General features: G+C 59.5%; 29 protein-coding genes and 1 tRNA gene. 6 read left to right on the top strand and 24 right to left on the bottom strand.

Annotated elements, in window-relative coordinates; translation table 11 throughout:
• Nucleotides 1-366, top strand: a 366-nt coding sequence (locus tag ACTQX9_RS08695; RefSeq protein WP_441541248.1) for a transposase, incomplete at its 5' end; no start/stop codon positions are given.
• A gap of 134 nt (nt 367-500) precedes the next feature.
• On the opposite strand, the gene ACTQX9_RS08690 is transcribed toward ACTQX9_RS08695, so the two are convergent.
• The 7 genes from ACTQX9_RS08690 to aspS form a co-directional block, all read right to left on the bottom strand.
• Nucleotides 501-2450, bottom strand: a complete 1950-nt coding sequence (locus ACTQX9_RS08690) for an FAD-dependent oxidoreductase (protein ID WP_441541246.1) — start codon at nt 2448-2450, stop codon at nt 501-503.
• A 102-nt stretch (nt 2451-2552) separates the two neighbouring features.
• Complete coding sequence (locus ACTQX9_RS08685; protein WP_195443947.1) at nt 2553-2753, bottom strand: hypothetical protein; 201 nt, start codon at nt 2751-2753, stop codon at nt 2553-2555.
• 204 nt (nt 2754-2957) lie between these two features.
• On the bottom strand, nt 2958-5285 hold the full coding sequence (gene feoB / locus ACTQX9_RS08680) for a ferrous iron transporter B (protein WP_441541244.1): 2328 nt from the start codon (nt 5283-5285) through the stop codon (nt 2958-2960).
• A gap of 123 nt (nt 5286-5408) precedes the next feature.
• Entirely contained in the window at nt 5409-5630 is a 222-nt protein-coding gene (locus ACTQX9_RS08675; protein WP_427728624.1) for a FeoA family protein, read from the bottom strand.
• A gap of 39 nt (nt 5631-5669) precedes the next feature.
• Nucleotides 5670-5912 (bottom strand): FeoA family protein, encoded by a 243-nt coding sequence (locus ACTQX9_RS08670; RefSeq protein WP_427747574.1) that lies wholly within the window; start codon nt 5910-5912, stop codon nt 5670-5672.
• A gap of 233 nt (nt 5913-6145) precedes the next feature.
• Nucleotides 6146-6394, bottom strand: coding sequence for an HPr family phosphocarrier protein (locus tag ACTQX9_RS08665; RefSeq protein WP_427719814.1), 249 nt, complete (start codon nt 6392-6394; stop codon nt 6146-6148).
• 357 nt (nt 6395-6751) lie between these two features.
• Nucleotides 6752-8539 (bottom strand): aspartate--tRNA ligase, encoded by a 1788-nt coding sequence (gene aspS / locus ACTQX9_RS08660; RefSeq protein ID WP_427729277.1) that lies wholly within the window; start codon nt 8537-8539, stop codon nt 6752-6754.
• A 257-nt stretch (nt 8540-8796) separates the two neighbouring features.
• Between aspS and serB the strand changes: the two genes are divergently transcribed.
• The 4 genes from serB (at nt 8797) to ACTQX9_RS08640 (ending at nt 11814) form a co-directional block, all read left to right on the top strand.
• Complete coding sequence (gene serB / locus ACTQX9_RS08655) at nt 8797-9432, top strand: phosphoserine phosphatase SerB (RefSeq protein ID WP_441541241.1); 636 nt, start codon at nt 8797-8799, stop codon at nt 9430-9432.
• 117 nt (nt 9433-9549) lie between these two features.
• A complete protein-coding gene (larB, locus tag ACTQX9_RS08650) occupies nt 9550-10332 on the top strand; it encodes a nickel pincer cofactor biosynthesis protein LarB (protein ID WP_441541239.1) in 783 nt (260 codons plus the stop codon).
• Nucleotides 10333-10342: 10 nt separating this feature from the next.
• Nucleotides 10343-11272 (top strand): LarC family nickel insertion protein, encoded by a 930-nt coding sequence (locus tag ACTQX9_RS08645; RefSeq protein WP_441541237.1) that lies wholly within the window; start codon nt 10343-10345, stop codon nt 11270-11272.
• 2 nt (nt 11273-11274) lie between these two features.
• On the top strand, nt 11275-11814 hold the full coding sequence (locus ACTQX9_RS08640; RefSeq protein ID WP_304211247.1) for a TetR/AcrR family transcriptional regulator: 540 nt from the start codon (nt 11275-11277) through the stop codon (nt 11812-11814).
• Nucleotides 11815-12117: 303 nt separating this feature from the next.
• Here the strand turns inward: ACTQX9_RS08640 and larD are convergent, their stop codons facing one another.
• The 15 genes from larD to pstB form a co-directional block, all read right to left on the bottom strand.
• The gene (larD, locus tag ACTQX9_RS08635; RefSeq protein ID WP_441541235.1) at nt 12118-12849 is read right to left on the bottom strand and encodes a D/L-lactic acid transporter LarD; all 732 of its coding nucleotides are present in this window, start codon (nt 12847-12849) and stop codon (nt 12118-12120) included.
• 48 nt (nt 12850-12897) lie between these two features.
• Nucleotides 12898-14175, bottom strand: coding sequence for a nickel-dependent lactate racemase (larA, locus tag ACTQX9_RS08630; protein ID WP_427748316.1), 1278 nt, complete (start codon nt 14173-14175; stop codon nt 12898-12900).
• Nucleotides 14176-15292: 1117 nt separating this feature from the next.
• Nucleotides 15293-18106: a phosphoenolpyruvate carboxylase gene (locus ACTQX9_RS08625; RefSeq protein WP_370450652.1), complete on the bottom strand. Its 2814-nt coding sequence runs from the start codon at nt 18104-18106 to the stop codon at nt 15293-15295.
• A 257-nt stretch (nt 18107-18363) separates the two neighbouring features.
• The gene (gene hisS, locus ACTQX9_RS08620; protein ID WP_427729192.1) at nt 18364-19677 is read right to left on the bottom strand and encodes a histidine--tRNA ligase; all 1314 of its coding nucleotides are present in this window, start codon (nt 19675-19677) and stop codon (nt 18364-18366) included.
• A 307-nt stretch (nt 19678-19984) separates the two neighbouring features.
• Nucleotides 19985-21289, bottom strand: coding sequence for an MFS transporter (locus ACTQX9_RS08615; protein WP_441541233.1), 1305 nt, complete (start codon nt 21287-21289; stop codon nt 19985-19987).
• Between the two features lie 3 nt (nt 21290-21292).
• Nucleotides 21293-22591, bottom strand: coding sequence for a M20 family metallopeptidase (locus ACTQX9_RS08610; protein WP_441541231.1), 1299 nt, complete (start codon nt 22589-22591; stop codon nt 21293-21295).
• Nucleotides 22592-22707: 116 nt separating this feature from the next.
• Nucleotides 22708-23691, bottom strand: coding sequence for a DMT family transporter (locus ACTQX9_RS08605; protein ID WP_441541229.1), 984 nt, complete (start codon nt 23689-23691; stop codon nt 22708-22710).
• Between the two features lie 207 nt (nt 23692-23898).
• The gene (locus tag ACTQX9_RS08600) at nt 23899-26088 is read right to left on the bottom strand and encodes a YhgE/Pip family protein (protein WP_441541227.1); all 2190 of its coding nucleotides are present in this window, start codon (nt 26086-26088) and stop codon (nt 23899-23901) included.
• On the bottom strand, nt 26089-28854 hold the full coding sequence (locus ACTQX9_RS08595; protein ID WP_441541225.1) for a YhgE/Pip family protein: 2766 nt from the start codon (nt 28852-28854) through the stop codon (nt 26089-26091).
• Between the two features lie 537 nt (nt 28855-29391).
• Nucleotides 29392-31416, bottom strand: a complete 2025-nt coding sequence (gene htpG, locus ACTQX9_RS08590; protein WP_441541223.1) for a molecular chaperone HtpG — start codon at nt 31414-31416, stop codon at nt 29392-29394.
• 202 nt (nt 31417-31618) lie between these two features.
• Nucleotides 31619-32155 carry a GNAT family N-acetyltransferase gene (locus tag ACTQX9_RS08585; protein WP_427719041.1) on the bottom strand — a complete coding sequence of 179 codons (537 nt, stop codon included), beginning with the start codon at nt 32153-32155 and terminating at the stop codon, nt 31619-31621.
• 2 nt (nt 32156-32157) lie between these two features.
• Nucleotides 32158-32811, bottom strand: coding sequence for a YveK family protein (locus tag ACTQX9_RS08580; protein ID WP_441541220.1), 654 nt, complete (start codon nt 32809-32811; stop codon nt 32158-32160).
• Between the two features lie 177 nt (nt 32812-32988).
• Nucleotides 32989-34413 carry a sensor histidine kinase gene (locus ACTQX9_RS08575; protein ID WP_441541218.1) on the bottom strand — a complete coding sequence of 475 codons (1425 nt, stop codon included), beginning with the start codon at nt 34411-34413 and terminating at the stop codon, nt 32989-32991.
• A 3-nt stretch (nt 34414-34416) separates the two neighbouring features.
• Complete coding sequence (locus ACTQX9_RS08570; protein ID WP_441541216.1) at nt 34417-35145, bottom strand: response regulator transcription factor; 729 nt, start codon at nt 35143-35145, stop codon at nt 34417-34419.
• A gap of 64 nt (nt 35146-35209) precedes the next feature.
• On the bottom strand, nt 35210-36085 hold the full coding sequence (gene pstB, locus ACTQX9_RS08565) for a phosphate ABC transporter ATP-binding protein PstB (protein WP_154517678.1): 876 nt from the start codon (nt 36083-36085) through the stop codon (nt 35210-35212).
• Nucleotides 36086-36336: 251 nt separating this feature from the next.
• On the opposite strand from pstB, the gene ACTQX9_RS08560 reads away from it, so the two are divergent.
• Nucleotides 36337-37677, top strand: coding sequence for a D-alanyl-D-alanine carboxypeptidase family protein (locus ACTQX9_RS08560; protein WP_441541214.1), 1341 nt, complete (start codon nt 36337-36339; stop codon nt 37675-37677).
• Between the two features lie 131 nt (nt 37678-37808).
• On the opposite strand, the gene ACTQX9_RS08555 is transcribed toward ACTQX9_RS08560, so the two are convergent.
• A tRNA-Ser gene (locus ACTQX9_RS08555) sits at nt 37809-37899 on the bottom strand.
• 96 nt (nt 37900-37995) lie between these two features.
• A complete protein-coding gene (locus ACTQX9_RS08550; protein ID WP_441541212.1) occupies nt 37996-40377 on the bottom strand; it encodes a tetratricopeptide repeat protein in 2382 nt (793 codons plus the stop codon).
• Between the last annotated feature and the right edge of the window lie 374 nt (nt 40378-40751).

Below are 40751 nucleotides of genomic sequence, written 5' to 3'. Positions count from 1 at the left end.
CGATGCCTCCTGACGGTGCCGGGCATCGGGCCCAAAACCGCTTCCGAGCTTGCGATCTCCATCGACATCGAAGACTTCCCCAGTCACGACAGGCTCGCGTCGTACTGCGGCCTGGCGCCGCGCAACCGCCAGTCGGGAACCTCGATCTCCTCGGTGACGGCATCGCGCCAAGGCAACAAGAGGCTGAAGAACCTGCTCATATTCTCATGCAACTGCCTTACCCGGACAGAGGGGAGATGGGGCGACTACTACACCAGGTGCCGAGGGCGGGGCATGTCGCACGGCAAGGCGCTCAAGGCGCTGGCGCGAAAGAGACTGAAGGTCATCTACGCGGTCATGCGAGACAGGGTGCCTTACGCAGCCTAGCCGAAACGCACCGAGCAGACTGAAGCCCACCGGCCTAATGGCTTGGCGTCAGCATGCCGCGATCCGGTCGCACGGAGAGCATTTCCCAGTTGACAAAACTATAGGAACACCCCCCTCATGCGCCAGGGGATTGATTAGAGCTCGCAGGCAATCTTGTAGCCGTCGCCGATGGCGTCGCGGATGTTGCCGCACTTGTTGGCATCGCCCAACACGTGGGTGGCAACGCCGGCAGCAGCAAGGTCGTCGGCCAACTTGGTATTGGGACGATAGCCCATGGCAAGCACCAGCGTATCGGCATCGGCGATGGTGTGAATCTCGCCATCCTTCTCGTAGCTGATGGTGTCCTCGGTAATCTCGGTCACCTTGGCCTCGGTCAGCACGTGGACGCCCTTGGAGAGCATGCGCGTGATGAGCACCGCGCGACCGGCACCGCCCTCGTTGGCGGCGAGCGTCTTGGTCATCTCGATGACGGTGACATCGCGATTGGCCGGCGACAGGTCGTTGACCAGCGGAGCCAGATAATCGGCCGTCTCGCAACCGACGGTGCCGCCGCCCACGATGACGATCTTCTTGCCCGGGAAAGCCTTGCCGCCCAGCAGGTCGTCAGCCGTCATAACCTGCTTAAAGCCCTGCATGAAGGCCGGAGCGATGGGCTCGGCGCCATAAGCCAGGACAGCCTCGTAGCCCGCGTAATCGCGCTGAATGTCCTCGGCCGAAAGCTCGGTACCAAAGACGCACGTGACGCCGGCCTCGGCCAGGCGACGGTACTGATACTTGATCACGCGGGTGAGTTCCTGCTTTGCCGGCGGAACGGCTGCGATGCGCATTTCGCCGCCCGGCTCATCCTGCTTGTCCACGAGCACCACGTTGTGGCCGCGCTTGGCGGCAATGTAGGCCGCCTCCATACCCGCGGGGCCGGCGCCCACGACGAGCACGTTCTTGGCCTCGGCGGCAGGCTCGTAGCCGGCCTCGTCGCGCTCCACGTCCGGGTTGACGGTGCAGGAGATGCGCTTGCCAAACATAATGCCGTTCAGGCAGCGCAGGCAGCCGATGCAGGGACGAATCTCGTCGGCGTTGCCGGCAGCCGCCTTGTTGCAGAACTCGGCATCGCACAGATTGGCGCGGCCCATCATGCAGATGTCGGCAGCGCCGTCCTCGATCAGCTCCTCGGCAATCCATGCCTCGTTGATGCGGCCCACGGTGGCAACGGGAATGTTCACATGCTTTTTGATCTCGCGCGAGCAAGCGGCGTGCGAAGCCTGCTGCGTGCCAGCGGCGGGAATTGCAGAGCCGCGCTTGATGGTGGTACCGCCCGACACGTGAATCATGTCGACGCCGGCCTTCTCCAGGCGACGCGAGACGTAGATCATGTCGTTGAGGGTCAGGCCGCCATCGGTGTACTCATCGCCCGAGATGCGGACGTCGATGATAAAGTCCTTGCCGCAGCGCTCGCGAATCTCGGCGATGACCTCGAGCAAGAAGCGCATGCGGGCGTCGAGCGAGCCGCCGTACTCATCGGTACGCTTGTTGTAGAGCGGGGTCAAAAAACCGCCGAGCATGCCGTGGGCGTGGGCCGCATGGACCTCGACGCCATCGACGCCGGCCTTCTGCATACGCACGGCAGCGTCACCGAACTGATGCGTGAGCTCGTGGATCTCATCGACCGTGATGGGGCGCGGCGCCTCGCGGGCATAGGAGGGGCCCACAAAGGACGGAGCGATCAGGCGCGGCGTGCCCGGAATGTTAAAGGCCATGTAGGCGGGGTGGAAGAGCTGCGGCATGATCTTGCAGCCGTACTCGTGGACGGCCGCGGCGAGCTTTTCCCAACCGGGGATAAACGAGTCGTCGTAGCAGCACATGTCACCCGGCAGATAGGTATAGGTGGGCTCGACCGTCACGACCTCGGTGATGATCAGGCCCACGCCGCCCTTGGCGCGGGCACGGTAGTGGTCGACCAGGTCTTCGGTCACGTAGCCATGGTCGGCCAGGTTGGTGGACACCGGCGGCATAAAGACGCGGTTCTTAACCTCGGTCGTACCGACCTTGATCGGGCTGAAGAGCATCGGGTAGGCGGAGGACTCCATACAGGGTTCCTTTCGTTTGAGCCGCTCGGCGGCAGTTGCTGACGTACCTATCGTACCAGCAACTGCCGTATCCGCAGTCAAACATGCCCAAACGCCGGTCGGCTAATGAATACCGCGACCCAAGTCTTCGGCGATTTTGTCTACGCCCTTAAGTGCAGCGCACGTCTTTTTGTTGGAGCAATGCCCCGTGCAAACGCCACCCTGAGCGCAGTCGGCGCAGGTGCCCTTGCGGTAGATGCGCACGCACACGGCGACAAACGCAACGCCGATAACAGCCAGTACAACAATATCGATAGGTGCCATAGCAAGCCTCCTTTAGTTAACCATCACTTACTTTACCCCATTCTCCACCTACCAAAAAGGGACAGGTTTATTTTGGTCGGTTTTATCTGCGGAAACGCCACATCTTACTTCTGGAGCAAAGCAATCTGTCCCCCATTACGCCAAAAAGCCCGAGTGTCGCTGGGACACCCGGGCTCGTGGAAAGGGGCTAATCCTTATTCGGACTTAAGCGGAAACTGCGGCGGAAGCAGTGCTGGTCTCGTCCTCGTCGGTCCACGCATGCGCAGGGATAGGACGGAAGATCTGGAAGAGCATCGCAACGAGCAGCACGATGGCCACAATCGTCCAGATACCAAACTGTCCCAACACAAACAGGTTGTAGAACTGGTTGATGAACAGGCCGATCACCCAAGCGAAGGCGCACTCGTAACCGATGGCAATCGCAGTCCATTTGCCCGAGTCCATCTGGTTGCGGATAGTGCCCATGGCGGCAAAGCACGGGGCGCACAGCAGGTTGAAGGCACCGAAGGCAACGCAAGCGCCCATGGTGGGGAACATGCCGGCAAACGCAGTCCACAGGCTCGGGTCAGTCTCGGCGGCGTCGGCGACGGACAGCAGCGAACCGGCGGTGGCGACGACGTTCTCCTTAGCCACAAGGCCAGAGACAGTCAGCGCAGTTGCCTGCCAGGTGCTAAAGCCGAGCGGGGCGAAGATCCAAGCGACCAGGTTGCCGAGCATGGCAAGCACGGAGTAGTCCATAAACTCCTCGGGGATGCCGTCCATCGCAGGCAGGAAGCCAAAGGAACCGTTGTAGCTTCCAAAGTTGGAGAGGAACCAAACGACGACGGTGGACGCGAAGATGACCGTGCCGGCCTTCTTGATAAAGGCCCAGCAGCGCTCCCACACGTGCAGCGCCCAAGAGCGGATCGCCGGGAAGTGGTAGGCGGGAAGCTCCATAACGAACGGCGTCGGGCGGCCGGCGAAGAGCTTGGTCTTCTTGAGCATAAGGCCCGAGGCGATGACGGCAAAGACGCCCAGGAAGTAGAAGAGCGGGCTGATCCACGCCGCGGTGGTGGAAGAATCACCGATGATGGAACCCATGAGCAGGGCGATGATCGGCAGCTTGGCGCCACAGGGAATAAACGTGGTGGTCATGACCGTCATGCGGCGATCCTTCTCGTTCTCGATGGTCTTGGTGGCCATGACGCCGGGGACGCCGCAGCCCGAGGACACGAGCATGGGGATAAAGGACTTACCGGACAGGCCAAAGCGGCGGAACACGCGGTCCATGATGAAGGCGACGCGGGCCATATAGCCGCAGTCCTCCAGGAAGGACAGCATCACAAAGAGCAGGAACATCTGCGGCACAAAGCCGAAGATAGCGCCCAAACCGCCGACGATGCCGTCGCAGACCAGCGAATCGACCAGGCCACCGTCTTCGGTGCCACCCGCCACAAGGGCATCGTGCACCACGGTGGTGATACCCGGGACATAGGGGCCGTACTGCGCTGGGTCAACCGAGTCGGCATCGTTGCCCGCAGCCTCGACGGCTGCATCGTAGGCGTCGCGGCCCTGACCGAGCACATACCAACCGTCGGTACCGAAGAGCTGGTCGTTGGTGAAGTCGGTCACCGTGCCACCTAAGGTGGAAACGGCGATGTAGTACACGCAGAACATGATGACCACAAAGATCGGCAGGCCCAGGATACGGTTGGTAACCACACGGTCGATCTTCTCGGAGGTGCTCATCTTGGCCGGAGCCTTGGTGAGGCACTCGTCGATGATGTGCGCGATGACGCCATAGCGCTCACCGGTAATGATGGACTCGGCGTCGTCATCGCAGTCCTGCTCGCACTGGGCGACCAGCTCTTCCACGCGAGCGGCCTTCTCCTTGGTGAGGTTGATGAGCTTGCAGGCGTCCGCATCACGCTCAAACAGCTTGACGGCATAATAGCGACGCTTGTTAGCGGGAACGCTCGCCGGCAGGTTGTTTTCGATGTGGTCCAGAACGTCCTCGATGGAGGAATCGAACTTGTGCTCCGGCACCTGGCCCTTGGAAGCAGCGGACTTCTTAACCTGCTCGAACAGTTCCTTAATACCCTTGTTCTTAAGGGCCGAAATCATCATGACCGGACAGCCGAGCTTCTTGGAGAGCTTGTCCGTGTCGATCTTGTCGCCGTTCTTCTCGACCAAGTCGGCCATGTTAAGGGCAACGACCACGGGTAGGCCGGTCTCGATAACCTGAAGCGCCAGGTACAGGTTGCGCTCGAGGTTGGTGGCGTCGACCACCTGAACGACGACATCGGGCTCGCCGCTCATGAGGTAATCGCGTGAGCATTGCTCCTCGGGGCTGTAGGGGGAAAGCGAGTAGATGCCGGGGAGGTCCGTGATGGTAACGTTCTTGTCGCTTAGGAGCTTGGCCTCCTTTTTCTCAACCGTGACGCCGGGCCAGTTGCCAACGTAGCCGTTGGCGCCGGTGATCAGGTTGAAAAGCGTGGTCTTGCCGCAGTTGGGGTTACCCGCCAGCGCGACATGGATCTGAGAATCCGCCATTCAATCCTTCTTCCTTGTGCGCCCGCGCTGCTTTCTCCGCGCGGGCTGGATGATGTGCTTCAAAATTGCTGCATTAAGTTAGAAAAATCTAACTTAATCTGCAGAAATATACGCCGTGGGCCCTTACTGGACCTCGACGACGGCCGCCTCCTCCTTGCGGATGGAAAGCTCGTAGCCGCGCACGTTGAGCTCGACCGGATCACCGAGCGGTGCAACCTTCACGACCTTGAACGAAGTACCCTTGATGAGCCCCAGGTCCATAAGGTGGCGGCGAAGTGCGCCCTCACCGTGAAGCTTGACGATGGTAGAGCTCTCGCCCACCTTAACGTCACCCAACGTCTTCATCCTCTTATCCCCCTTTCGGTTTTTATGAAATGCTGCAGATTAACCGACGGTCATGATGTGCATGGCAACCTTGGAATCGATGCCAAAGCGTGAGCCCAGCACTGTGACGATGATATTGGCGCCACTCGAGCTCACCACGTGGATCTCGCTGCCCTCGACAAAGCCGAGGTCCTTGAGACGGTGCTTTATGTCCTCATTGCCCTTTACACGAGACACGTGCACGGTTTCGCCCGCTTTTACCATAGAAAGCGGCATGGCCGGCATCTGCGGTCCGCAAGACATGAGTGAGCTCCTAACATCGGTTCGTCCTCAACATCGACGCGATAAAAGTTAACCGCGTCTATGTTCGTACTAGTAAACTAACACGTGGTTAACTTTTTGGAAAGGATCTCTATTCAGTTTTCGAAAAAGTTTCCCATATTAAACAAAGGCTCCGCAAAGACGGTCTCTTTGCGGTGCCTTGTCATACCAATGTATGCAACAGAGGGGACTCTCCCCTTTTTACATTGTTCCGCTTAGAGTGAGAGATTTCTGATCGATGTGACGCAGGAGGCCTCATCCACGCCCGAAACACGAAAGACGACGCTCTCACCGCACTCACCATAGAGGGCCATGAGTCCCATGATATCGCGGCCATCCGTGTGGCGATCGCCGATGCTGACCGACACGTCACTACGATGCTTGGCGATAATGTCATAGAGAAGCGCAACCGGGCGGGCATGTAGTCCCAACGGATCTTTAATCGTCTTTGTAAACTCGACCATGTCCCCTCCCGCAGCATCGCACATTTGGCCGGCCAAACCCAGCCACGTGGTAGTTATTGTAGCGTTAGATGCTTGTCGAGAGCGGGACGGAAACCACATCCCACTTCGAGTGTCAACGATGGGGCACAGTTTCCGTTAGACAGCTCAACCGGAAACTGTGCCCCATTATTTTGCCGAATTCTGGGCCGCGCTTTCCCAGAGGGCCCCCTTTGGGAAAGCGCGGCCCATTCTGGACGCAGATTCCGGGACGCACTTTCCGCGACGTCCGGTCACCCTATGCCCTCGCAACGCCCGCGCATAAAAAACGAGGGGAGGCACGCGTCCTTCCCTCGTTAGAGACAATATGTAGCCGCTCGCCTACATCAAGCGCAGGCTGACGTCCTTGAGCTGGGCTCCGGAAACGGCACTCGGGGCGCCCGACATAAGGTCGGAGCCGCTGGCCGTCTTGGGGAACGCCATGACGTCGCGGATGGAATCGGAGCCAGTAAGCAGCATGCACACGCGGTCCAGACCCAGGGCAAAACCGCCCATCGGGGGCGCACCAAACTTGAGCGCCTCCATGAGGAAGCCAAACTGCGACTCGGCGCGCTCCTCGGTAAAGCCCAGGAGCTTGAGCATGGACATCTGCATCTCGGCGTTATGGATGCGCATGCCACCGCCGCCGGCCTCAAAACCGTCCATGACAAAGTCGTAGGTGCAGGAACCGGCAGCCAACGGGTCGGCCTCGATCTTGGCGATGTCGGTCTCGGTCGGCAGAGTGAACGGCTGGTGCTCGGCTGCATAGGCCTTGCGGTCCTCATCCCAGTGGAACAGCGGGAAGTTGACGACCCACAGGAAGTCGTGCCCCTCGCGTTTGATCTCGAGTGCGTTGGCCATGTGAGAGCGCATGCCGCCCAGGATCTCGTCAGAGAGCAGGCGCGGGCCGGCGGCGAACATCACGAGGTCGCCAGGCTCGACGTTCATGCGCTCGCGCAGAGCCGCCATCTCCTCGTCCGAGAAGAACTTGACGATGGGGCTGTTGATGGAGCCGTCCTCGCGGAAAGCGATCCAGGCCAGACCCTTGGCGCCAAACGTGGAGGCCACGCCGGCGAGCTTATCGATCTTGGCACGTGCCCAGGCACCGGCGCCCTTGGCGTTGATGGCCTTGACGACAGAGCCCTCCTCGTTTGCGGCAGTCGCAAAGACCTTGAACTTGGAGTTGGCAAAGATGTCGGTCAGATCGACCAGATGCATGCCATAGCGGGTATCGGGCTTGTCGGAGCCATAGGTGTCCATGGCCTCCCAGTAGTCCATGCGACGCAGCGGCGTGGGCATCTCGACACCCATGCGACCGAAGGCGTCGGCCAAGACCTCTTCGAGTGCGCTCATGACGTCGTTCTGGTCCACGAAGGACATCTCGATATCGACCTGGGTGAACTCGGGCTGACGGTCGGCACGCAAGTCCTCGTCGCGGAAGCACTTGGCAACCTGGTAGTAGCGCTCGACGCCACCGACCATGAGCAGCTGCTTTAGGAGCTGCGGGGACTGCGGCAGGGCGTAGAAGTTACCCGGCTGAATACGGCTGGGAACGATGAAGTCTCGAGCGCCCTCGGGCGTGGACTTGAACAGGGAGGGCGTCTCGACCTCCATGAACTCACGGTTGTGAAGCGCCTCGCGAATGGCAAAGGTGAAGTCGGAGCGCAGCTTGAGGTTAGCCATCATCTCGGGACGACGGAGGTCCAGATAGCGATAGCGCAGACGGGTGTCCTCGCTGGTCTCGATGCCGTCCTCGATCTGGAACGGCGGGGTGACGGACGTGTTGAGCACCTCGGCGTGGTCGGTCAGGACCTCGATCTCGCCGGTCGCGAGCTTGGCGTTGGTGGTTTCCTCGCCACGGGCGCGCACGACGCCGTGAATCTTGATGGGCCACTCGGGACGCATGGTCTCGGCGATCTTAAAGGCATCGCCGTCGGAGTGCTCGGGGTCGAAGGTAAGCTGCGTGATGCCCTCGCGGTCGCGAAGGTCGCAGAAGATAAGGCCGCCGTGGTCGCGGCGACGGCTCACCCAACCGGTGAGGGTGACCTCTTCGCCCACGTTCTCGCGGCGAAGCTCGCCGCAGGTACGGGTGTGCATGGAATGCTCGTCGATGGGACGGGTCTGGCTCATACCAGTGATCCTCCTTTATGGATCTGTGCCGCCCCGTGTCGTTCCGGGCGGCGTCGTACAGATTTGCCCAGCCTGCGTAAACCGCGCAGCCGGACATGGCGTTCTATCTTATCGCACCCGCGCCGATGTACCGCGAAAAAGTGGCTCCCGCTCAAAGACTTGACGGAGACGAAACAATTGACGCGGCCTGGCCGTCGCCAAGGCGCGCCGCGTGCGACAATGTGCCTACAATACAACTGCACTCGGAAAGGCCCGCCATGACTGCACGCCTCATCGTTATGGATATCGATTCCACGCTCATCAACCAGGAGGTCATCGACCTGTTGGGCGAGGAAGCAGGCGTGGGCGGGCAAGTTGCGCGGATCACCGAACACGCCATGCGCGGCGAGCTCGACTTTAAGCAGGCGCTCGAGGAGCGCGTGGGCCTGCTTGCCGGCTTGGACGAGAGCGTTTTCGAGCGCACCTTTGAGCGCGTGACGTTTACCCCCGGCGCACTGGAGCTTGTGCGCTCGGCGCACAGCAAAGGCTGGAAGGTCGGCGTGGTAAGCGGCGGCTTCCACGAGGTCGCCGACAAGATCGTGGCCGCTGCGGGCATCGATTTTTGCCTGGCCAACCGCCTGGAGGTCGTAGACGGCAAGCTCACGGGCAAGCTGGCGGCAGACATTGTGACCAAGGAATCCAAGCTCATCCAGCTGCTGGATTGGGCGGTTGAGTGCGGTGTCGATATGGCCCATACCGTGGCAATCGGCGACGGTGCCAACGACATCCCCATGATCCAGGCCGCGGGCACGGGCATCGCATTTTGCGCCAAGCCCAAGACGCGCGAGGCCGCTCCGTTTGCCATCGACGAGCGCAACCTGATGCTCGCCATGGATATCATCCTGCGTGACTAGCCGATCCATCTAACAACAGAATCAAATTCCCTATATCTAGTTTCCGAACAATTTTGTCTTAGTGTTCGGGAACATACCCTTTGAGTGCTAGACTTTGCGCCGTCGAAGGGAAGATATATGGATAAGCGAGATCTAGAGCAGCTGCTGAGCGATGTTGCCGACGGAGCAGTCACCCCGGCAGTCGCCCTTACGCGCATCCAAACGGCGCCAACCGCCGATCTGGGTTTTGCGCAGCTCGATCTTTCGCGCGGGGTGCGCCAGGGGGCCGGTGAGGTTGTCTACGGCGCCGGTAAAACCGCCGAGCAGATTGCCGCCATTATCAAAGCGCTGCGCGATGCCGGTCAGGAGCGCACCCTGGTTACGCGCCTGGATGCCGAAAAAGCAGCCCGCACCTCGGAGCTTCTCGACAACGGGATCGACCTGGGATATGTCCCGAACGCCCAGCTCGCCCTCGTAGGCGGCAAGCCCTCCCCTACCGGTAACGGACGCATCGTTGTCGCCTGCGCCGGCACGAGCGACTTGCCCGTCGCCGAAGAAGCCGCGTTGACGGCCGAGTTCTACGGCAACGAGGTCGACCGCCTCTACGACGTAGGTGTCGCCGGCCTGCACCGTCTGCTCGCGCATGCCGAGGAACTTGCCCAGGCACAGGTGGTCATCGCCATCGCCGGCATGGAGGGCGCGCTGGCGAGCGTTATCGGCGGTCTGGTAAGCTGTCCGGTCATCGCCGTTCCCACCAGCGTGGGCTACGGCGCGAGCTTTGGTGGCGTAGCCGCGCTGCTCGCCATGCTCAACTCCTGCGCCAGCGGCGTTTCGGTCGTCAATATCGACAATGGCTTTGGTGCCGCCTACCAGGCAAGTCTTATCAATCATCTGTGCACCGGAACACCTTGTGCCCGTTAAGGAGCATTCCATGTCCAACCATCAGCATACGCTTATCATCGACGGCACCTCGGGCATCAGCGGCGATATGACCGTCGCGGCCCTGCTCGACCTGGGCGCCAGCGAGGAGCACCTGCGCGAACAGCTCGCCACGCTGCCGGTCGACGGCTTTACGATCGCCGTCACGCGTGCAAACAAGCATGGCATCGACGCCTGCGACTTTGACGTTCAGTTGGCAGAGGAGCTCGAGAACCACGACCACGACATGGCCTGGCTCTTTGGCAACGAAACAGCTGCCGAGCACACGCACGAGCATGAGCACCACCATCATGACCATGGCGGACATGAACACGAACACTGCCACGAGCATACGCACGAGCATGACCACGAGGCTCACGACCATGGCCACGAGGACCATCACCACGCCCACCACCATCACCACCGCTCTTTGGCGGACGTCACCGCCATCATCGACGGCTCACAGCTAAGCGATGGCGCCAAGCGTCGTGCCCTCGCCATCTTTACCGCGCTCGCTGCTGCCGAGGCCAAAGCTCACGGCAAAACGCCCGACACCGTCATGTTCCACGAGGTGGGCGCCATCGACTCCATCGTCGACGTCTGCTCGGTCGCCATCTGCCTCGACGACCTGGGCATTGAGGATGTTGTGGTCGAGTCGCTCTCCGAGGGTCACGGCACCATCCGCTGCGCCCACGGCCTCATGCCCATTCCCGTCCCCGCTGTCGTCAACCTGTGCCAGGCAGGCAATATCGCCCTCACGCCTGCACCGGTCGCCGGCGAGCTCGTGACGCCAACGGGCGCCGCCATCGTCACCGCGCTGCGCACGTCCGACCAACTGCCCTCACGCTACCACATCGAAGCCGTCGGCTACGGCGCCGGCAAACGCCCCTACGAGGGTTGCTCCGGCACGCTCCGCTGTCTGCTCGTTCACGCGGACGCATAGCCATGGATGCCCGCAAGGCAAAAAGCCGCGCTGCCATCGTTGCGGCGTTCTCCGAGCTCCTGCGCGAAGAGGACTACGGCAAGATTGCCGTTGGCGACATCATCGCTCGCGCCCATGTGGGTCGGGCAACGTTCTACGGCCTCTTCAAGAGCAAAGATGACCTGCTCGCTGAGTTCGTGTGCGATATCTGCACCCATGCCCTCGACGATGACGGTACACCCCTCAATGACCCGCTCGTACAGGTCGAGCATATCCTCAACAACCTCTGGGATCGTCGTCAGGGCGTACGCGCCCTCGTAGCCGGCGCCGGCTCGCGCGTCTTCGCCGACTGTCTCCGCAAGACCATCATGTCGCGCGCAGCCGAAACCGTCCCTGTCGACCCCGCAGGCCCCGCCAGCACCATGGATCGCAACTTCCTCCTCCACCACATAGCCTCAAGCTTCGTAGCCACCGTCCAATGGTGGGCCTGGCACAACTTCCAAGCCGACAAGGCCGACGTAGCCAAAGACTACCTCTCAGCCATAAAACCCCTCTTCACCTAAGTAAGAGGCTCATCCCAGAGCATTGCCCCAACCCAAGGCGCCCGCGCATCCCAACGTGTCACTCGCACTTCAACGCCCCCCCAACAGCGACAAGCCCCTCCCATCCAAATTCAGAAATATGTTGGGTTGCTTGTACGAACGCAACAAAGACCCCTCAGCTGTCCGCATGGGGTGACTTCCCAGCGCATTCCACAGGACGAAAGAACCCCCGCCGCACGAAGTGCGCAGCGGGGGTTCTTTCATGTCCGAGGACGCGCTGGGAAGTTACCCCATGCGGCCAGCGGACAACTATGTGGCCTTGGACTAGAACATGCCCAAGAAACCGTGCACAAACAGCGCGGCCAGAGCGGCACCGATAAACGGAGCGATGCCAGGAACGAGCAGGCCGTACTTCCAGTTGTTGTCAGCCTTGTTCTTGATCGGCAGTACCTGATAGGCCATGCGAGGACCAAGGTCGCGTGCCTGGTTCATGGCGAAGCCGGTGATGCCACCCATGCCCATGCCAACGGCCCAAACGATCAGGCCGACGCAGATAGCGAGCATCAGAACGTTCTCGCCGGCGCGGCTAGCGGCAGCAAGGATGGCGCTGATGAACACAAAGGTGCAGATAGCCTCACAGAAGAAGTTGCGGGCATAGTTCGTGCCCTCGGTGGTGGGGTTGGTCGAGAAGATGTTGCGCTGGGCAATGGGGTCGACAACGCCCTCGGAAGCCTTGAACTCATCGGTATACATAAACCAAGCGATTACGGCGCCCACAAAGCCGCCGAGCATATCGGCAATCATGAAGGGGATGCAGCTGCTCCACGGCACCAGACCGACGATGCACTGGGCAAGCACCATAGCCGGGTTCATGCACACGGCGCCGCCAAAGACAAACAGGCAGACCGAGATGCCAAAAGACCAGGTGGTGATGGCAAACATGTGGCCGGAGCCCTGATACTTGGTGCCCTTAAGCACGGTATCGCAGTGTACGCCCACGCCAAAGATGATCATGAGGGCCGTTGCACCGAATTCGCTGAGAAGTTTGGTAAGCATAAACCTTATCTTTCTTGTCGGTAACAAACGATTCGTTTAGGCCGCGCGCTAGTGCTGAGCGACGACAACGCCCAGGCCATCGGGAATGACGGCTACCTTGGCATCGGCACCCTTCATTTCAAAGGCGAGCTTGAGCGCCTCCTCGAGGGTGTTGACCGGCGTCATATGCATATCCTTGAGCATCTGGTGATCGCACAGGTCGGTGACCATGATCACAGGGTGATGCGCCAGGATGCGGGCAAAGATCTGGCTCGTCCACTGGTCGGGCAGGGTCTCGTCCTTAGGACGGTCGATGCAGGCGCGCTCAAACTCTGCCGGATCGTTGTCAGCGATGTTGTGATAGAAGCCCTCGCCACCGTGACCGTCGGCGCAACCGGCGACATCGATGATCACGCCGCCCTCGGGAAGTGTGGCCTCGGCAGCGCACATGCCCTTCACGGCCTGATAGACGTTCTGATCGAGCGGATAGCCACCGTTGGTGGTGATGGCAATCTCGCACTCGACAGGCTCAACGCCGGCAAGGCTCTTCACAAACTCGCAGCCGGCCTCGTGCGCCTTGTGAATGTCGCCGGCAAAGGAGCCGATGACCTCGTGCTTGCCGTTGAGCACCACGTTGAGCACAAAGGCAAGGTGAGCCATCTCGGCAGCGGCAAACATGTCCTCGCTCACGTGGTTGTGGCACAGGTTGCCGGCGCGCGAATGGGAATCGTTCACAAACTGGCCGTTGTGGTTGTACATGATGGTCTTGTAGCTGGCGATGCCGGGCAGCACGGACTTGCGGCTGCCAGAAAAACCGGCAAAGAAGTGCGGCTCAATGAAGCCCTCGGCAAGCAGTAGATCGCAATCGGCGGCAATCTTGTTGATGATGCACTCGCCACCAGAAGGCAGGGTGCCAATCTTTTCCATCATGCTGTCGTCGGTCGCGACGTGCATGACAATTTCTTCGTTGGCAACGATCTCCTCGCCATACTTGTTGACGAGCTCCTCGTGCGTCGATGGACGATGCATACCCGTAGCAACCAGAATGCGAACGCGCGCCTCAGGCGCAGCGGAGTGGATGTGATGCAGCAGAATAGGCATCGTCACACGCGAGGGAACGGGGCGCGTATGGTCGGAGCTAATGATGACAATATCCTTCTTGCCAGCGCAAAGCTCCTCGAGCGAAGGCGATCCATAAGGGTTGGCAAGCGACTCCTCTACCAGCTCTTCCTGCGATTTTGCAGTCTTAAACTCGTTTTGGTGACCTTCCATCACACCCGCGAAGTTCTTATCCTCGAGCTCCAGATGCAATGTCTTGTGGTCAAACGGCAGTTCACATTCAAACAATGACGAGCGCCCTCTTCCTTTCAACTGACACACTAGATAAACCGTTGGAAGGATACGCCGCTCACCGAAAAACGCCACCGTCCACCGAGTCGTTAACAAAACGTTCATATTTGACTCACAACAAAACGGCCGCGACCCCAAGAGGGACCGCGGCCTCCTGTCAAAGAAGCTATAGGCAGGGTGGCTTACGCAGCGCCGAGGCAAACATCAATCCTGTGGCATGCGCGTGTAAGCTATCTTGCATAAATAGGTCAATATACTGCATAGAATGACGCATTGGGTTTCGAACCGCAACATGGTAGCCCCCTCCGGAGCGTGCATTTTTGCGAGTATTCAGCATCGCAAGATAAGATTTTCGTGTCAAAAGTCTTTCAAAAGGTAGATCGTCCTCATGACTCGTCCCATCTGGATAACATGCGGCGAGAAACCAGCCGTATATGAGCATCGCCAAGGCCCAATTGTCTTGCAAAATCATCAACAAAGGCAGCGAGGGCCGGCTATGGCCTTATGCATCGATCTTTGGCTGCTGAAAACTCCGTTTTTTGCACGTCGCCCCAGGCACCACCCTCACCCAGCGGCCTTCCGCCGAAGCTGGACATCGCAAGGCCCGCCATAAGTTTACTTTTAGGCACACTCCGCAGGACGCAAGAAGCCCTCGCCGCACTCCACGCTTTGCGCGAAGCGCGCCATTCTTCTCCTCAGCTTTAATTCCAGAGGACCGAGGACGAAGGGGCCCGACGGGCTTCCCTCTGAATGCATTCCGCAGCACGAAGCCCTTTCCAAACGCGCGAAGCGCGCCATTATTCCCCCAGCAGTAATCCGCCGAAGACCGGACATCGCAGGGCCCGCCATCAGTTTACTTTTAGGCACACTCCGCAGGACGCAAGAAGCCCTCGCCGCACTCCACGCTATGCGCGAAGCGCGCCATTCTTCTCCTCAGCTTTAATTCCAGAGGACCGAGGACGAAGGGGCCCGACGGGTTTCCCTCTGAATGCATTCCGCAGCACGAAGCCCCCTTATCCGCAGCTCCGAAGGAGCAGGATAAGGGGGCTTCAAGTGCGAGGACGCATTCAGAGGGAAACCCGTCGGGCCCCGGTGAGAGCCACAGGGCTATCGATTACCCCGTGTTCTGCAGACCTGCCGAGACGCCGGTCACAGTCGAAAGAATCAGGCTCATGTACTCGGCCTTCTTCTCCTCGGCCATCTCGTCCTGGTTCATACGCACCTCGCGGAGGGCGCGGACCTGGGCGATGGACAGGGCGTCGACGTAGGGGTTACGCACGCGAACGGCACAGCCGAGCACGCGACGACGCTGCAGCGGCCACTCGTCACCGACGATGGCAAGGACCCACTTACGGGTGAGCTGCATCTCGGTAAAGACCTTCTTGGACAGATCATCGCGGTCGCCCAGATGCAGATACATCTTGGCAATGCGCTGATCGGTCTTAGCAATCGACATCTCGATGTTATCGATAAAGGTGCGGAAGAACGGCCACTCCTGGTAGGCAGCCTTGAGCTGGTCAAGATCGCCCAGCTGCTCGCAGGCGGTGCCCAGGCCGTACCAAGCGGCCAGGTTAATGCGTGCCTGGCTCCAGCTGAAAATCCACGGAATGGTACGCAGGTCGTCGAGCGACTTGGCACCCAAGCCGCGCTTGGCGGGACGCGAGCCGATCGGCAGCAGACCGACCTCGGTCAGCGGCGTCACAGTCGAGAACCACGGTGCAAAGTCCTCGGTGTTCAGCAGGTCCAGATAGCGCTCGTGGCTTGCGGCGTTGAGTTTCTCGGCCATATCCCAGAACTTCTGCGTGGTCTCGGTGTTGGTCTTCTCGACGCTCGGGGCCGACTGCAAAAGCGTTGCGGCGGCAACGGACTCAACATGGCGCTGAGCCAGCGTGCGGTTGCCGTAACGGGCAAAGATGACCTCACCCTGCTCGGTGAGCTTAAAGAAGCAGTTGACCGAACCCTTGGGCTGCGCCAGTACGGCCTTGTTGGCCGGGCCGCCACCACGGCCCACGGCGCCGCCGCGACCGTGCATGAGCACCAGGTCGATATCGTTCTTCTCGGCCCACTTGGCGATGCGCTCCTGCGCGGAGTGCAACGCAAGCATGGCCGTGGTAGGACCGGCATCCTTGGAGGAGTCGGAGTAGCCCAGCATAACCTCCATGCGGCGGTTGGTCTGGGCAAGACGCTTCTGCACCACGGGCAGCGTAAGCATCTGGTCGAGCACGTCGACGCAGCCCTCGAGGTCCTCGAGCTGCTCGAACAGCGGGATCACGTCGAGCTCGGGAACGTCCTCCTCGTGTGCGAAGGACAGGTGGGCCAGCTCAAAGACGTCGGCCACATGCTGGGCACTCTTGGTAAACGAGATGATGTAGCGGTGTGCCATCTTCTTACCGTAGCGCTTTTGGATGGAGCCGATAGCGCGGAAGGTGTCGATGACCTCGCGCGTCATGGGCTGCAGGTCGCCATGGATACCGTTTTCGTGGATGTCCTTGAGGGCGCGGGCATGCACCACGGAGTGCTGACGGAACTCCATCTCGACCATATGGAAGCCGAAGGACTCGACCTGCCAGATGATGGTCTGCACCGGGCCGTAGGCGGCACGGACGGCACCGCAGGCAGCCAGCGAACGCTGAACGACGCGCAGGTCATCCAGAAACTCGTCGGCGCTGTGATACATGGTGTCGGTGATACGGCGTACGGTGGCGTTCAGACGGTCGGCCATGACGAGCATGACGGCGCGATGCGGCTCGTGCTCGGAGATAAGCTCGGCGCGGGCCGTGTAATGCGCACTCATCTCGACCTGATGGTTCCACAGGTTGATGAGCTCGGCAGACGGCTTGCTGTAGGTGGCCTCGAGCGTGAGGTTGCGGCCGATGCGGCGGCACTTGTCCTCGAGCTTGAGCACCATGTGGGTGAAGTACTTGGCGGCGACCTCACGGCTCACCTTGGCGGTAACGTTGGGGTTACCGTCGCGGTCGGAACCGATCCAGCTGCCGGGATGGAAGAACGCCGGGCACAGCGGCGGCACGGTACCGGCCTTGTCACCCAGCACCCAGTCGTCAAAGCGACGATAGATGACGGGGATGACGTCGAACAGCGTGTTATCGAAGATGTCGATGATGGTATCGGCTTCCTCGACCGGCGTGGGCTTCTTGAGCGCGATGGGGCTCGTACGCACCAGGGCGTCGATCTCCTGCAGCATATGGCGCTCGTTCTCCACCAGGTCGGAGCCGCCCAGACGCGGACGCTCCTCCAGCAGGTTAGAGATACGGCGAATCTTGCCCTCGACGGCCTTGCGACGGGCCTCGGTGGGATGCGCGGTAAAGACGGGATGGAACTCAAGCTTACCGAGCAGCTCGTTGGCGCCCTCGACACCCATCTCATCCACCAGCTGGTGATAGGCGACGGTGAGTTCGTTGGCGGGATCGACCTCGGTATCGGTCGATGCGCCGGCCTCACGCTCGCGCAGCTGCTTCACACGGTAGTTCTCCTCCGACAGGTTTGCCAGATGGAAGAAGCTCGTAAAGGCACGGACGATAACCTGCTGCTTATCGAGCGGTAGGCTGTCGATCAAATCGACGACCTCGCGAAACGCCACAGCAGTGGGCTCGTCGGCGGTGGGCACGCCCTGCTCGTCGACGGCCTCGTCGGCGGCACGGCTACCGGGGTTGCCGGCATTGGCCACGATCTCGGCCGACAGAATCTTGTCGAACAGGTCCGCGATCTCGGGATCATACTCGCTAAGCACACGGCGCTCCAGGCGCAGGAACAGCGCAAGGTTGTCGCGCAGCTCCTCGGGAATCTCAATCTCGGCGAGACGCTCCCTGGACTCGGCATTCGAGCCGATTCGGTTAACGAGGCGGTTGACCACGGCAGCGACGCGCGCCGCGGCTTCGGGTACAGACTGGTTGCTTAGGTTCTCAGCCACGTTTCCTCCCATTCCTCCTTCTATGCACGTAACATGCGGTATTCATTATAGGCACTTGAGAAACACTTTCGATACTGATTGCGCTTTACCACACAAAAGTATTTTCTGCATTGCAAGGCTTTTTGCCCCAAATGGTCGTATTTCTCGGTGGGCGGCATATGCAAACGGGGACATTCCGCATAAAAGCGAAACACCCCCGTAACAATCGTTCGCCGCGAGCGGGACGCGTTAGCGGACCTGCAGCTCAAAATGATGCCCTACAGGCGCTCGCGCACCGCCTCGACAACGTTGGCCAGATCGACCAGTACCTCGTCATGGCTCTGCATGTCGCGCACCTTGACCTTGCCGGCGGCAAGCTCGTCGCCGCCCAAGACCAAAATGAGCTTGGCACCCACCTTGTCGGCCTGCTTAAACTGAGCCTTGAGCGAACGACCCTGATAGTCTGCCTCGGTCACGATGCCTGCGGCGCGAAGCTTCTGCGTAATGGCAAAAACGTTCTGACGCAGTTCCTTGCCGGCGTTGGCAACGTAGACACACGGAGCCTCATCGGCACCCAGGTCGCTGCCAAAGGCCTGCAGGGCCAGCAGGGCGCGCTCAAAACCGACGGCGAAGCCGACACCGGCCGTGGGCTTGCCGCCCTCGAGCTCGACCAGGCCGTCGTAGCGGCCGCCGCCACCGATGGAGCCGACGCCGGCGCCGGGGGCCTCGACCTCAAAGACGGTACGGGTGTAGTAGTCCAGGCCGCGCACCAGGGTGGGATCCTCGACATACTCGATGCCGGCGGCATCCAGATAGCGCTTAACCTGCTCGTAGTGCTCGCGGCACTCGTCGCACAGGTTGTCACCCATCAGCGGGGCCTCGGCCATGATCTCGCGGCAATGGTCGTTCTTGCAGTCGAAGGCGCGCAGCGGGTTGAGCTCGGCGCGCTCGCGGCACTCATCGCACATCTCGTCGGCGTGATCGAGAATGAACTGCTTGACCTGCTCGCGATAGGCCGGACGGCACTGGGCATCACCCATCGAGTTAATGAGCAGACGGAGCTTGGAAAGATCGAAGCCCAGACGCTTGTAGAACTCCATGAGCATAATGATGCACTCGGCGTCCGCAGCCGGATCGGGAGCACCGAGCCACTCGATGCCCACCTGATGAAACTGACGCAGGCGGCCCTTCTGGGGGCGCTCGCCGCGGAACATGGCCTCGGCATAGTAGGCCTTAAACGGCGTGGAGCCCTGGGGCACCAGGTTGTTCTCCACGACGGCGCGCACCACGCCGGCAGTGCCCTCGGGACGAAGCGCCAAGCGCTGTTTGGGCTTGAGCTTGGCATCGGTGCCCTCGGTAAAGACACGTTCCAGGTTGGCGCCGCTAAACACGCGGAACATCTCCTTGCGCACGACATCGGTCGACTGGCCGATGCCGTGGACAAACACGTCCACCTGCTCGATCGCGGGCGTCTCGATGGGCTTAAAGCCAAACGGCTCGAACACGCCGGCAGCGATCCGCTGCATCTTTTGCCAGGCGCGCATCTCGGCGCCGATAAGGTCGCGGGTTCCCTCCGCCTTCTGTGCCTGCATGGGCAAACACCTTTCTTTTAGTATCGCGTCATAGGTAGTGGTCATTATACGGCACAAAAACAAAACGCGGCGACGCGTCTGACCGAACGAGGGTATGGGAGCTCGTTCGGCCAGACGTGCCGCCGCTGCAGCAGATCCGCTTTCCTCCGCCCCCTTCGAATCACACGATCTGTTGGGGACAGAGGAAAACGGATCATTTTGTATGTCCGTGGCCGCCTTGGAAACCGAATGATGGTACGAGCATCCATTCGGCTTCCAAGGCGGCCACGGACAGAACACGGGGCGAACAGAAAAGAGCGACGGACGTCTACTCCCCCGCCACGCTCGCACGCAGCTTAGCGGCGATGGGCTCGGATGCCAGCAGGGATACGAGCATGACCACAGAACACACCAGGCACACGATCCAGGTGCTCGCAAAGGAGCCCGTGGCATCGAACAGCACGCCCGAGACAATGGCACCCACGGTGCCGCCGACCATCTCGAGCGAGGTAATGGTGCCCGTGACCTTGCCCAGATCGGCCATGCCAAACTGCTTGGACGCGGCGATAGTGGGCGTGATGGTGCCCATGCACGTTCCGACACCAAAGCTCACGGCAGCCACGATGGGACCAAGATCGGTCGCGGGGAAGCACAGGGCGACGCAGGCGATAATGCACGCAACGGATCCCAACACGTTGCCAAAACGTAGGCCAAAGCGATCGTAAATGACGCCGAGCGAAATCTTGGCGATAACGACGGTGACCATATAGGCCGAAAGCACAGTGCCCGCCCACACGGGATCGTGACCGCCCGTGACGATCTTGGCGCCGTTGACGGTAACGCTCGTCATGTTGGTGACCTGGTTGGGCAAGATGGCACCGTTAACGAGGCCCATAAAGAGAAAGGCGACGACAAGCAGCCAAAACGCCGGGCTCTTCTTGATGCGAGACCAACCGACGTTAACCTCGGGAGCCGTGTGCTCGTCCTTGTCGCCAGCTGTCGAGACGGACGGATCGCCCGGGTTCTCGCCGAGCGGCTTAAGGCCTATCTCAGAAGGCTTGGTGCGGAAGGAATAGGCCGTGATGGGCAGCGCCGCCACCATGCAGATAGCCGCGAGCACCAGGAAGGCGGAACGCCAGCCAACGCTCACGATAAGCGAGCTCACGGTGGGAGACAGAACAGCGCCTCCAAAGCCCGAGCCCGAAAGTGCTATGGAGATCGCAAGACCTCGCTTGGCCGTAAACCAGTTGGCGGTCACAAGGCTAATGAGCAGGCGGGTCGAGGCGACGGCAAAGCAGCCCGAGACGGCAAAGAGCACGTAGACCTGCCACAGCTCACCGACAAAGCTCATCCCGGCAAGAACGGCAGAGGTGGCGATAACGGTAAGGGAACCCAAGATGCGACCGCTCACTTTGTCGGCAACATGGCCAATGACAAGCGAGCCGACAACGCTCACCACGGTTGAGATGGCGTTGGAGATGTTGTACTGAGCAAGGGAAATGCCCAAGTCGCTCACGATAAGCGGCTGAAACAGGCTCATGCAGTTAACGAAAATCGTGTAACACGTGGCCATGATGACAAAGCCGGAGGCCACGACGAGCCAACCGGGGAAGAATTTATGCTGCTGGGACATGGATTACTCCTTGTGGTCGGCGATATAGCCCAGGGCGACCGCCGCATAAGCCGCGGCGCCGAGCGGCAACTCGGCATCGCTAAAGCGTGCCTTGGGATGGTGCTGGGCAAAGTGCTCGTCCGTATCGGTCACAGCCGCACCGAACGTAAAGTACGCGCTCGGTATCTCGCTCGAGATAAGCGCAAAGTCCTCGCTCGCCATGGCATGGAACAGCGGCAGGAAGGCGGCCTTGGGCAACGTCGCACCCACATAGCCAAGCGAAGCCTGGGTCATATCGTCATCGAGCACGAGCGGGGGAACATCCGAGAGCGTCTCGATAGTCACCGGCGTACGATAGGTCGTGGCAACGCCTTTGACGACCTCCGCGATGCGGGTCTTGAGGTGTTCCATGAGCTCAACGTCAAAGCCGCGCAATGTTCCCTCGAGCACGCAGGCGTCGGGAATCACATTGGCCGCTTGGCCACCGGCAAACTTACCCACGGTGAGTGCGACCTCCTTGGCCGCCGGCACCTCACGAGCGATAAGCTCCTGGAGCGCCAGGTGCACATGCACGCCTGCCGTGATGGGGTCGATGCAGATCTCGGGGCTCGAACCGTGGCCGCCCTTCCCCTGCAGCGTGATGCGGAAACCGTACACGCCCGAAAGCGCCGGGCTGCCGTAGAGCACCAGACCAAGCGGCGACTGGCTGTTGACATGCATGGCAAAAGCCGCCTGAGGACGCGGGTTCTCGAGCAAGCCGTCGGCGATGGCAGCACGTGCCCCCTCAAAGGTCTCCTCGCCCGGCTGGAACAACAGCTTGACGGTGGCATTGGCGTCGACAAGCGCGGCCTCGCGAGCCTTGAGCAGGCGCGCCGCACCAAGCAGCGCCGTCGCGTGCATATCATGACCGCAAGCATGCATGCAGCCATTGGTAGATGCAAAGGGCTCGCCGGATTCCTCGACAACGGGCAGGGCATCCATGTCGCCGCGCAGCATAACGACCGTACCGGCCTGTTCGTCCGTACAGACGCCATTGCCCTGGGCCGCGGCGGCACCGGCACCGACAAGGCCCACAACGCAGGAACCATCGACGAGCGTGGAAAATGGGATGTCCATCTCGTTCAGGCGCGCTTGGATATACGCAGAGGTCTGTGGGAGGTCGTTACCGAGTTCGGGCATCCGATGCAGATCGTGACGCCATGCGGCAAGCTCATCGGCAAAAGCCTGAGCCTCTTTGACCAGACCGTCGCCAATGGCGGCTTGCGCCGCCGCTGAGGTCTGAAGCGCTGGTTGTGGTTGGAAATCGGACAGAGCTGGTGCCATAGATGCCCTCCAGTAAAGTTTTAGCAGCAAGCACTTTCATACTCTAAAGTGCAAGGCACAACTTTAAAGGCGACGCATAAAAAACGCCGCCCCAGAGGGACGGCGCAACAGATTGTTTACAAACGCGCTCGCGGCTTTTTACGCAAAAAGTCAAAGTGCGTCTCGCTCAAGATAATCGACAGGAAGATGAGCGCAAAGCCGGCAAGCAAACGCGAGGTGAGCACCTCCCCCATCAGCAGCACCGAGAATAGCACGCCCGATGGCGACTCCATCGAAAGCAGTAGTGAGCCCGTCGAGGCCGGGACATGCGCCAAACCCACGTTTTGGATGAGCAAACCCACGCATGTGCAGCCCACCGAGAGAAATGCCATCACGCCAATAAAGCTCGGCGTCCACACGGATAAAGGCGCCTGGGTCTCGAACGGCAGCGAAGAGATCAGGCACAGCACACCGTTGCCCGCAAACATCCAAAACGTGATGACGTTGATGTCCATCTTGCGACCGTACTTAGCGGCCACCGCCATCTGGATGGCAAAGAAGACCGCGCCGCCCAGCGTAATAACATCGCCGACATTGAACTCGACGCTATCAAGCGCCACCAAGCCAATGCCCGCCAGACACAGCAACGCGGCACCCAAGTTGTAACGGGTAAGTTTTTCGCCGCATAGGACATAGCTCGCAAACGGAACCAAGATGCAGTACGTGCCCGTCAAAAACGCGCTTTTGCCTGCCGTGGTCTGCGCCAGGCCAATCGTCTGCAAACCGTAGGCACCCCACATGAGCGCGCCCATGCCAAGTCCAACAATCAGATTTCGAGCGTTGAAATGGGCAACAATGCGCTTGTGGAAGACGGCAAGCATGACCAGCGACGCCGGAAGAAAGCGAATGTAGAGCAGCTCGAACACCGGAATGGTATCGAGCGCGTCCTTCATGGTGGTAAAGGAATAGCCCCAGATGACCGCTATCGAAAGCAGCAAGACCTTCCAGAACAGCGGCGAGCGCGCACCGGCACCGCGAGAGGCACCGCCGGCACCCAGGTCTTCGCGGGCTACAGGGCTATCGGGCATATTTTCGATTTCGATAGCGGCATGATGGGCCATAGGGCATCCTCGCGCTCGGTCTGGGCGTGGTGTCCGCACGCGCGCGACCGCATGCCGCCTCATGGTCAAATAAAAACGGGACGCGCCGGACCCCCGGCACGCCCCGCAACTGTAGCAACAATCAAGCAGCCCACGCAATTCAGCCCACTAAAGTATCGAACACAAAAGCCTCGATGCTCCGGCAACATCAGCGTTCACATTGTTGCGCTAGATTAATTTAGTACTCTCCAGCTTTTCGATAATCCAGTCGTTGGCTTTGATGACCGGACGGCGGAAGACCACACCCAGGGCCAGCGACGGAATCAGATAGCTCGCCAGAATACCCAGCTCAACCCAGTACTCCATATGGTAGGCGCCAGCCATGGCGGCATGCATGGCATTGATGCCATGGGTAAACGGCAGGAACGGATAGATCGCCTGGAACACGGGGCCGGTCATCTCGATGGGGAATGTACCGCCCGAACCACCGACCTGCATGACCAACAGCACGACAGCGAGCGCCTTGCCGATATCGCCAAACGAAACCGTAAGCGTGTAGACGATATTGGAGAACACAAGACTTGCGACCCAGCCCGCCAACACAAACTGCAGCGGGTTGTCGCACTGGATTCCAAAGAACAAGATATCGCCGGCGCACACGAGCGTCGCCTGCAGCAAGGCCAAGCCGCCAAAGAACAAGTAGCGGCCCAAATAGATCTCGTGCAGGCGTACGGGGATGAGCTCGTTGATAAGCTCATCGTCGACCGAGACCTTCATCATGGCTGCCAGCACAATCGAACCCACCCACAGCGACAGAATCGTATAGAACGGCGCCATGGCCGAACCGTAGTTGCGGATCGGATAGACCGGCTTGCGGTCGAGCGCGACGGGGCCGGAAAGCGACACGGCCAAACCCTCGGGATCGTTGCCGATCATCGTCTTGATCGTCGCAAGATCATCCGACATCAAGGCACCGTCGAGCTCGTCCTTAAACGCGCCGATCTTGTCCGACGCCTCGCCCAGCTGATCGGAAACCTTGTTGACCAGCTTTGCAGCCTTGGAGAGGCCCTTTGCCAGCGAACCGGATGCATCGGTCAGGCCGTCTACGGCGCTATCCAAATCGCCCGAGATACCATCGAGCGAGTCTAGAATGCCCGAGACGGTCTTCTTGAGCTCCTTGGCCTTAACCGAGAACGTGGAATCGTAATCGGATTTGGCGCCCGCAATGCCGGCCTTGGCATCGGCGATGGCCTGATCGACCTCGGCACGCGTGCTGTTGACCTCTGCCATGCTGTCAGAAAGGGACTTAGCAGTTGCCGTCAGGTCCTTGGCGTTGTTGCGATACTCCACCGCGATCCTGCCCAGCGATGTTGCTACAGACTTAAGGCTCTCCTGGAGCTTTTCGTCACTGACCTGCTCGGCAAAGCCGCGGAGCTGGTCGGCCGTGGCGTCGATATCGTCGGCACGTGTATTGAGCGCCGCCGCGGCATCGTTGAGCTGGGACACCGTAAGGTCCACATGCTGGTTTGCGGTGTCGAACGCCTTCGCGAGCTCGGCAGACACATTGTCGAACGAGCCCGCGCTTCCGTCAATCGCCGCGTCAACGGCATCGTTGGCGGCCTTGAGCGCTTCCTTGGAATCATTGATGCCGCTCTTGGCGTGTTCCATCAACTGCTTGGTCGACTCATCGACGGTACCCGTCTGCTGGAGCATACCGCTCGCCGACGTCAGCGAATCGGACGTGGAGCTCAAAATGCCCGCAAGCGACGTTGCGCTGGCCTGAACGCCCTGCAGGTCCTGGACCGAATCGCCGAGCGTCGAGGACAGGTTGGCGATAAAGTTGCTGACCTGGTCGGTGCTCATGTAATCGAGCAGGCTGGACACCGTCTTAAGACCGATGCTCGTAATGGTCTCGGTAAAAGTTTCGTTAACCTGGCTTTGAACGGCGTTCGAACCCTTCTCGGTCACGATCTGCGCGATGGCGTTGGCCTTCTGGTTCTCGTAAAACTCGATATCGGCGTGCTTCACCTCAGTCGAGAAAAGCGTCATCATGTCGGCGCTAAACGTTTTAGGGATAACGACGGCAGCGTAGTACGCGCCCGACTTAACGCCCTCGATCGCCTTATCGCGGTCGTTGAGGACAACCCAGTCGAAGTTCTCGTTGCCGCGCAGGGTGGCGGTTACGTTTTCGCCCACGTTGACCTCGACGGGAATCAGATCGCTCTCGTAGCCCTCGTCGGTGTTGACCACGGCAATCTTAAGATTGCCGGTGTTGCCGTACGGATCCCAGCTGCCGGCGATGTTAAACCACGCGTACAGACACGGCACGATAATGAGGCCCATCACGACAATCAAGCCGATCACGGAGCGAGACACGTTTTGGACATCGCGCTTAAACAGATGCAGGATGTTCTTCATTTATGCCTCACCTCCTTTGGAGTGCTTGCCAAGCGCGGTGGTATCTCCATCATTTGTGGCTGTGCTGTCGCTGCCCTGAGATTTATGGTGCGAGCCTATATGCGGCAAGCGGCCCGTGGACTGATCGCCGCCCTTGGCACCACGCTCGCTGGCGTTGAGGCCAAACATGTGGCGGGCGGCAGGAATGGCGGCCGTGTGTTCGCGCATCTCGCGACGCAAGTCCTCATCCGAAAGCGCCGAGATGCGCATCTGGGTATTGAGGCTCGCGCGGATATATTCGATATTGATAAGCCAGCCGCAGATGGCAATAACCGAGATGATCCAAATGACAAGCAGGATGATCTTGCCGTTATTGTCGATATCGAGAACCGTCGACAGGACAAAGAGCAGGACCTGAACGCCCACCACGGCGGCAAAACCGCCCTTGATGTAGTACGGGTAGCGATGTTCAAAGGCGACCGCATGATCGAGCAGTTCGCGACGGTACGAATCAGAATCGAGCATGACACGCATGGCCGTGCGCAGCGAGTAGCGCTGGCGCGGCAGGTCGTTGGACTCGCAAATCATCATACCGGTCGTGGAAAGCTGTTTATCAAAGAGCAGGTTAAGGTTGAGCAGCAGCGGACGCAGCTGCAGGCCGATAAAGAGCGCCACGATCAAGAACACGCCCAGAATGCACAGGTTAAACAGGTAGTTGAACGAATACATGCCGCCGACCGTCTCGCGCAGCAGATTGATGCCGTAGGTAAAGGGCAGCAGCGGATGCAGCCACTGGAAGAAGCCGGGCATCATCTCGATGGGGTACATGCCCGAAGAGCCCGGAATCTGCACAATGACCAGGATGACGCCGATCGCCTTGCCGATATGCTTAAACGTGGTGGACAGCGCATAGATGATATTGACGTAGGTGAACGAAATGGCGATGCCGCCCAGCACGAACAGCAGCGGGCTGACGCACTGCACGCCAATCACCAGATCGCCTACCGTAACGATAATGGCCTGGAACGCGCCCAGGATCACCAGTAGCAGCCAGCGGCCAAAGTAGCCCTGACGCGCGGTAAAGCTGCCGATGCCTTCGCGGTCGACCTCGAGCTTGTAGATAGCGATAAGCACGTAGCCGCCCACCCAAAGCGCCAGATTGGTATAGAAGGGAGCGATGCCCGAGCCAAAGCTCTTGACCGGGAAAATTGACTTGGAAGTCAGCTCTACGGGAGATGCCATAAAGTCTGCCACGTCATTGACGTCGACACCCATCAGTTCAGCCAGCTCGCCCATGGACTCGGAGGTCTGCAGCGCCGCAATGTCGTTGGCGGCGGTTGCGAGCTTGTCCTGGACCTTGGCAAGCGAGGCATCGGTCTGGGACAGCGTGGTCTTGGCCTGACCGAGCGTAGCGTTGAGTTGCGAAAGTGTACCGCGCGCACTTGCAATAGCAGGCGTGAGGCCAGACACGATTCCCGTCAGATCACCCGAGACGGCGGCAAATGAATCAAGCGCGCTCGAGGCCTTCGGCAGCGCGTTTTGACCCAGGTCCGTCTGGGCCTGGCCAAGGTTAGTCGCACCGGTCTGGATTGCGTTATTGATAGCGTCGCTGGCACCCGAGACAGCCGCGGCGTCATTCGCCATGGCGCTCGACTGCGCAGACAGACTATCCTTGATGCTCTGAAGCTTTTCATTCTGCTCGCGGAGCAAATCGATGGTCGATACAATGCGCGCGTCAATTTCCTCGGAACCTGTCGACGTGTCATTAACGAGAATTTCCAAGTGCCCGATAACGGCCTTATTGTGGTCGATCGTCGCCTGGAGAGACTCAAGCGAGTTGTCGATACGGGTGGTCGTAGATGTGACCGTGCCCGTCAGCTTGCCAATCGCAGCGTTCGCGGAGGCTGACGTCTTGGTGAGCGCAAGGCTGCCTTCCGAGAGCGCCTTGGAGAGCGAGGTGATGGAATTACCCGCCGTGGCGCGCGCCTCGCCCAGCAGGTCGTTGCCCTGGGAGATCGCCTGCGTCAGCGACGGCGCCTGACCCTGTAGACCGTCAAGTGCTGCATCTGCCGAGGCAATGGAACCACTCGTCTTATCGATGGCGGCATTCATGTCGCCAATCGAACCACGCACCTCGCCCAAGGTATCGGATGCTTCGGACACCGAACTTGCCAGCGAATCCTGGGTCTGGGTTGCCTTGTCCTTTAAATCGACTCCGGCATCCTTGGCAATACCGGCAACGGTCTCGCCCGCCGTGGAGACAAATTCCGAGTTGATCTGCTCCTCGATGGTGCTTGCACCGGTGTCGGTAACCTTCGGCGCAATAGCGCTCTTCTTCTCATTGACGTAGTACGTAAGCTTGGGCTGATGGTAGTTGCCGTCGAGCATCGAAACCAGGTTATCCGAAAAGTTCTTGGGGATTACGATGGCCGCATAGTACTCACCGCTCTCGACGCCCTCTTTAGCATCGGCCGCCGAATCGACGAAGGTCCAGCCCAGCCGATCGTTCTCCTTGAGCTGATCGACGACCTTATCGCCCGCGTTGAGCTCGCCCACCAAGTCGTTTTGGGTGCCCTGATCGTTGTTGGCGATGGCAATCTTGATACCCTGGGTGTTTCCGTACGGATCCCAGTTTGCCACGATGTTGTACCAGGCATACAGCGAGGGAATAACGCACACGCCGAGGGTAACCACCAGGGCGACGGGATTCACAAGCAGTCGCTTAATGTCGCGCTTAAATATCGCAAAGGAGACCTTTGCATCGGATAGTTTGCTGCCGAGACTCACGCTTGGACCATCCATCCTGTCGTTGAATCGAATCGTACTATCGACAACCATTGTACGAAGGCGTTTTAACGTCTCGATGCACAATGGTATTGAGTTTTGCGGGTAGCAATATACTACGAAGATGAGTTAACGTACAGTTGTACAGTATCTTAAATTTCAGCAGGTCACAAAACCACAACCCGCACAAATTAGCAACCCAACTAGTCATTGGGGACGTTCTTTAGTCATTAGGGACGTTCTTAAACGACCAGTCAAACAAGAACGCCCCCAATGACTACTTAGGATCACGAAAGCGTCGCTGGTTGAGCATAAGTCAGCGAAAACGCCCCTAAGCGAGCAAGGTGACGTGAAAGAGGAGGGAAGCGTACTTCGGTACGCGACCGACGATTGAACGTCAGATTGCCGCTTAGGGGCGTTTGCAGCGTCGACCGGTCTGCCGTTCGTTAGAACGGCAGAACCAATAGGTTCGTTAGAACGGCGGAACTGAGGGCAGCGTCGAGCTGTTACGCGGTTTGGTAAAACCGCGTAACTACCTAATTACATAAGCTCGCAGACAGCCGCCGCGAAGGCAACGGGGTCCTCGGGCAAAAGACCCTCGACGAGCAGGGCCTGGTCATAGAGCAGGCCGGAGTACTGCTTGATCTTGTCGGCATCGCCCGCCTTCTGAGCAGCGACGAGCTTGGCAAAGACCGGGTGCTTGGCGTTGAGCTCGAGCACGCGCTGGCTCTTGGGCATACCGTCGGGCGCACCCTCGGGACCCTTCTGAAGCACCTTCTCCATCTCGAGCGAAAGCGGACCCTCGGTGGTGATGCACGCGGGAGCATCGGTCAGGCGTGCAGAGACAGCGACCTTCTCGACCTTGTCACCGAGCGCCTCCTTCATGGCGCTAAAGAGGTCCTCGTTCTCCTTAGTGGCGTCCTCGGCCTCCTTCTTCTCGTCCTCGGTCGCCAGGTCAAGATCGCCGGTAGCGACATTCTTGAGCTCCAGGTGACGATCTTCGACCTCGGGCTCGGCACCGTCGGCAACGGCCTTCTCGGCAGCCTCGCGGGCAGCGTCGTCCTCGTAGATCTTGGGCATATCGACGGCAACGTACTCACGCATAGCCTGGAACGTGAACTCATCTACATCCTGCGTCAGCAGCAGCACGTCATAACCGCGGTCGAGCACACCCTTTACCACGGGCATCTTGGCCAAGCGCTCACGCGAGTCGCCGGCGGCGTAGTAGATGGCCTTCTGATCTTCGGGCATGCCCTTGGCATACTCGGCCAGGGTAATCATCTTCTGCTCCTTGGCAGACCAGAACAATAGCAAGTCGGCGAGCTCATCGGCCTTCATGCCATAGCTCGAATAGATGCCGTACTTAAGGCCACGGCCAAAGTTCTCAAAGAACTTCTCGTAGGCCTCGCGGTCGTTGTCACGCATATCCTCAAGGTCGGCGGTAATCTTCTTTTCCACACGCTTGGCGATGGCCTTGAGCTGACGGTTCTGCTGCAGCGTCTCGCGCGAGATGTTGAGCGACACGTCGGCGGAATCTACGACGCCGCGGACAAAGTTATAGTAGTCGGGAAGCAGGTCGTCGCACTTCTCCATGATCAGGACGTTGGAGCTGTAGAGCGCCAGGCCCTTCTCGTAGTCCTTGCTGTACAAATCGAACGGCGCGCGGCCCGGCACAAACAGCAGGGCGTCGTACTCGAGCGTACCCTCGGCGTGGAAGCTGATGGTGCGCGCAGGATCGTCAAAGTCGTGGAACGTAGACTTGTAGAACTCGTCATAGTCCTTCTGCTCAACATCGGAGCTGCGCTTCTTCCAGATCGGCGTCATGGAGTTAACGGTCTCGAGCTCCTGGTAGTCCTCGTACTCGGGCTTGTAATCCTCCGGCGCGTCCTCGGGCTTGGGTTTCTGGCGGCTCTTGGAGACCATCATTTGGATCGGGTAGCGCACATAGTTGCTGTACTGCTGAATCAGGCTCTTGAGGCCCCACTCGGTCAGGAAGCGATCGTAGGTCTCGGCCTCGCCATCGGCGTCGAGCTTCTCGTTCTCGCGCAGCGTCAGGATGACATCGGTGCCGTGCTCGGCGCGCTCGCCGTCCTCGATGGTATAGCCCTCAAGACCGTCGGATTCCCACACATGGGCGACATCCTCGCCATAAGCGCGGCTGACCACCTTCACGTGGCTGGCGACCATAAAGGCCGAGTAGAAGCCCACGCCAAACTGACCGATGATGTCGACATCCGAACCCTGCTGCTCGGCGTTCTCGGTCTTAAACTCCTCGGAGCCGGAATGGGCGATGGTGCCCAGGTTGCGCTCGAGCTCCTCGGCGGTCATGCCAATGCCGTTATCCGAGATGGTAATGGTGCGGGCGTCTTTATCAAAGGAGACGCGAATAGCCAGGTCGCCCTGGTCGAGCTTGACGCTCGGATCCTGCAGGCTCTTAAAGTTGAGCTTGTCGACGGCGTCGCTCGCGTTAGAGATAAGCTCGCGCAGGAAGATTTCCTTGTTGGTGTAGATGGAGTTGATCATGAGGTCGAGCAACTTTTTGCTCTCGGTCTTAAATTGACGCATGTGCAGTCCTTTCGCGCTACCCCCGTCCGCAAAAACAGCCCGGTTGCCCGAGCCGTATCGCAGACCTGCTATGTTCAGACTTAGATTTTATAACCCATTAGCGCGCATATATACATGCGGAATCGAAAAACTGTATGTCCGAGCACTCCGATGCGCCAATTGCCAAGAAGTGTCCCCAACTGCCGACAGAAAAGGAACGTCCCTATCTGCCATCTACGCGCTTGGCCATCCAGGCATGGGGTTGGCCCTCGTCTTCGTAGTCAACCGGGGCAATTTGTGTGTAGCCAGCCTTTTCATAGAGCGGCAACACGTATTCCTGCGCGTGCAGCTTAATAAGTTTAGCGCCGGCATCGCGTGCGCATGTATCGCTGGCCTCGACGATCGCGCTTGCCAACCCGCGACGACGCATAGCCGGCAGCACGGCGACGCGCCCCATAATGTAGGTCTCCCCCGCGGCGACGCCTTCGTCCAAGTCGCACGCCGGTGGCACCGGAGCCTCCGCATCTGCCGCGCGCTCCAGCTCCTCGGGAAACACGCGCGAGCAGCCGGTGAGTTGGCCATCCACATACAGCGTCACATGGATGCAGCCCGGGTCCTCGTCAATCTGGTCAAACTCGTTTTCATAGCCTTGTTCGTCCATAAAAACGGCGCGGCGCACCAGCGCCGCGTCCTCAAAGCAACCTGTCTTAAGTTGGATATCCAAGGCGGCCCCTTTATCGGTGTTCTTCGCCTTAGCCATGCCTATTTACCACCTTTCATAGCCGGAATTCGGCCAACAACGGGAATACCCAGGAGCTCTTCTGCCTCTTCGGCACCGCAGATACGCATGTTGAGTATATCTGCCAAAACAACGTAGGCAATTGCGATAAAGACGCCGGCAAGGAACGCAACGGCAACATACAGCAAGCGCTTGGGGCCGCTCGGAGACTCAGGGGTCTTGGCTTCATCGACCACGTTAATGCTCTGGGCGGCGCCAACATTCTGAGCAACCGTGCTTACCGAGTTGGCCATTGCCCTTGCAACCTTGGCCGTCTCCTTGGCATCGGTACCCGTCACCGAAAGCGTAATGACGCGCGTCGCGGTCTCGGACGAAACGGCAATCTTGTAATCATCCAGATCGGAAAGGCCCAGATCCTTGGCGGCACCGCTCTTAACGCTATCGCTGTCGAGCAGCGTGGCGATATCGTTGGAAAGCATCTGGCTCGCCGAAAGGTCGTTATAGCTCATCTGACCGCCGTCGGTCTTAGCGAGAATGTACATGCTCGTCGTGGCGGTGTAGGTATTGTCCATCATGGCAAAGGACGCGATACCCATGACGATCGCACAGACCACCGGAAGGGTAATGACCAGCTTGAGATGCTTTTTAAGCAGCTGGAACAATTCGAGAAGGGCCATGCAGCGTGCCTTTCAGTTCCCGAGTTCGTATTGACAAAACTGTCCATTTGTTATCGCATCTTTTTCCCATGTCCAAACTCTATACATAAGCTACAGCGCTTATAACAATCTTGCGCAACAATAACGCCGCACCGGCAACCCCGATGCGGCGTTTACATCAAGGCCAGCGGCCAAGCGCTATGCAAACGGCTCTTTCTGCTGTGCGGGAAACGTCACCGTGATGGTTGTCCCCACTCCCGGCTCACTCGACAGGTCGATATTGGCATGATGGTACAGAGCGGCGTGTTTGACGATCGCCAAACCCAGGCCGGTTCCGCCACGCGCCTTAGAACGACTCTTGTCCACGCGATAAAAACGCTCGAACACTTTACCCTGCTCCTCGGGCGCAATACCGATACCCGTATCGGCAACAGACAGGTACGGATGACCCTCGTCATTGGTCCCGCAGCGCAGCGTGACCGTACCGCCAGGTCGGTTGTAGCGAATGGCGTTGCTTGCAAGGTTGTAGATCAGCTCGTCAATCAGGCGCGGCACGCCTTCGATCACCATGGGCTTCGTCTCGTGCCCAATGGTCACATTCGACTGCCGGGCAACTTGCTCAAGACGCTGTTCCACCGTCAAAATGGCGCGAGAGAGCTCGATGGGTTCTGTGGACCCAATGGGCACCGCCTCGCCCTCGGATGCTCGCTCCGCCTCGTCCAAGTTGGAAAGCGTAAGAATGTCGTTGACGAGCGCTGCCAGGCGGCCCGCCTCGCGATAGATGCGGCCACCAAAGTTGCGCAAGTCGTCCTCGCCCTCAACCATGCCGTTTGCAATAAGCTCGGCATAGCCCGAAATCGCGGTAAGCGGGGTCTTGAGCTCATGGGTGATATTGGCCGTGAACTCGCGGCGCATTCGGTCGTTGTCCGCTAGCACCGCCATTTGGCGCTTGAGTTCCTGGCGCTGCGACTCGATACGCTCAAGCATGGGGACCATCTCGGCATAGGCGTGCTCATAGCTACGGCGTGGGTGGTCCAAATCCACCTCTTGCAACGGCGCGATGATTGCACGGGACTCGCGGCGCGCCATAAAAAACGAGAGCATTGCACCCGCTGCTGCGATAAGCAGCATCGGCGCCACCATCGACAGCAAAATCGCCGCAACGCCAGGCTGGGCTTGCGCCAAGCGGACAACCTGGCCGTTATCAAGGGCGACGGCGCGATACAGCATAATCTCGTCGAGCGTAGAGCTTGCGCGCTCCGCGGAACCCAAACCACTCTCAAAGGCCTCGATGACCTCGGGGCGATCGCCATGGTTGGGCAGTGAGGAAGGCGACGCCTCGTTGTCGTAGGCAACCGATCCATCCTTGTTAATCAGCGTGATGCGCAAGTCCTCGCGATCGAGGCTACGCAAGAACGGGATGGGCTCCTGCTGTTCGTCGAGGGCGGCAGCAATGAGCTCGGTTTCCTGCGCCAGATTGGCACTCGTGGCATCCGCCAAGGTGTTTTGCACAAAGAACGCACCCAGCACCGTAAACGCCACGATAACCGCCATGGCGCAAACAAAGATCGTCACAAAAACGCGGTGCGACAGCGTATGTTTTCCCTGGGGGGTGAAGACCACGGGTTACTCCTCCGATGCGGTGGCCGCGGTGTCGTCACCTTCGGCACCGTCACCGGCAGAAGGCTCGGCCAAGCGGTAGCCCACGCCGCGCACGGTCTCGATGGCACTGGCATGCTCGCCCAGTTTTTGGCGAAGCGTCTGCACGTGCACGTCAACGGTGCGCGAACCGCCGTCGAAATCCCAACCCCACACGCTCTGCAGCAACGACTCACGGGTAAAGACCACGCCGGGCTTGCGCATGAGGTACTCGAGCAGGTCGAACTCACGCAGGGTGAGCTTAAGCGGCTCGCCGGCAACGGTCACCTCGCGATGGCTGGGCGAAAGCACGATATCGTCCACGCTGAGCACATCGCTCGCCTGCTTGACCATGCCGCCGCGACGCAGCAGTGCGCGGCAGCGGCTCGCAAGCTCCATGAGCGAAAACGGCTTAGTCAGGTAATCGTCGGCACCGCCATCGAGCGCCATCACCTTGTCGAGCTCGGTATCCTTGGCGGTAAGCATCATGATGGGCACCGTCTCCGTCAGGCGATCGGCACGCAGGCGACGCATAATCGCCAAGCCATCGGTATCGGGCAGCATGATATCGAGCAGCACGGCATCGGGCACCCGTCGCGCCACGGCAGCCTTAAACTCACCGTCGCACGAAAAGCCTTCGGCCTCGATCCCCTGCTTGCGCAGTGCATAGACCGTCAAATCCCTGATGTTGTCATCGTCCTCGACGTAATAGATCATGTTGAACCCCTTTGCGGCCGGCATGACCGCATCTTAATCCTAAAGGTACCTTTACTAGATGGTATCAGCCAAAACGTCCCGTCAAATAATCCGCTGTACGCGGGTCAGTAGGATTTTTGAAAAGCTGAGCGGTGGGCGCGTGCTCCACCAACTCACCTAGCAAGAAAAACGCGACGGAATCGGATATGCGCGCCGCCTGCTGCATATTGTGTGTAACGACCACGAGCGTGCAGGTCTCTTTGAGCTCGCAGGCCAGCTGCTCCACCACGAGCGTCGACACGGGGTCGAGCGCCGAGGTCGGCTCGTCCATCAGCAGAATATCGGGCCGCACGGCAAGCGCACGGGCGATGCACAAACGTTGCTGCTGTCCGCCCGAAAGCCCCAGACCAGACTCCTTGAGTTTGTCCTTGACTTCGTCCCACAGGGCAGCGCGGCGCAGGGAATCCTCGACCAGCTCATCCAGCACAGCGCGATCGCGCACACCCATACCGCGGGGGCCATAGGCGACGTTGTCGTAGATGCTCATGGGAAACGGGTTGGGGCGCTGGAACACCATGCCCACGCGCTGACGAAGGCGGCAGATGTCGTAATCGCCCAGGATATCTTGACCATCGAGCGCAATCTTGCCCTCGATGCGGCAGTCCTTGATGCCGTCGTTCATGCGGTTAAAGCAACGCAGCAACGTCGACTTGCCGCAGCCCGAAGGACCGATAAACGAGGTAATCTGCTTGTCGCGGATCTTGATGGACACATCCTTAAGCGCGTGGTGATCTCCATAGAACAGGTCGAGGCCCTCGACATCGATGCGCGTCGGCGAGGCGGCAAGGTCCTCTGCCGTGGGGCGAGTCGCATCCCCAACTTCGCGCTCATGCGCGGCCTCGGCCTGCGCTTCCATTAGCTCCTCGAGCTCCGTGGGCCCCACAGCCGCAGCAGCCGTCATACCGCATACCTCCACATCGATATCAAATCAGCAGTATCGATAGTAAAAATCGCAGCTCATATATGCGTGAGGGTATTGTCAAGTATTTGTAAGGACCTCCTCGATACGCGACGGGCAATCATATCGACCGTGCACACCCAAGCGTCCGCTCAGACACGAAGATAAACCGCACGCGCCAAACCCCAAGCGACACAGCCGGTAAACGATATACTCTAGGGCCAGAAGAGACCGTCCCGTCGAAAGCGAAATCTGTGAAGCATCTCGCCCCTCTTGTAAAGCGTTCCGCGCAGCTGGCCGTTGGCCTTGCCTGCGCCGTCGCCCTTGTCGCCGGCATTCCGTCCGTCGCCGGCGCCCAAGTGCTCACGACCGATAACATCTGCGGCAAAGCCGCCGATGCACGCGGCATTGCAGCCGAAGACCTGCCCGATATCGATGCCTCCAATGCGTTTGTCATGGGTAAAAACGGCACCGTCTATTATGCCCGTAGCGCCGACGAGCAAGTCAAAATCGCCTCGATCACCAAGGTCATGACTGCAATCCTCGCGGTCGAGAACTGCAAAATGGACGAGAAAATCACCGTGAGCAACGCGGCGGCAACCGTAGGCAACTCGACCGCGGGACTCCTCGAAGGCGACGAGTTCACCGTCGAGCAAGCGCTGCGCGGCCTGATGATCCCCTCGGGCAACGACGCCGCCATCGCGCTTGCCGAACACGTGGGCAAAAAACTTGACCCCAAGACCAAAGATGCCGTCGCTACGTTTGTAAAAGCCATGAACGAGCGGGCCAAGAAGCTCGGCTGCACGGGAACGCTCTTCGAGAACCCGCACGGGCTGGATTTTGACGAATGGGCCGGCGATATGCATTCAACCGCACACGATGTGGCATTGATGATGCAAGAGGCCATGAAGGACGACACGATTCGCGAAGTCATGGCGAGCAAAGATCCCTGGATCGAAGTGACGGGCGCCGACGGCTCCGATCATTCTCATTCCATGGATACGCACAATGTTTTATTGGGCCAAGACGGCAATATCGGCGGTAAGACCGGCACCACCGACGATGCCGGATACTGCTTTGCAAGCGCCTACAATCGCGATGGCGACGAGATCTATACCGTTGTCTTGAACTCCAGCACCACCGACCAGCGTTTTGCCGATACGGCCACACTTGCTAGTTGGTATTACGACCACAAGGTAACGGTCGATATCGCCAATACGCAAAAGAAGACCGCCAACGGAAATCCGCTGATGGCACGTGTCAGTCAAACCGACTGGACAGACAAAACGATCGACGCCACGCTTGCCGACCCCACCGCGCAGGCAACGGTGTTCTCACTCGCCGGCGAAGTGACCGAAAAGGTTAGCTACGATGACCTTTCGGGCACGGTGCATGTTGGCGATAAGGTGGGCAGCGTTACGCTTAAGCAGGACGGCACCAAGATTGCCGTCATGGACCTGGTTGCCGACGAGGAAGGAACGGGGCCCAATCCCATCGAGTGGCTGCTCGTGAAGCTCGACCGCCTGGGCCGCTGCATCGACAACCGCCCGCTCACAGCCGAGAGCGAGACCGTAGCCAAGGCTCCTGAGGTGTAGGGCCAAAGCGATATCACATCGAACCAAATGAGGCGTCCAACGGGGCGCCTCATTTTTGAGGGTTCGAATCCCCAGCTAACGTTCTCCATACCAAAAAGGGCCCCTTACGGAGCCCTTCTTCAAATTCGTACTGGCGGAGAGCTGGGGATTCGAACCCCAGATGCCCTTTTGGGGCATACTCGCTTAGCAGGCGAGCACCTTCGGCCTCTCGGTCAGCTCTCCGTAACAGCCGTTCCATAGTAACCAAACACTCGAATCCGGGCAAGGGGAAATTTTGATAATTGGCCGGCAGGCTTTCCTCCCCCATAAATCAAACCCCTATCCCAACGAGCGGCTGAGGGAGCCGAGCTCATCGTTTCCCATCGTGCGCCACATTTGGAAGATGCAGACGCGTGCCAGGAAAAAGAAACCGTTATCGACCAGCTGCACAGCAGCGTCTGCCAGCTGGTTGGACACGGCGGGCACCGGCGGCAGTTCGAGCCCGGCCTTACTGATGGTCTCAACCGCTTCCTCGAACGTCGGTGGCTCATTGACACCCATCTCGTTCATAAGGCCCTGCATTTCCTCCAGTGCGTTGCTACCCGACTCCTCACCGCGCGGTACCAAGCGGTAGCACGCCAACGCCAGCTCGAGCTGATCGCAGTTCCAGTAGGCAAACGCTAGGCGATAGAACAGGTAGCCGATTGAGGAACGGTCGCTGGCAATGCGCAGGCCGTGGCGCGCCACCTCAATGACCTCGTCATAGCGCTCCAGACGCGCCAGCACGTTGATGAGTGCAAAGTGTGATTGCATGGATGAGCGCGCCAGATCGTAAAGATGACGCACCTCGGGCAATGCCCGCTCAAAATCCTCCTGATCGGCGTAAAAGCTGCAAATCTCATGCTGGGCAAAGTACAGCGCATCGGGAGCGCGCAAAATACGAACGGAGCGGTCTTCCTCCATTACCGGCAGCACCATACGCACCAGTTGGTTGTCGCAAAACAGCGTCTGGACCGGTCCTGTCGCCAAAAGCTCGGCAACGGCGCACTTGGCCTCCAGCTCCTCAACAAGACGGGAAAAGCCCTCAAACGCACCCGCGCGGTCGACTTTTGCCCGCTCGCGCAACTCAGCGACGCGCGCCACATACGGGTCATCGCCCTCCTCCATAACCTCAAGCTCATCAGCCGTATCGGCAAGCAGCAGGTCGCGCAACGCCGGCGGCAGCGAACGGTGGTCGTCACGCGGGCGAGCATGAACCTCAGCGGGCTCAATCGCATCCGGCGCGTCCGACTCATATGCCTCAAGCATGCGCTTGCACGGCATATCATCCATATCCATGCTTTCAAAATTCTTAGCGGCGGGAACGCAATTGGCCAGATAGGCCGCACGCCCAAAGGAATATGTTGCAATGATGCGCTCGCCCTGCTCGCCACCGGGAGCCGCAATCTGAACGTAGCAGCGCGTAATGCTGGCACCGGCAGCAAAACAAGCCGCTGCCAGCGTGAGCGCCACGCGCGCGTCGTGCTCCGCGGCCCAAATCGCACGCACGTCCTCGTCCAACTCACGCCAGACGTCATCCTGGGCGTCATATTCATGTCGAGGCATGGCATCCACGACCGAGCGCCCAAACCGAACGAGCATAATCCCCTCGGCAACGTTTGCCCGATAGGTATAGTCAAGCCGCGTGACAACGTTGAGGGCTTCGACCGCGCGCGCAAAACGGGTGCGCACGTCCCACTCACCGCCTGGCTGGCAAGCTACCGTACCCGGTTTGCCCCACGGGTTGTCACTCGAGACCGTATCGAGCAGTCGGGGAACATCGTTGGTCGTCTTGGCGATATGCCACGCGTCAAAGAGCGCGCAGCCCTCAAGGCTCGGCGAGGATGCCGCAGGGGCCAATCCGGCCCCGATGCGCTCAAGGATGCCGGAGAGGCGGTTAAGACGACACTCGATAGCAAGCAGCATGTCAATCTCGTCTTGGTCCAGCAGGCTACGATCAAAATTGAGATAGAACAGCTTTGAGCGGTCGATACGCGCTAGACCCATCTCGGACTTGGCAGCGATGGTGCGCAGTCGGGGCAAATCGACCTCGCTCATAAGGGCGGCGGCATAACGCTCGATACCACTCGGATTATCGGCATGGTCAACGCGGTAGAGCAGTGTCTCGATAGCATCGGGGAGCGGTGCCGTGTTAAAGCCCAAAAACACCTCGACCGGCTCGGGCAACTTTACGAGTTTGATCTTGTTGGCGGTGTTTTTTATACCCTCATCGAGCTCGTCGGCAGGTACCGTGTTCGCAAGGGCGTTTTTGGGGTCGGCAAATATCACGTAGCGCAAGAACATCGAGGCCATAAACTCGCCATAAGGGAGAGCACGGCTCGAATTCCATGTCTCGTGGTCGGACTGCTCACGCATGGCCCCTTCGGGAGAGCCGACCGTTCGCGCGCAAGCGCGCATTGCACCGTTGGCTCCCCGCACCAAAATCTCGCCAACACTGGAATCGGACTCGTCAAGGATCAATTTCATGTCGGGGTTCTTGGGCAATGGCACTTTCTGAACAGGGCCGTCAACCTTATAGACCTCACCTGACACGCTCACGTAGCCCAAAAGCGATATGTGGCTTTTGCCTACGAATTCGACGACGTAGCAAGACTCTTTAGGATCCTCGCCAAAAACTTTCCAGACAACACCATACGAGCGCCCCGCGGGTTGCTCTGGCATCGATGGAAAACGCTTTTTGGGGTCGAGAAACCTGAGCTTGTATGTCGGACGCTCTGCCACGAAATATCACCCTGATCGGTCGTCTAGCGAAGGAGTGGTCGCGGACGGACCGCGACATCTACTCGGAATCTTACACGAGTCGATAAGAAATAGTCTCCCGCGGGCGGAGGCGCACGATTCCAGTCGAATGTCTGGGGTCGAATGGCGGCGTAAAAGAAAAGCCCCCGTCGCCGGAGGCTTTAAGCTCAATTGGTGCGGCGTGCAGGATTCCGCGCATCCGCTTCGCGGATCCGCACCGGCTTCGCCCGCCTGCCGGCGCGCTCGCCCGCTCGCTAAAAACGCTCCGCGTTTTCTTTACGCTCGCGCCTCGACCG

The sequence above is a fragment of the Collinsella sp. LCP19S3_F2 genome, assembly GCF_052121015.1.
In the GTDB taxonomy this organism is placed as follows: domain Bacteria; phylum Actinomycetota; class Coriobacteriia; order Coriobacteriales; family Coriobacteriaceae; genus Collinsella.
Note: the sequence above shows the minus strand (reverse complement) of the source record. Positions and strands in the feature narration are given on the sequence as shown.

Excerpts from the sequence above, each read along its gene's own strand:
- ACTQX9_RS08690 (WP_441541246.1), bottom strand. The coding sequence starts at position 2,450 with ATGGAGTCCTCCGCCTACCCGATGCTCTTCAGCCCGATCAAGGTCGGT.
- ACTQX9_RS08685 (WP_195443947.1), bottom strand. The coding sequence starts at position 2,753 with ATGGCACCTATCGATATTGTTGTACTGGCTGTTATCGGCGTTGCGTTT.
- feoB (WP_441541244.1), bottom strand. The coding sequence starts at position 5,285 with ATGGCGGATTCTCAGATCCATGTCGCGCTGGCGGGTAACCCCAACTGC.
- ACTQX9_RS08675 (WP_427728624.1), bottom strand. The coding sequence starts at position 5,630 with ATGAAGACGTTGGGTGACGTTAAGGTGGGCGAGAGCTCTACCATCGTC.
- ACTQX9_RS08670 (WP_427747574.1), bottom strand. The coding sequence starts at position 5,912 with ATGTCTTGCGGACCGCAGATGCCGGCCATGCCGCTTTCTATGGTAAAA.
- ACTQX9_RS08665 (WP_427719814.1), bottom strand. The coding sequence starts at position 6,394 with ATGGTCGAGTTTACAAAGACGATTAAAGATCCGTTGGGACTACATGCC.
- aspS (WP_427729277.1), bottom strand. The coding sequence starts at position 8,539 with ATGAGCCAGACCCGTCCCATCGACGAGCATTCCATGCACACCCGTACC.
- serB (WP_441541241.1), top strand. The coding sequence starts at position 8,797 with ATGACTGCACGCCTCATCGTTATGGATATCGATTCCACGCTCATCAAC.
- larB (WP_441541239.1), top strand. The coding sequence starts at position 9,550 with ATGGATAAGCGAGATCTAGAGCAGCTGCTGAGCGATGTTGCCGACGGA.
- ACTQX9_RS08645 (WP_441541237.1), top strand. The coding sequence starts at position 10,343 with ATGTCCAACCATCAGCATACGCTTATCATCGACGGCACCTCGGGCATC.
- ACTQX9_RS08640 (WP_304211247.1), top strand. The coding sequence starts at position 11,275 with ATGGATGCCCGCAAGGCAAAAAGCCGCGCTGCCATCGTTGCGGCGTTC.
- larD (WP_441541235.1), bottom strand. The coding sequence starts at position 12,849 with ATGCTTACCAAACTTCTCAGCGAATTCGGTGCAACGGCCCTCATGATC.
- hisS (WP_427729192.1), bottom strand. The coding sequence starts at position 19,677 with ATGCAGGCACAGAAGGCGGAGGGAACCCGCGACCTTATCGGCGCCGAG.
- ACTQX9_RS08615 (WP_441541233.1), bottom strand. The coding sequence starts at position 21,289 with ATGTCCCAGCAGCATAAATTCTTCCCCGGTTGGCTCGTCGTGGCCTCC.
- ACTQX9_RS08610 (WP_441541231.1), bottom strand. The coding sequence starts at position 22,591 with ATGGCACCAGCTCTGTCCGATTTCCAACCACAACCAGCGCTTCAGACC.
- ACTQX9_RS08605 (WP_441541229.1), bottom strand. The coding sequence starts at position 23,691 with ATGGCCCATCATGCCGCTATCGAAATCGAAAATATGCCCGATAGCCCT.
- ACTQX9_RS08600 (WP_441541227.1), bottom strand. The coding sequence starts at position 26,088 with ATGAAGAACATCCTGCATCTGTTTAAGCGCGATGTCCAAAACGTGTCT.
- htpG (WP_441541223.1), bottom strand. The coding sequence starts at position 31,416 with ATGCGTCAATTTAAGACCGAGAGCAAAAAGTTGCTCGACCTCATGATC.
- ACTQX9_RS08585 (WP_427719041.1), bottom strand. The coding sequence starts at position 32,155 with ATGGCTAAGGCGAAGAACACCGATAAAGGGGCCGCCTTGGATATCCAA.
- ACTQX9_RS08580 (WP_441541220.1), bottom strand. The coding sequence starts at position 32,811 with ATGGCCCTTCTCGAATTGTTCCAGCTGCTTAAAAAGCATCTCAAGCTG.
- ACTQX9_RS08570 (WP_441541216.1), bottom strand. The coding sequence starts at position 35,145 with ATGATCTATTACGTCGAGGACGATGACAACATCAGGGATTTGACGGTC.
- pstB (WP_154517678.1), bottom strand. The coding sequence starts at position 36,085 with ATGACGGCTGCTGCGGCTGTGGGGCCCACGGAGCTCGAGGAGCTAATG.
- ACTQX9_RS08550 (WP_441541212.1), bottom strand. The coding sequence starts at position 40,377 with ATGCCAGAGCAACCCGCGGGGCGCTCGTATGGTGTTGTCTGGAAAGTT.